General features: G+C 71.1%; 48 protein-coding genes and 1 pseudogene (2 of these 49 cut by a window edge). 25 read left to right on the top strand and 24 right to left on the bottom strand.

The genetic code is table 11. From position 1 onward, the window contains the following. A protein-coding gene (locus tag ACIRD8_RS10855; RefSeq protein WP_403988902.1) for a 3-hydroxyacyl-CoA dehydrogenase family protein crosses the window boundary here: on the bottom strand, positions 1-1,287 show its 5' portion. The gene continues 495 nt to the left of window position 1, outside the view; only the first 1,287 of its 1,782 coding nucleotides appear in the window; the start codon lies at positions 1,285-1,287; its stop codon lies beyond the left edge, outside the window. Positions 1,288-1,642: 355 nt separating this feature from the next. Between ACIRD8_RS10855 and ACIRD8_RS10850 the strand changes: the two genes are divergently transcribed. Next, positions 1,643-2,215: an adenylosuccinate lyase gene (locus tag ACIRD8_RS10850; protein WP_403988900.1), complete on the top strand. Its 573-nt coding sequence runs from the start codon at positions 1,643-1,645 to the stop codon at positions 2,213-2,215. Between the two features lie 337 nt (positions 2,216-2,552). On the opposite strand, the gene ACIRD8_RS10845 is transcribed toward ACIRD8_RS10850, so the two are convergent. From ACIRD8_RS10845 to ACIRD8_RS10830, 4 genes and pseudogenes are all read right to left on the bottom strand, one after another. Next, positions 2,553-3,092 (bottom strand): SMI1/KNR4 family protein, encoded by a 540-nt coding sequence (locus ACIRD8_RS10845; RefSeq protein WP_403988898.1) that lies wholly within the window; start codon positions 3,090-3,092, stop codon positions 2,553-2,555. Between the two features lie 22 nt (positions 3,093-3,114). Further along, positions 3,115-3,438 (bottom strand): annotated as a pseudogene (locus tag ACIRD8_RS10840) (DNA/RNA non-specific endonuclease); the annotation flags it as partial. A 97-nt stretch (positions 3,439-3,535) separates the two neighbouring features. Next, positions 3,536-4,216 carry a histone-like nucleoid-structuring protein Lsr2 gene (locus ACIRD8_RS10835; protein ID WP_403988896.1) on the bottom strand — a complete coding sequence of 227 codons (681 nt, stop codon included), beginning with the start codon at positions 4,214-4,216 and terminating at the stop codon, positions 3,536-3,538. After that, the gene (locus tag ACIRD8_RS10830) at positions 4,213-8,889 is read right to left on the bottom strand and encodes an RHS repeat-associated core domain-containing protein (RefSeq protein ID WP_403988894.1); all 4,677 of its coding nucleotides are present in this window, start codon (positions 8,887-8,889) and stop codon (positions 4,213-4,215) included. The genes ACIRD8_RS10835 and ACIRD8_RS10830 overlap by 4 nt, the downstream gene beginning before the upstream one ends. 16 nt (positions 8,890-8,905) lie before the next feature. Here ACIRD8_RS10830 and ACIRD8_RS10825 point away from each other — a divergent pair, with 16 nt between their 5' ends. Further along, positions 8,906-9,475, top strand: a complete 570-nt coding sequence (locus ACIRD8_RS10825; protein ID WP_403989648.1) for a hypothetical protein — start codon at positions 8,906-8,908, stop codon at positions 9,473-9,475. Here ACIRD8_RS10825 and ACIRD8_RS10820 read toward each other — a convergent pair. Together ACIRD8_RS10820 and ACIRD8_RS10815 are read right to left on the bottom strand one after the other, a co-directional pair. Next, entirely contained in the window at positions 9,364-10,674 is a 1,311-nt protein-coding gene (locus ACIRD8_RS10820) for a hypothetical protein (protein ID WP_403988892.1), read from the bottom strand. The two genes, ACIRD8_RS10825 and ACIRD8_RS10820, sit on opposite strands and share 112 nt — an antisense overlap. Before the next feature lie 28 nt (positions 10,675-10,702). Then, entirely contained in the window at positions 10,703-11,257 is a 555-nt protein-coding gene (locus tag ACIRD8_RS10815) for a protein kinase (RefSeq protein WP_403988890.1), read from the bottom strand. Positions 11,258-11,528: 271 nt separating this feature from the next. Between ACIRD8_RS10815 and ACIRD8_RS10810 the strand changes: the two genes are divergently transcribed. Then, positions 11,529-11,939 (top strand): hypothetical protein, encoded by a 411-nt coding sequence (locus tag ACIRD8_RS10810; protein ID WP_403988888.1) that lies wholly within the window; start codon positions 11,529-11,531, stop codon positions 11,937-11,939. Between the two features lie 11 nt (positions 11,940-11,950). Here the strand turns inward: ACIRD8_RS10810 and ACIRD8_RS10805 are convergent, their stop codons facing one another. The 4 genes from ACIRD8_RS10805 to ACIRD8_RS10790 all read right to left on the bottom strand — a co-directional run bounded on the left by ACIRD8_RS10805 (position 11,951) and on the right by ACIRD8_RS10790 (position 18,740). Beyond that, positions 11,951-15,259, bottom strand: a complete 3,309-nt coding sequence (locus ACIRD8_RS10805) for a type ISP restriction/modification enzyme (protein ID WP_403988886.1) — start codon at positions 15,257-15,259, stop codon at positions 11,951-11,953. Between the two features lie 80 nt (positions 15,260-15,339). Next, on the bottom strand, positions 15,340-15,927 hold the full coding sequence (locus ACIRD8_RS10800) for a GNAT family N-acetyltransferase (RefSeq protein WP_403989646.1): 588 nt from the start codon (positions 15,925-15,927) through the stop codon (positions 15,340-15,342). Positions 15,928-15,974: 47 nt separating this feature from the next. Continuing rightward, on the bottom strand, positions 15,975-17,570 hold the full coding sequence (locus tag ACIRD8_RS10795; RefSeq protein ID WP_403988884.1) for an alpha/beta hydrolase: 1,596 nt from the start codon (positions 17,568-17,570) through the stop codon (positions 15,975-15,977). Between the two features lie 126 nt (positions 17,571-17,696). Beyond that, positions 17,697-18,740: an Rv2578c family radical SAM protein gene (locus ACIRD8_RS10790; RefSeq protein WP_403988882.1), complete on the bottom strand. Its 1,044-nt coding sequence runs from the start codon at positions 18,738-18,740 to the stop codon at positions 17,697-17,699. A gap of 147 nt (positions 18,741-18,887) precedes the next feature. Here ACIRD8_RS10790 and ACIRD8_RS10785 point away from each other — a divergent pair, with 147 nt between their 5' ends. After that, entirely contained in the window at positions 18,888-19,358 is a 471-nt protein-coding gene (locus tag ACIRD8_RS10785) for an SRPBCC family protein (protein ID WP_403988880.1), read from the top strand. A 200-nt stretch (positions 19,359-19,558) separates the two neighbouring features. Beyond that, on the top strand, positions 19,559-22,024 hold the full coding sequence (locus tag ACIRD8_RS10780; protein WP_403988878.1) for an MFS transporter: 2,466 nt from the start codon (positions 19,559-19,561) through the stop codon (positions 22,022-22,024). A 49-nt stretch (positions 22,025-22,073) separates the two neighbouring features. Here the strand turns inward: ACIRD8_RS10780 and ACIRD8_RS10775 are convergent, their stop codons facing one another. Genes ACIRD8_RS10775 through ACIRD8_RS10765 form a run of 3 tightly spaced genes read right to left on the bottom strand, consistent with a single transcriptional unit; the run spans position 22,074 to position 25,842 of the window. Then, positions 22,074-23,147 (bottom strand): acyltransferase, encoded by a 1,074-nt coding sequence (locus ACIRD8_RS10775; RefSeq protein ID WP_403988876.1) that lies wholly within the window; start codon positions 23,145-23,147, stop codon positions 22,074-22,076. Further along, positions 23,147-25,408: a bifunctional polysaccharide deacetylase/glycosyltransferase family 2 protein gene (locus ACIRD8_RS10770; protein WP_403988874.1), complete on the bottom strand. Its 2,262-nt coding sequence runs from the start codon at positions 25,406-25,408 to the stop codon at positions 23,147-23,149. Before ACIRD8_RS10770 ends, ACIRD8_RS10775 begins: the two co-directional genes overlap by 1 nt. Next, entirely contained in the window at positions 25,408-25,842 is a 435-nt protein-coding gene (locus ACIRD8_RS10765; RefSeq protein WP_403988872.1) for a hypothetical protein, read from the bottom strand. The genes ACIRD8_RS10770 and ACIRD8_RS10765 overlap by 1 nt, the downstream gene beginning before the upstream one ends. 293 nt (positions 25,843-26,135) lie before the next feature. Between ACIRD8_RS10765 and ACIRD8_RS10760 the strand changes: the two genes are divergently transcribed. Beyond that, positions 26,136-27,140, top strand: a complete 1,005-nt coding sequence (locus tag ACIRD8_RS10760; RefSeq protein WP_403988870.1) for a chitinase — start codon at positions 26,136-26,138, stop codon at positions 27,138-27,140. A gap of 11 nt (positions 27,141-27,151) precedes the next feature. On the opposite strand, the gene ACIRD8_RS10755 is transcribed toward ACIRD8_RS10760, so the two are convergent. After that, positions 27,152-28,045 carry a LysR family transcriptional regulator gene (locus tag ACIRD8_RS10755; protein ID WP_403988868.1) on the bottom strand — a complete coding sequence of 298 codons (894 nt, stop codon included), beginning with the start codon at positions 28,043-28,045 and terminating at the stop codon, positions 27,152-27,154. 124 nt (positions 28,046-28,169) lie between these two features. Between ACIRD8_RS10755 and ACIRD8_RS10750 the strand changes: the two genes are divergently transcribed. The 10 genes from ACIRD8_RS10750 (at position 28,170) to ACIRD8_RS10705 (ending at position 39,549) form a co-directional block, all read left to right on the top strand. Further along, positions 28,170-29,171, top strand: coding sequence for an aldo/keto reductase (locus ACIRD8_RS10750; RefSeq protein WP_403988866.1), 1,002 nt, complete (start codon positions 28,170-28,172; stop codon positions 29,169-29,171). A gap of 187 nt (positions 29,172-29,358) precedes the next feature. Beyond that, the gene (locus ACIRD8_RS10745; protein WP_403988864.1) at positions 29,359-29,766 is read left to right on the top strand and encodes a YciI family protein; all 408 of its coding nucleotides are present in this window, start codon (positions 29,359-29,361) and stop codon (positions 29,764-29,766) included. An 8-nt stretch (positions 29,767-29,774) separates the two neighbouring features. After that, entirely contained in the window at positions 29,775-30,920 is a 1,146-nt protein-coding gene (locus ACIRD8_RS10740; protein ID WP_403989644.1) for an RNA polymerase sigma factor, read from the top strand. A gap of 121 nt (positions 30,921-31,041) precedes the next feature. Next, entirely contained in the window at positions 31,042-31,875 is an 834-nt protein-coding gene (locus tag ACIRD8_RS10735; protein ID WP_403988862.1) for a M55 family metallopeptidase, read from the top strand. After that, a complete protein-coding gene (locus tag ACIRD8_RS10730) occupies positions 31,868-33,211 on the top strand; it encodes a M20/M25/M40 family metallo-hydrolase (protein WP_403988860.1) in 1,344 nt (447 codons plus the stop codon). The genes ACIRD8_RS10735 and ACIRD8_RS10730 overlap by 8 nt, the downstream gene beginning before the upstream one ends. 35 nt (positions 33,212-33,246) lie before the next feature. Next, positions 33,247-35,247, top strand: a complete 2,001-nt coding sequence (locus ACIRD8_RS10725; protein WP_403988858.1) for an LpqB family beta-propeller domain-containing protein — start codon at positions 33,247-33,249, stop codon at positions 35,245-35,247. Beyond that, the gene (locus tag ACIRD8_RS10720) at positions 35,244-36,188 is read left to right on the top strand and encodes an LD-carboxypeptidase (protein ID WP_403988856.1); all 945 of its coding nucleotides are present in this window, start codon (positions 35,244-35,246) and stop codon (positions 36,186-36,188) included. Before ACIRD8_RS10725 ends, ACIRD8_RS10720 begins: the two co-directional genes overlap by 4 nt. Positions 36,189-36,316: 128 nt before the next feature. Continuing rightward, complete coding sequence (locus ACIRD8_RS10715; RefSeq protein ID WP_403988854.1) at positions 36,317-38,104, top strand: CocE/NonD family hydrolase; 1,788 nt, start codon at positions 36,317-36,319, stop codon at positions 38,102-38,104. A 112-nt stretch (positions 38,105-38,216) separates the two neighbouring features. Then, complete coding sequence (locus ACIRD8_RS10710) at positions 38,217-38,447, top strand: DUF1049 domain-containing protein (RefSeq protein WP_403988852.1); 231 nt, start codon at positions 38,217-38,219, stop codon at positions 38,445-38,447. A gap of 13 nt (positions 38,448-38,460) precedes the next feature. Beyond that, positions 38,461-39,549: a glutamate--cysteine ligase gene (locus ACIRD8_RS10705; RefSeq protein ID WP_403988850.1), complete on the top strand. Its 1,089-nt coding sequence runs from the start codon at positions 38,461-38,463 to the stop codon at positions 39,547-39,549. Here the strand turns inward: ACIRD8_RS10705 and ACIRD8_RS10700 are convergent, their stop codons facing one another. Next, positions 39,550-40,011, bottom strand: a complete 462-nt coding sequence (locus ACIRD8_RS10700) for an SRPBCC family protein (RefSeq protein ID WP_403988848.1) — start codon at positions 40,009-40,011, stop codon at positions 39,550-39,552. 292 nt (positions 40,012-40,303) lie between these two features. Between ACIRD8_RS10700 and ACIRD8_RS10695 the strand changes: the two genes are divergently transcribed. Next, complete coding sequence (locus ACIRD8_RS10695; RefSeq protein ID WP_403988846.1) at positions 40,304-41,488, top strand: alcohol dehydrogenase catalytic domain-containing protein; 1,185 nt, start codon at positions 40,304-40,306, stop codon at positions 41,486-41,488. Between the two features lie 72 nt (positions 41,489-41,560). After that, positions 41,561-42,466 (top strand): arginase family protein, encoded by a 906-nt coding sequence (locus tag ACIRD8_RS10690; RefSeq protein ID WP_403988844.1) that lies wholly within the window; start codon positions 41,561-41,563, stop codon positions 42,464-42,466. Positions 42,467-42,471: 5 nt separating this feature from the next. Here ACIRD8_RS10690 and ACIRD8_RS10685 read toward each other — a convergent pair whose 3' ends face one another. From ACIRD8_RS10685 to ACIRD8_RS10675, 3 genes are all read right to left on the bottom strand, one after another. Next, complete coding sequence (locus ACIRD8_RS10685; RefSeq protein WP_403988842.1) at positions 42,472-42,825, bottom strand: VOC family protein; 354 nt, start codon at positions 42,823-42,825, stop codon at positions 42,472-42,474. A gap of 69 nt (positions 42,826-42,894) precedes the next feature. Further along, entirely contained in the window at positions 42,895-43,704 is an 810-nt protein-coding gene (locus ACIRD8_RS10680) for a methyltransferase domain-containing protein (RefSeq protein WP_403988840.1), read from the bottom strand. Between the two features lie 99 nt (positions 43,705-43,803). Then, positions 43,804-45,300, bottom strand: a complete 1,497-nt coding sequence (locus tag ACIRD8_RS10675) for a bifunctional phosphatase PAP2/diacylglycerol kinase family protein (RefSeq protein WP_403988838.1) — start codon at positions 45,298-45,300, stop codon at positions 43,804-43,806. 214 nt (positions 45,301-45,514) lie between these two features. Here ACIRD8_RS10675 and ACIRD8_RS10670 point away from each other — a divergent pair, with 214 nt between their 5' ends. From ACIRD8_RS10670 to ACIRD8_RS10655, 4 genes are all read left to right on the top strand, one after another. Next, positions 45,515-46,288 carry an IclR family transcriptional regulator gene (locus ACIRD8_RS10670; RefSeq protein WP_403988836.1) on the top strand — a complete coding sequence of 258 codons (774 nt, stop codon included), beginning with the start codon at positions 45,515-45,517 and terminating at the stop codon, positions 46,286-46,288. Next, the gene (locus tag ACIRD8_RS10665; protein WP_403988834.1) at positions 46,285-47,133 is read left to right on the top strand and encodes an SMP-30/gluconolactonase/LRE family protein; all 849 of its coding nucleotides are present in this window, start codon (positions 46,285-46,287) and stop codon (positions 47,131-47,133) included. The genes ACIRD8_RS10670 and ACIRD8_RS10665 overlap by 4 nt, the downstream gene beginning before the upstream one ends. Before the next feature lie 116 nt (positions 47,134-47,249). Then, a complete protein-coding gene (locus ACIRD8_RS10660) occupies positions 47,250-48,488 on the top strand; it encodes an aminotransferase class I/II-fold pyridoxal phosphate-dependent enzyme (protein ID WP_403988832.1) in 1,239 nt (412 codons plus the stop codon). Positions 48,489-48,501: 13 nt separating this feature from the next. Further along, a complete protein-coding gene (locus tag ACIRD8_RS10655) occupies positions 48,502-49,527 on the top strand; it encodes an MBL fold metallo-hydrolase (protein ID WP_403988830.1) in 1,026 nt (341 codons plus the stop codon). Between the two features lie 12 nt (positions 49,528-49,539). On the opposite strand, the gene ACIRD8_RS10650 is transcribed toward ACIRD8_RS10655, so the two are convergent. Both ACIRD8_RS10650 and ACIRD8_RS10645 read right to left on the bottom strand, forming a co-directional pair. Beyond that, complete coding sequence (locus ACIRD8_RS10650) at positions 49,540-50,160, bottom strand: DedA family protein (protein WP_403988828.1); 621 nt, start codon at positions 50,158-50,160, stop codon at positions 49,540-49,542. After that, the gene (locus ACIRD8_RS10645) at positions 50,157-50,933 is read right to left on the bottom strand and encodes an MBL fold metallo-hydrolase (RefSeq protein WP_403988826.1); all 777 of its coding nucleotides are present in this window, start codon (positions 50,931-50,933) and stop codon (positions 50,157-50,159) included. The genes ACIRD8_RS10650 and ACIRD8_RS10645 overlap by 4 nt, the downstream gene beginning before the upstream one ends. Before the next feature lie 179 nt (positions 50,934-51,112). On the opposite strand from ACIRD8_RS10645, the gene ACIRD8_RS10640 reads away from it, so the two are divergent. Continuing rightward, on the top strand, positions 51,113-51,529 hold the full coding sequence (locus tag ACIRD8_RS10640) for a hypothetical protein (protein ID WP_403988824.1): 417 nt from the start codon (positions 51,113-51,115) through the stop codon (positions 51,527-51,529). 102 nt (positions 51,530-51,631) lie between these two features. Further along, entirely contained in the window at positions 51,632-53,902 is a 2,271-nt protein-coding gene (locus tag ACIRD8_RS10635; RefSeq protein ID WP_403988822.1) for an alkaline phosphatase family protein, read from the top strand. A 13-nt stretch (positions 53,903-53,915) separates the two neighbouring features. On the opposite strand, the gene ACIRD8_RS10630 is transcribed toward ACIRD8_RS10635, so the two are convergent. The 3 genes from ACIRD8_RS10630 to ACIRD8_RS10620 all read right to left on the bottom strand — a co-directional run bounded on the left by ACIRD8_RS10630 (position 53,916) and on the right by ACIRD8_RS10620 (position 56,624). After that, positions 53,916-54,971, bottom strand: coding sequence for a LacI family DNA-binding transcriptional regulator (locus tag ACIRD8_RS10630; RefSeq protein ID WP_403988820.1), 1,056 nt, complete (start codon positions 54,969-54,971; stop codon positions 53,916-53,918). A 7-nt stretch (positions 54,972-54,978) separates the two neighbouring features. Beyond that, on the bottom strand, positions 54,979-55,605 hold the full coding sequence (locus ACIRD8_RS10625) for a DUF305 domain-containing protein (RefSeq protein WP_403988818.1): 627 nt from the start codon (positions 55,603-55,605) through the stop codon (positions 54,979-54,981). 83 nt (positions 55,606-55,688) lie between these two features. After that, entirely contained in the window at positions 55,689-56,624 is a 936-nt protein-coding gene (locus ACIRD8_RS10620) for a DUF1996 domain-containing protein (RefSeq protein WP_403988816.1), read from the bottom strand. A 238-nt stretch (positions 56,625-56,862) separates the two neighbouring features. Here ACIRD8_RS10620 and ligA point away from each other — a divergent pair, with 238 nt between their 5' ends. Further along, positions 56,863-57,671, top strand: the beginning of a protein-coding gene (gene ligA, locus ACIRD8_RS10615; protein ID WP_403988814.1) for an NAD-dependent DNA ligase LigA. Its footprint extends 1,285 nt past the window's final position; the window shows 809 of its 2,094 coding nt (coding positions 1-809); its start codon is at positions 56,863-56,865; its stop codon lies beyond the right edge, outside the window.

Here is a 57,671-nt window from a genome sequence, read left to right as displayed (position 1 = left end):
CAGCGACGAGGTGGTGGTCGCGAGCACCGCGCCCGGCTTGCAGACCTTGTCCAGGGTCTGGAAGAGCTGCCGCTTGACCTCCAGGTCCTCGGCGACCGCCTCGACCGCGAGATCGACGTCGGCGAAGGAGTCCAGCGAGCCCGCCGGGGTGATCCGGGCGAGCGTCTCGTCCCGTGCCTCCTCGGTGAGCCGCCCCTTGGAGACGGAACGCTCCAGCGACTTGGCGATCCGGGCCTTGGCCGTGTCCGCCTTCTCCTGGCTGCGCGCGGCGAGCACCACGGCGTACCCGGCCTTCGCGAAGACCTCCGCGATGCCCGAGGCCATCGTCCCCGACCCGGCCACACCGACGGAGGTCACCGGGCGCCCGGTGACCGCACCCGCGCTCGCCGCCGGTGTCAGGGCGTCCGGCACCACGGTCTGGCCGCCGGGGGTGTCGTACGTGTAGAAGCCCCGGCCCGCCTTGCGGCCGGTCAGGCCGGCCTCGCTGAGCTGCCCGAGCACCGGTGCCGGTGCGTGCAGCCGGTCGCGGGACGCCGCGTACATGGCCTCCAGGACCGTGCGGGCCGTGTCGATGCCGATCAGGTCGAGCAGCGCCAGGGGGCCCATCGGCAGTCCGCAGCCCAGCTTCATGGCGGCGTCGATGTCCTCACGGGAGGCGTAGTTCGCCTCGTACATCGCCGCGGCCTGGTTGAGATAGCCGAAGAGCAGGCCGTCCGCGACGAAGCCAGGACGGTCGCCGACCGCGACCGGCTCCTTGCCCAGCTCACGGGCGAGCCGGGTGACGCTCTCCACCGCGGGCGGTGCGGTCAGCACGGAGGAGACCACCTCGACGAGCTTCATGGCGGGCGCCGGATTGAAGAAGTGCAGGCCCAGGACGCACTCGGGGCGCTGCGACTCGGCGGCCAGCCGGGTCACGGACAGGGCGTTCGTGCCCGTCGCGAGGATCGCGGTGGGGGAGACCACCGCGTCCAGCTCCCGGAAGACCTGCTGCTTGATCTCGTACGTCTCCGGCACGACCTCGATGACCAGCTCCGCGTCCGCGGCGGCCTGGAGATCGGAGAACGTACGGAACCGGGCGAGGATGTCGCGCCGCTCCTGCTCGGTGATCCGCTCACGGGCCACGGAGCGGGCGGTGGAGGCCTCCAGGGAGGCGACGGCCTGCCGGGCGGCGGCCTCACTTATGTCGATACCGACGACCTCGCGGCCCGCACGGGCCAGGACCTCGGCGATGCCGGTGCCCATGGTGCCGAGGCCGACGACGGCAATGGTGGTGAGCGGGGTGTCCATCACGGGACTCCAGGGTGAGTGACGACTGTGAGGAGCACGGCGGCGCGCAGGGTCGGAGTCGACCGGCGCTCGGTGTGCGGGGAATGACGTGTCGCGTGTCGTGGTGCACGGTCCCGGCCGCTCGGGGCACACCGGGGGGAAAGGTGACGGGCTCTGTCCCGGAGCCACGTCTCACGAACTGCCGAACCGACAAGCACTCCGGGTGGCTGCGTCACCAGGCCACCGGAGCCGGCGGGGAGTGTGTCCCGCTCACCTGAGCTTAACCGGCGAGTAACGAGCGCGCCAGCCCTGGCTGCCTGTGCGCTGGCACACAGTTCGCCCGACACGGTGCGTTCATCACCCTAAACTCAGTGTCATGGATGAGGAGTTCCGCTCGCTGACGGACCGGCTCGGGCACGAGGCCGGTGAACCGGAGGTCTTCCACCGGCTGCTCGCCACCGAGGACGACGAGGAGCTGGCCCGGGTGCTGGTGGAACGCGAACGCCCCCTGTGGGCCCGGGAGATCGCGGCGTTCCGGCTCGGCTGCCGGGGCGACCGCCGGGCCTTCGAGGCGCTGGTCCTCCTCCTCAACCACCGTGACTCCGAGCGCTGCGTCTCGGCCGCGTACGCTCTGCGGCTCCTCGGCGACCCCCGGACACCACGGGCGGCGGCCGCGCTGGCCACCAACGGTCTGCGGACGGCCTACGCCCTGCACCCGGTCCGGCTGCTGACCGCCCTGCGCGCCCCCGAATCGGTGCCGGCCCTGGTCAGCACCCTGAACCGGCTGCTGACCCCCGAGGAGCCGCACTGGCGCGTCGCGCTGGCCTGCGTCGAGGGCCTGGGGAGCCTGGGCGACGACAGGGCCCGCCCGGTCCTGGAGGCCGCACTGCCGCACCCCCGGCTCGGCGGCGCGGCGGCGGAGGCGCTCAGCCGGCTGGGGGTGGGGTGAGGGGGCGTGCGGCGTCCGAGGAGACCGCAGCTGACCGGCAACCGATCACCGTCCGGCCGTCACCAGCGGCGCCAGCCTGGTGTCCTCGTCCGCCAGCGCGTACGTCGTCGTGAGGTACTGGGTCAGACTGCCGCGCAACTGTGCGGCGGCCAGAGTGGGTTTCACGACGGCGCCCTTTCGTGTACATGTCCGGAGGGGACGATGCCGACGAAAGCCGACGATCTACGGACAACCGTATATCCGGCGGCTGACAGTCGGGATGGCTGTTCAGGGATCCCGCTGTCCTGCTGTGCCGAGCCATGTTGCGCTCACTGTGCGTGGGCGGACCTCGGCGCGGCTATCCGAGAATCTCGTCGTTGGAATCGAACTGATGTTGATCAACAGAGAGTGGCGGGAAGTAGTTGGTCTCCGCTCGCCCTGTGAGAACGGCCAGAAGGAAGGACGCGCACTGAGCGTCGTGGTGTTCCCACAACGGCCCACGGCCCTCGTTGAACATGACCGTCCATTCGTCCGGCCCCTGTCCCGGTTTCACCAGCCAATGAAGCATGGCCCCTGTGCCCTCGATGTAGGCCCAGGGCAGTACCGCCGTACCGGACTCCTGGAGCTGAGCAGGCCTGGGCTCGACCTCCCACAGCTTCTTGAGGGTCTCGTCCCTTTCGGTTGCTTGCGCGAGCAACTCGTAGTCGTCGTCCGGGCAGGCAGGATCCAGGAGCCAGATCGTCTCGTCGAAGACGCCTCCCCCGTACGTCTCGACAAGCTGCCGGTAGTCGGTCGGCAGCGCGGTGCCGAGTGCCCGCTCGACGGCCGGCCAGTCCCTGGAGCGGCGTGGACCGGAAGGCGTGACGAGTTCGGTGAGGCGTTCCATGGCGGGGTCCATGGTTGTCTCTTTCTGTGCCGGGTCAGATACGTTTGGGAACGTTCAGGATAGTGACGATGTTGGTGCTGCTGCCGCCTTCGTACGGCGTGAAGCTGAATCCCTTGTCTCCCCGGGCTTCGATGGTCAGCCCGATCGGCACGACGTCGGTGGGGTCGTTCGCCCGGTAGACGGGCGTGACGGAATACTCGATGGTTTCCCCTCGCTTGTGGACGGCGGCCCTGACCTCTTCCTCGACTCCCCGCATGACCGGCGAGCGAGCGAAGCGGTGCATGGTGACGAAGTTCCGCGAATCCTTGTTCGGGCCACCGATCGGCGCGCCGAGCAGAGGGGTCTTGTTCAGCTTCTTGTTCGCTCGCCCCTGCCCGCATTCGCCGGGCTCTTTCTGCGAGAACCGGTGGAGGGTCGTCTGTGGTCACCGGCAAGCTCGGCATCGATTCGTTCAGTCAGCTGTGGGCGTTCTCCCATGCCTCGCGGATCGCGGCCGGAATGCGTCCGCCGGCGGATACTTGGTGACCGTTGGCCCGAGCCCATTCCCGAATGGTCTCGCTGTCGACGGGTGGCCGGGCCGGAGCCTGTGGTGGGGCCCACAGCGTGGGGTCCGAGGGGACGAATGCCGTCGTCGGTTCGAGGACGTCCTTGGGGAACTGGGGCACGGACGTCTCACCGCTCAGTACGGAGACGAGGAACTCGGTGAGGGTCCCGTCGTAGGTGAACCACCGAGGCCCGCGGGCTTCGTTCACGGCGACACGCCAGGCGTCCGGGGCAGTCCGTGGTTCAGTGATCCAGAAGAGGTGCTCTCCGTTGTCGGTGCCGCCCATCGGCAGGAGTTGCCGCGGGTCGTACGGAACAGGGTAGGTGCCTCGGTCGTGGTCCAGCTGCAGCTGCTCGCGGATCCTGGCGGGCATCGGGCCGGTGAGGTCGACCCATTCAGTGACCCCGTCGGGTTGGTAGATGCGCAAGTAGTCGGCGAAGGACCCCGGGCCGTAAGTGGATGCGAGCCGCTTGTAGTCCTCGGGAAGCGGCACACCGAGAACGCTCTCGACCTGGTGCCAGTCGATGGGGCGGCGGTGACTTGCATCCTCTGGTGGCGGGCAGAGTCGGGTCAGGGCGGCGAAGGCGGTCACTGGATTCCTTTGGCGCGTCGTTTCAGCTGATCTGCGTGGTCAAGATTCTCAAACTGCTTGTCTAGGTGGAAACCTCCTGATCCATTGGCCTCCATCTGGATCCACTTCGGGACGGAGTCCTTCTTGTCGTCCGTGTATTCGAGATAGACGCTATAAGTCACGGTCTCGTTGTTGTTGAAGACAGCATCGTAGATCTGCTTCTCGTAGCCCCGCATGTCCGGGCTGTTGGTAGGGGTCTGGGTGATGGTGAAAAGGTTGTCCAGCGTGTCACCGGAACCACCGAGAATATTCGCCAGCATGTGACCTCGGCCCTGGTTGTAGTCGGTACCGTGCAGAAACCCGGGCGGCCTCAGCGATTTGTTGGCCTCTGTCCCTTCCCTGAGCATGTCCCGTGTGATCGTTGCGTTCATCTCGTAGGGCCGGCCGTGCTCGTCGCGGGTGAACCGGACTCGCCCTCCCCACGTCGGGTCGGCCTCGCATCCCGCCAGACCCAGCGGATCGGCAAAGGCGAAGGGGTTGGGGACATAGCCGTAGTGGTTGATGGCAGGCGCGATGCCGAGCGGGTCAGGACTGGTGTAGCGGGCGATGTCAGGGTCGTAGTACCGATTGACGTTGTAGTGGAGCCCGGTTTCCGGATCGAAGTACTGCCCCGGATAGCGCAGGGGGGTGTAGGCGGTGCTGTCACGGTTCCACTGTGTGGCGCCCCAGGCGGTGCTGCGGGCCCTCCAGCCGAGGGATCCGTCGCTGCTCACGAGTTCGCTGGGGCTGCCGGACAGATCGGTGATGACAGCGAAGAACCGCCGGTCGATCTCCCTCTGGGCGCTGTCCGTCTTGGACTCTCGCTGCGCCAGGGGATGCAGTCCTGCGTAATCCCACACCGACGTCACGCCCGCAGCGGTCTGTTCCGCCAGTTGGGACCCGTCCCAGCAGTAGGAGATCGCTTCGATCGTGTGGTCGTCGGCATCCGTGCGCTCTTTGGCTGTCCTGCGTCCGAGAGCATCGTAGAGATAGCGCCAACGGCCGTCCGGAGCGTGGACGTGCGTGAGCCTGTCTTCCGCATCCCAGGTGAAACGCCAGGTGAGGATCTTTCCGCTGAGGGTCGTGGTCCGACGCACGGTGACGCGGCCCTGCGCGTCGTACTGGTAGCGGGCTCGCCCGGCATGCGTGACCTGAGAACCCTGGTATCGGCGTTGGCCGACGGTGTCCTGACCGGGTGCTTCGGTGGGGAGCGCGGTGTGGGTCTGATCACCGGCGGCGTTGTAGGCGTACTGCTCGGTCCATCCCTGCGCGTCGACGGCAGTGATCCGACTCGCCGCGTCAACGGTGTAGGTGCGAAGGCCAGCGTGGCTGTCGTCCACGCTGAGGGGAATGCCGTCGGCTTGGTAGACGAAGGCCCGCTCCAGGGGCTCTGCGCCTGGCGTACTCAAGGACTGGAGAACCATACGGCCGACCGCGTCCCAGCTCTGGCGCAATGCGAGTGTCCCCTGCACGGTGCGAGCGGTTTCTCGTCCCAGTGCGTCCCGTTCGAAGCGGAAGATGTGATCTCCCGCTGTGTAGGTAGCCAGCCCTCCCCGGCCATAGGCGAGGTCGCTGCTGGCTCCTGACGGGGTGCGCCGGTGGGTGCGGCGGCCGAGGACGTCGTAGGTGAAGGAGAGTCTGCGCCCGTTGACGGTCTCGGCGAGTACACGGCCTTCCGCGTCGCGTTCGAGGTCGATACGGGCGTGGGCATTGCTGATCTGTCCTATGTGACCGGTGGCCGCATAGGTGAAGGCGGAGACCCCACCGTCCTCGTGGCGAATCCGGATGACTCTGCCAAGAACATCCCTTTCGTACGCCAGACTCTGCCCTGCGGCATTGGTGCGCCGTATGAGGCGGCCTACCGCGTCGTGCATGTAAGAGACGGTGCGGCCGTCGAAGTCTGTCTCCGCGACGAGTCGGCCCGCTGCGTCGTAGGTGTAGTGCCACTCCATGCCGTGCGCGTTGGTGACAGTGGTGAGGCGCAGTTCCGTGTCATGGGTGAAGCGATAGCCATTTCCGCCGGCGTCCCGGCGGGTCGCGACCCGGTCGAAATGTGTAGGCATGGAGGTGTTGACACGGCCCATGCGGTCCACGTGTTCGATGAGGTTGCCCTCCCCGTCCCAGGCCCACTGCTCGCGTGTGCCGTCGGGCAGTTCCCGCCACACGAGTTTGCTCTCGACCGTCCAGCCTTGGCGGAGGGTGGCGCCCATGGCGTCAGTGACCTCGGTGACCCGGCCGAAGGCATCGCGCGTGCAGAGCATGCTGGCACCGCTGTCGGTCGTCATCCCGACGGGCAGGCCTGCGGTGTCGTTCGTGATCCGGGTCAGGCCGCCAGCCGCATCACGCACCGTGATCAGACCACCGTGGGCGTCGAACTCGTAGTCGGTCCTTGCGCCGATCGCATCCACCGCGGCAACGCAGTTCCCACGATCGTCGTATGCGTACCGCCGTGTGACGCCCCCACGTTCGGTGATCGCGACGGGCTGATTCCTGTCGTTGTACGTCGCAGTGGTGCGGGCACCGTCGGGGGCAACGAGCCCGACGAGGTTGCCCTCCTCGTCCCGTTCGTAGCGGGTGGTACCGCCCAGAGCGTCCGTGCGCGACAACGGGCGGCCGAAGGCATCGAACTCGGAGTACGTCGTGTGCCCGAGGGGGTCGGTCTCGCGGATGACCTGCAGATGCTCGTTGAGATGGAAGACGGTTTCCGAGCCGGTGGAATCGGTGTAGCGGGTGATCCGCTGCTTCGTTGCGCCCTCCACCTCGTAGGTGAAGGAGGACGAGAGGAAGCCCTCGGGTCCGATGGTCCGGTCGACCCGACCGGCGCTGTCATACACGTATTGGTAGGCGGACCCGTTGCGATCGGTCCACGAGGTGATCCGTTTGTCCTGGTCGTAGGTGAACCGCAGGGCACGCCCGGAAGAGTTGGTGACCGTTTCCAGGCATGCGTCGCTGTCGAAGCCGAAGGCCACGACTGGGACAGGGCCCTGTGGACTTTGGAGCGACAGTCCGGTGACGCGCCCGAGCTGTGCGTCAGAGGTGACGAGCACTCGATAGCCGCCCTCGTGCAGCACGGCGGAGGGCAGGCCGTGGTCGTCACGGTGAATCCGTATGGTGTTGCCGCTACGGTCCTCGATCTCCAACAGCCAGTACATGCCGCCGCGGTAGGGACTGCCCAGGAATCTGCGGATCACCCCTGTGCGTGGGTCCGTCACCACGTACGTGGTGTCGCCCATCGCGGTGGTGCCCCCATGCGTGAGCGGCAGCTGCTCCCCCTCGACGGGGTGCGTGCCGACGCCTTCCTCGGGCAGCGCGGAGTAGAGAAGCACCGAACCGTCCTCGCGCGCCCAGGCGGCGCCGTTACCGAGAGGTTCCAAACGCTCGTCCAGGGTCGATGCCCAACTCGCGCCGAAGAAGTGGCCGTATCGATAGTCGGATATGTGGGTGCGTCGGATGGCGAGGGGCAGAACCCCGGGCAGCTCCAGATCCGTCTGTGGCAGCACCATCTGCCCACTGGCGATATCGACGGGATCCGTCTCACAGCGCCGTTTGGACAGGGAGACCGCACTGCCTCGCGGGTTTTCCTGGGCGTTGTGCATCGAAGGCGGGGGTCTACGGCGCCCGCCTCCGTCGTCCACGCGCCGTTCACCTCTGTCGTCGCCCTTGCCGTTGCCCGGGGTGATCTTGTTCAGGCCGTCACGGATGTCGTGGTCGGTGTCCTTGTGCGTCTTGGAACTCTTGGCGATGCGTTCGGGCACCGTCTTGCCCACGTGGTCGCCCATGTCGCTCAGCGCCTTACCGAGCTTGTCCACCACCCCTTCGATCGTGGTGTCGAGTACGGCGGTCAGGGAGTCCTTGCCCTTGGCCCTGCCATGGTGCCCCTTGGCCTTGCCGAGCTTGCCGCCCGTCTTCTCACGCATCGTGATCTGCACACCGGCCAGGTGCATTCCGGCCTTGCTGTGCGCATCGTGGTCGATTACCGGGCCGCCACCCGGACCCGGGCCGCCGGACCCGCCTACCGAGTTGATCTGCAGCGCATCCTTGCCCGCCTGCGCCGTCTCCCCGGTGTTGTAACCGTCCTGCACACCCGCGACGTTCAGCGCCGTCTGGACCGCCAGGTCCGCCACGATGTTCTCGATCGCCGCGACCGCCGGCTCGGTGAGCGTCGCGACGATCTCCTCGACCGCCGCCTCGGCCATCTCCCTCAGGATTCGCTTGAAGGCAATACGGGTCGCTACGATCTTCCCTCCGGCCAGGAGAGTTGAAAGACCAGCCGTCAGTGGTGCAAATGCCAGGGTGATTCCCACCGTCGCGACCAGGTCGGCCAGTTCAGCCACGGCGGCTATCTTCCGGGCCACGATGATGTCCGCGACTCGGTCCAGCGCACCGGCGACGAGCCGCGCCGCCTTCGCCAGGTCCTTGTGCTTGCCCTGCACCTTCGACCAGTGGCCGTCCAGCGCGGTCAGCGACTCGCTCTGCCCGCTCGCCAGCAGCTTCTGGATGTGCTGATACGCCGCGTACGCGTCGTCATCAGCGTCGTCCCCGAACTCCCGCAGCGCATCCGCCATATCGCGGTACGCGTCCTCGTCGACGTTCGGCCAGCCCACGCCGACCACATCGAGCATCGTGTCGACACCCTCAGGAATCGTGTAACCCACGACGCCACATCCCCCGATTGACTGGCCATCAGTTCGAGCATCATATGATTGCCCGCCATGCCCTGCGAGATCGGGAGAGACGGGCAGACCTGGTGCTGGGACGCCGGCCAGGGAGCTATCGCTCCAGGGGCACCACATCGGGCACGACACGGTGGTCGCCCCTGCCCAAGGAGGAGGGCTTCTCCTTGCAAGGCACCTCGCGCACACCCCGAGGGCCCGGCACCCCGACCGCGATGCCCAGTTCCGCTACATCACCGACCAGGCCGGAGAGTTCACCCAGGCCGGCCAACCCGTGATCGGCACCGGGTCGGCACCACTCTCCGGGATGCCGCCCCTGCCCTCGCCGCACTCGACCACGTCATTCCCGCCGGTCCGCTCGCAGCGACCCCCGCCGAGCAACTCCACGCCATTGCCGGACACACCCCGACACCACGCCCCGAGCACTAACTCGCGGAGTAGTTTTCTCGAGAGCTCTCAGGCGGGAAGCGCGGGGAACACGACCACCGAGCCGTCCTTGTCGCGGGCGATCTCGATCGCCACGTCTGCCGCGCGGCTGTTGACCGTGATGCCATCGCCCAGCTGGTGAATCCGGTGAGTCGCGCGCATCAGGCGATCGACTTCACCAGGCGTGAAGACGGGCCGCAAACCGTTCGGGCGGGCCAGCTCCAGCGCCGACAGACGCACCAGGACACCGGCGATGCCCGACTCAAGCTCGTCAAGGCGCTGCTGGTCGCGCCTGAGCGCGCGGGTGAAGCTCTCGAACAGGTTGCCAGGGTCGTTCTGGGCATGCTCGACGGCCTGCAGGACGATGACCCGCCGCTTCAGCGCCAGGGCCAGGGCGGCGAGTTCGAGGTGGGCGCGGAACGTGCCTCCCTGGTCATCGACACCGGGGAACGACTTGGTCAGCACGGCGATCTCGACGGCCTCACCGCCGGGCAGCTTGTCGAGTGCGCTCCGCCACCGGGCAAGGCGGCGATCAGCCCTGCCCAGCGCCGTGTTGATGGCGTGCACCGCCGAGTCCAGTCCCAGCGAGACACCGAGCTTGCCCTGGTCGAGCAGGATGGCGGTGGCTTTGTCGATGGCATCGCGGCAGCCGTCGAGTTCGCTGTGCTCGTCGTCGAGCTTCTCTTCGTGCAGTTGCTCCAGCAGCTCCGTGATGTGTTCGATGGCCTGCTGGCGCTGACGGTCCGCATGCGCGCTCACCCCCACCGCCACGGCCATGAGCACGAGCGGCGCGGCCACGGTGAGCGCCGCGCTGCCGGCGGCGACGCCGGCCGTCGCACCGGCCCCACCGGCTGCGCCCGCCGCCGCTGCCTTGCTGACCGGCACGAAGGTCACACCGGCGGCGATGCGGCCCCCGCCGTCCACGATTGGGCCACGGATACCACCGGCCACCGCCTTCGACACCATCGGGCGAAGGGTGCCCTGGCCGAGCTGGGCGGCGACCTTCGCCGGAACCACCATGCGATACAGGTTCTCGCTGGCAGAGGTCGCCGTAGCCGCCGCGGAGGAGTTCCGCGCTGTCTGCGTGACGAGTTGCGACAGGTGCTGTGCCAGCGGGCTCACGGCGTCGAGCGGGATGCCTCGGCTGCGGTCGAGGTCGTCGGGCAGCGGATGTACCTCAAGTGTGGCGATCGGCTCGTCGGCCAGAGCGGCCAGCACGCTGCGCAGTTCGCCCAGGCGCTCAGCGGTCATCGGCCCGTCTCCGGCCACTGCGGGCACGCGGACGTCACCCGTCGCGAGCGTCCACACCGGAACGGCTGGTGCCTTGCGGTAGTCGATCATCGTCTCCCCCTTGTCCGCCCACAGCCGCCTACGGCTGACGCCCGACCGGAACGGCATGCACCCTCATGTGATCAACGAGCATGGACACGCTGATGATCACCGGTATTTTGCCTGTCCTGTGGCCGTACCAACTCCCCCTGAGGGCAGCCAATCTACGTGATCTGTGAATGTGCAACCGCCCTGCGCATAAACAGCTCGGCCAGGCCAGCGCCTCGGCGAGCGTCGCACCGCGTGAGGCGACGAGGAGCGACGGCAGGGGGCCGCGCGTCGTGAGGTGCTTGCCGAGGTCCGGACCGTCCACGTACTCGGTCGCCAGCCAGGGCTGCTCCGCCTCGGGATCCGCGCCGAGGAAGGCTGCGATGCGCGGACCCCAGACCGTCTTGAGGATCTCGATCTCCTGCGCGAAACGCTGCCGCGACTCGGAGTCCACCACGGTTGGCTTGATCACTTTCACGGCCGCCGGCTCACCGCCCTGCGATTCGCCGAGGAAGACCTGCCCCATACCTCCGTGACCGATCCGCCCGAGCAGCTCGAAGCCGACGAGCTCCGCGGTGTCCTCGGGGCTGAGGGGGGTCGTGTGCACGTTGGTCCCTGGTCCTTGGTCCTTGCAGTCGGCCGATCCGTCGAGCGCCATGGCGGCCTGATCAGGCGGATTGTCCGTATGTCCGCATGGATGCGGTAATCGATCGGCGGAGACGGGTGGGCCTGATTCGCAGGGCTGGTCCGACAGTCGAATTCTCGGGCAGCGGCGTCATGTGTGAACTGGGCCACTTCACGCCGGTGCCGCAGGGCAATCCTCCGTGAAAACCCGACACGGAGCCGAGGCATCGAGGCCATGTGCTAGGCATGTGGGCATGCAAATTTCCGCCCCTCTACCCCATGTAGACCTCACCGATGCGCAATGGGGGCTGCTCGCGGAGCTGGTCACCACTCCCCAGCGCGATCCGGACAGCAGCACGGCCGATGCGGAAGCTGCCGCCGCGCGAGGGATCGATCCCGGGCAGGTTCAGCGTGATGAGCCGCTGCTGAGCTGGCTGAAGTTGATCGAGCGACGAGAAGGCCGGCTGGCCGCCACCGCTCTCGGGGCTGCCGTTCACTACCGGCGCCTGTACGAGTCGTCGGAGCTGCGCCTGAGCGAGGTGGCCCGCCTTGTGGAAGAGCACGAGAGGGTGGCGCCGCAGCTCACCCTGGCCGTTCGGCGGCTTGCTCAGGGAGCCGTCTCGTTCGAGGAGGCCAGGCGAGGGGCGGCGCGGCGTACTGCCTGAGCCTGCCCCTGCTACGTGAGATCGTCAGCCCCGAACAATCCGTCCGTCGGACGGTGCCGCGGCTTGCGGCCGGTCTCCGAATTGAGCAGCACCCCGGCTGCGGTCAGCTCGGCGTGTGTGGCTACCGGGCCGGCGAGGATGTCCGTCAGGAGGTCGGACTGTGCGGGGCCGAGATCGGTGAGGCGGCGGAGCACGGAGAGTAGTTCGATCAGCTCCTTGGTCCACTCCGGCGGCCAGCTCTCGACGTGGATGTCGTCCAGCGGGCTCGTCCGCTTGCTGGTGGGCTTCGCCTTGCGGTAGCCGAACCACTTGTTCACGACCCTCATGCCGCCGACGTGGTAGGCCCAGACCGCTTCGGGCACCGGCGCGAAGGTGCCGTCGCCCACGCGCAGAGTCTGCGTTTCGGCCTCGTAGCTCATGCGCTCCGGAACGCCGCTGCCGATATGGGTGAGGTAGCGAACCTGCCGCTCGTCCCCCGAGGGGAACTCGACCGCCCCGGAGAGCCGGCCTGCATCGGGGGCCGCGTAGCGCTCCCCGTACGTCGAGGCCCAGAGAAGCTCTCTGCCGACAGCCGTGGCTCTGCGCCACAATTCCGGATCACGGGTCAGCGGTAGACGTACCCCGGGGGTGAGCAGGTCCTCGGCGAAGCGTTCGGTGAACGCGCTGTGGCCGGTCACAGCGACGGTGTACGCGGCCAGATCCATCACTGTCACCGGCTCCCCACCCATCGCGTGGGTCATGTGGGTCAGGAGTCCCTCCGCGACGTTGGGGGAGCCGTCGGGGTGGAGGACGGGCAGAACGCGGCCGCCACGGCCGTTGAAGTGGTGCGTGTCAGGTAGGAGATGGGTGGCTACGACGGCCGGGCCCGAATCGATCTCGTGCGACGACTGCTGGTTGAGGAAGAGCTGGTCGGGTTGAAGCGCGGCCCAGAGGTCGGGGCGCGGGTAGTCAAGAACGCGGTTGTCCGAGATGAGCCACTGTCTGTCGAAGCTGCGCAGCGCCGTGCGGACCAACTGCGGTTGCAGTTTGGTTTCGTGTTCGATCGCGCGTGACGGGTGGGGCCGGCCCGGAAGCGGCTCTTTTTTGCTGGTCAACGTACGGTCGCGGGTGGCTTTGAAGAGATCAGTCTTCGCCGCTGGATCGTTCTCGCGCACCAGTCGCGCCCACCGACGCCGCAGGGTTTCAGTCGATGGGCTGCTGACCCAGGACCGGTTCGACTTGACGCCGGGACTGCCCCACAGGAACACACTGTCCAGCGCCGGAAACTCCTCCCAACCCGACTGGGTGGCAGGGGTGAAAGGCCGAACGCCATCGGCGTGCGTGTCCTTCCATCCTCCGTCGTCCAACTCGACTCCGCACAACTGATGGAACTTCTCGTCGCGTCTGCCCGGCACCGAGCGGTAGTGCACGCGAGCCGTGCGGCGCTCGCCACCTTCAACCGTCGCCTTGCGGACGAAGATGCAGATGGCCAGCGGCTGCGCTACCCCCGGAAACACTCGTGTAGCGACATCCGCTCGCTGTCCCTCCGGGGAGAGGTTGATGATCCAGCCCTCATCGCACGTCCGGCGCAGGTACTCCCGCATCCCACGTCCGCCGGGGCCGGTCGTCCAGCCGGACGGGCTGATGAAGCAGACCACTCCGTGGCGGTCGGCCTCGTGCGCGTCGAACACCTTCCAGCCGGCCCAGCGCCAGAAGTAGACGTACATGTTCTTGAGTACGTGCTCGTACCGGCCGTTGCCGGGGAGCCGGAAATCGTCGAGCGGCGGCGGCTCCTGGCTGCCGCTTCGCTTCTCGACCCAACCGCCGCGGTTCTCCGCTTTGTCGTCGTACGGCGGGTTCCCGATCACCACGTTCACCGGGGTGTTCGCCTTGATGCGATTGGCCCGCCGTCGGGAAGCGGACAGTGCGTCGTGCGAGTACAGGTACTCCTCCTCGACGAAAGGGTTGTCGAGGGTGTCGGTGACGAAGAGGTTCAGCCCGCCTTCGGGGACCGGCGTCCGGTGACGCTTCAGCAGGTCCGAGGTGCGGAGCTCGGCCACGGCGTAGGGGCCCATCTGTACCTCGAAGCCGTAGAGGCGTGTGGCCAACCGTGCGATGGCGTCCGGAGCCATCGCCGGGCCGTAACGGTCGGCTGCCTGCTCCGCCACCCGCTCGATGATCGTGTGCAGATACGTGCCTGTTCCCATGGCTGGGTCCACGATGCGTACGTCGTCATCACCGAAGCCAGTTGGCCGACCCAGGCGGGTGCGCAGCACGTCCTCGGTGAGCCGGACCATCTCCTCCACGACCTGGTGTGGCGTGTAGTAGGAGCCGCTCTTCTGGCGCAGCGCGGGGTCATAGACCGTAAGAAAGTGCTCGTACAGGTGGAGGTAGGCATCCCGGTTGCCGGCCCGGATGGCAGGCCAGTCCACGCCCGTGATCGTGCGCTGGAGCAGTTCGAGCGTCACCCGGAAGCGGTCGTTGACGTTGTCCGTGAGCAGTTGTAATGCCCTGCCCATCAGGGCGTGATCAGCGTCGAGACGGCGACCGATGTCGTGGAGACCTGCATCCTCTACCAGGAGGCCCTCGGAGCGCGCGAGTAGGAGTGCGAAGGTCACGGCCTGTGCGTAGCCATCAGCAAACGTGGCGTCGTCGGCGGAGGGGAACAACACCCTGCGCCATTCGTTCTTGAGGCCGGTGAACGGCCTGGAGCGGAGGTCGTCGTCGGCGGCGGAGGACTTGCGCTCGGCTGCCAGCTGTTCCAGTACGGCCGACCGCAGCAGTCTGCAGAGCGGGGCGATGTGCTGCACGAGCCGCGACACGTTGGAGATCGCGGGAGGCTTCCAGTTGAGGAACACCTTGAGCAGCGCGTCGAAGGCGGCCGGGTCGACCGGGGACAGTGTCTTGCCCGCAGTCTTCAGCGCACCGTTGAACCAGACTGTCTCGCCGAGCTGTTGTCCGTCGCGGAACAGCCGCCACTCTGTTCCGTTGGAGTAGAGCACGTTGGGGAGGTTCCGCAGCTTCTCCCACTGCTCTTTGTTCGCCTTCCTGAACGTACTGGGATCCACGGACAGACCGGCCCGCTTGAGCTCGATATAGCCCGTCAGCTCACCGCCCGCCCGTACGGCGTAGTCGGGTCGGACGCCGAGGTCCGGGAGCGAGTACTCGTCGTGCCAGCTGACTTCGTGCTGCTGATGCCGCTCGCCGACAACCTTGAGCAGGGCTTCGAGCGGGCCGCGTATCGATGCCTCCGGGCCGCCCCCGCCGGACAGTTTGATCTTGGATGCCCTGCCGAATTCGGCGACAGCGGCAACAAGCCATCCGTACAGCCCCTCTGACATGTGCCCCCCACGGGTCGAGTCAGCTGCGGTGATCCCCACTACGCATGGTTCGCTGTGGGCGACGGGCTGTCAACGGTGCGTCACGGATGGATGTCAGGCGACAATGCCGGCGGGATGAGCGGGCGTACGTACCGGAGTTCGGGGATCATGGCGCCGCCAGCCTCGAAGGTCTCCTCCGCGCCGTCCGGGCGGAAGCCCGCCCGCTCGTAGAAGCGGCGGGCCCGCGTGTTCTCCTTCAGGACCCAGAGGGACATCCCGGCGAATCCGTCCGCCCGTGCCCGCGTGGTCACCTCGGCCAGCAGCGCGCGTCCGGTGCCCGTGCCGAGGTGGCCGGGGTGCGCGTAGAGCGCGTACAGCTCCGCGCTCTCCGGCCGCGCGTTCCCGTCGCGGCAGGGGCCGTAACAGGCCCAGCCGGTCACCGTGCTGTCCGGGGCCACGGCCACCAGATTCGCCGGTCCGCCCTCCGCCGTCAGGTACGCGCGCCGGCGCTCGGCGTCCCGGCCGGTGTCCATCGCGTCCAGATACGCCTGCGGGATCATCCCCGCGTAGGCGCGCTGCCAGCCGCGCACCCGGATCTCCGCCACAGTGGCACAGTCGTCGAGGGTCATGGCGCGTATGCGCACGCCGGGGGCGTACGCGGGGGTGGGTCGTGTGGTCACGCGGTCCATCCTGGCGTACGCCCCCGGCGCGGGGCCGGGCATTTCTCAGCTGTGGATCAGCCTCGGGAGCCCAGCAGGCCGTGCAGCGTCTTGCCCTTCGTGTTCGCGCCCGCCTTCGTGGCAGGAGCGGCCTCCGGCTCCGGCAGTGCGTCGCAGACCGCGTCCGCGCCGTTGCCGGCCGGGAGGGTGCCGTCGGTGAGGTAGTCCACCAGATGGGCGTCCAGACAGTCGTTGCCGCTCAGCGTGATGCCGTGGTTGCCGCCGCCCTGTTCGACGACGAGGCCGGAGCCCTTGAGCCGGCGGCTCATGGTGACGCCGCCCTCGTAGGGCGTGGCCGCGTCGTCGGTGGCCTGGAAGATCAGTGCGGGCGGGATCCTGTCGTTGGTGACCCGCACGGGCTCCAGCGGCTCCACCGGCCAGGTGGCGCACGGGGCGTTGTACCAGGTGTTGTTCCAGGTCATGAAGGGTGACTTGCGGTGCGCCTGCCAGGTGTCGTTGCGCCAGGTGCTCCAGGTGCGGGGCCATCCGGCGTCGCGGCACTGCACTGCGGCGTAGACCGAGTACCCGTTGTCGCCGCTCCTGTCGACGGCGGCGAAGTCCTCGTACGCGGTGGCGAGCGTCTCCTGGTCCTTGTCGTTCACGTACGCCGCGAACGCCTCGGCGAGGCGCGGCCAGTAGCCGTTGTAGTAGCCGCCCGGCAGGAAGGTGTCCTCCAGCTCGGCCGGGCCGACCTTCCCGGCCGCGGGGTGCTTCTTGACCGCGTCGCGCATCCGGTACCACGCGGCCTCGACCGCGGCCGGGTCCTTGCCGAGCTTGTACGTGGCGTCGTTCTTCGCGACCCACGCGGCGAAGGCCTTGTGGCGGGCGTCGAACGCGTGGTCCTGGCCGAGGTTGTCCTCGTACCAGACGCCGTCCGGGTCGACGACCGAGTCCAGCACCAGACGGCGTACGCGCTCGGGGAACAGCTTGGCGTAGACCGCGCCCAGGTAGGTGCCGTAGGAGTAGCCGAAGTAGTTGATCCGCGGGGCGGCGAGGGCCCGGCGGATGACGTCGAGGTCCTTCGCGGCGCTGACGGTGTCCATGTACGGCAGCAGGTCGCCGTGCTTCTCCCCGCACGCCGCGGCGAAGGCCGCGGCCCGGTTCCGCGCGGTCTTCTCCGCCGCGTACGAGTCCGGCACGGTGTCGGGGCGCACGGGCTCGAAGTACTTCGGTACGCAGTCCAGGGCCGGGGTGCTCTTCCCGACCCCGCGCGGGTCGAACCCGATCACGTCGTACTGCGCGGCGAGCTTCGCGGGCAGTGAGGACGCCACGAAGCCCGCCATGGCGAGCCCGCTGCCGCCGGGGCCGCCGGGGTTGACCAGCAGGGGCCCCTGGGACTTCTTCGCGGTGTGCGGGATCCGGGAGAGGGCGAGGGTGACCTGCCTGCCCGACGGGTTGTCATGGTCGAGCGGCGCGCGGACGGTTGAGCACTGCAGATCCGGATACGACTTCGTCCCGCAGCCGGTCCACCTGAGCGGCGCGGCGGCGCGCGGAGCGGCCGTACCCGTGCTGGCGGACGTGGTGGACGGTGCGGACGCGGTGGACGGTGCGGCGGTCACGAGACCGGCGACCGTGGCGCCGACGGCGACCAGAATTCCTGCACGTTTCGTCATAGGGCCTCCCGGGTCGGGGAACGCGGCTGTGGGTGGCACAGCCCCCGCCGCATGCTTCCCGGATCCGGGACGGGGAGGACACCTGGTGTCGAGAGTTGACCCGTTCGGGCACGGAGACCGGTGCGGTCAGAGCAGGGTCAGCTGGGTGGGGCCTGGCGTGTGACCGTCCGTGAGGCTGGACGGGGTCTCGTGGGCGATGCGGCGGGCACCGCCCCGGTCGGCAGGGCCGATGCCGAACTCGGCCGCCAGTTCGTGGACCCGGCGCGTGATGGACCGCTGGTACCAGGTCGGCGCGTACGCCCCCTCCGCGTACATCTGTTCGTATCGTCGCACCAGGTGCGGATGGTGCTGGGCGAGCCACTGCATGAACCACTCGCGGGCGCCGGGCCGCAGGTGCAGGACCAGCGGGGTGACCGAGGTGGCCCCGGCGGCGGCGATGGCGCGGACCGTGGCGCGCAGCTGGTCGGGATGGTCGCCCAGGAAGGGGATGACCGGGGCCATCAGCACCCCGCAGCCGATCCCGTTGTCCGTCATGGCGCGGACGACGTCGAGGCGGCGCTCGGGGGAGGGGGTGCCCGGCTCGACCGTGCGCCACAGCTCGGGGTCGGTGAACCCGACGGAGACGGAGACGCCGACCTCGGTGACCTCGGCGGCCTGCCGCAGCAGGTCGAGGTCGCGCAGGATCAGCGTGCCCTTCGTGAGGACGGAGAAGGGGTTCGCGTGGTCACGCAGGGCCGAGATGATGCCGGGCATCAGCCTGTACCGGCCCTCGGCCCGCTGGTAGCAGTCGACGTTCGTGCCCATCGCGATGTGCTGGCCGTGCCACTGCCGGGAGGCCAGATGGCGGGTCAGCAGTTCGGCGGCGTTGACCTTGACGACGATCTGGGAGTCGAAGCCGAGGCCGGTGTCCAGGTCCAGATAGCTGTGGGTCTTCCGGGCGAAGCAGTACACGCACGCATGGGTGCAGCCCCGGTACGGGTTCACGGTCCATTCGAACGGCATGCGCGAGGCCCCGGGGACCCGGTTCACGATCGAGCGGGCCCGGATCTCGTGGAACGTGATGCCCTTGAATTCCGGGGTGTCGAAGGTGCGTGTCGTCACCGCGTCCGCAGCGAAGAGGGCGCTGTTCCCCGTCTTTGTCGTGTTTTCTGTCAGATTGTCCCAGCGCATGGACGCCTCCTTGGTAGCACTCCGCAGAGAATAGAACATGTGTTCCCTTGATCGTGCGCGGCGGACCGCGGGCCTCGATTTTGAGGGGCCGTACCCGAGGTGGTTGGCTCACAGCACCCCGTACAACCGAGTGGTGGAGGAGCAGGCATGGCGCAGGTCGAGGCCACGACAGAGCGGATCATCGCGGCGGACGCAGAGACGGTGTTCGATGCGCTGGCCGACTACAAGGAGGTCCGGGGCAAGGTGCTGACCGGGCACTTCAGTGAGTACGAGGTGCGCGAGGGCGGAGACGGCGAAGGCACCCTCGTCCACTGGAAGCTCCAGGCGACGAGCAAGCGGATCCGTGACTGCCTGCTGGAGGTAACCGAGCCTGGGGGCACCTCCCATGCCGGAGGCTATGGGGGAGGCCAGCTGATCGAGAAGGACCGGAACTCCTCGATGGTCACCACCTGGACCGTCACCCCGGCGGGTGAGGGGAAGTCCAAGGCCGTCGTCACGACCGTGTGGAACGGCGCCGGCGGCATCGGCGGGTTCTTCGAGAAGACGTTCGCGCCCAAGGGGCTCGCCCGGATCTACGACGAACTGCTGCAGAACCTCGCCACCGAGGTCGAGAAGTAACCCTGCTCCCCCTGCTGTTGGCGTCGCCGCCGGCCTCACCGGAACGAGTGGTTTTCCGGGGTGGCCGGTTGTGCGCCGTAACGCCTCCCACCGGCGCATAAGCCCTCTGAGTGCGCCCTGCGCACGCCCGGTCGCGTTTGCCCCGCCTTGCCGCCTGATGCGAGAAATGGGCGGCGCAGCTGCGACGAGGGGAGCGTCACGTGGTGGGTGGGATCACTCTGGTGAAGGACGAGCCGGGAGGCACCGAGTACGGGCCGCCCGGTGCCCCGGCGGAGCATGCCTGGCCCGGGCCCGTGCCGCCCCCGCCGCCCTCCGCCACCGTGCCGTCCGCACCGCCGGACGAGATCAGCCCCCGCAGGATCCGGCTGGTCTTCCTCGGGCTGATGCTCACCCTGCTGCTCGCGGCGCTCGACCAGATGATCGTCGCCACCGCCCTGCCGAAGATCGTCGGCGAGCTGCACGGCCTGGACAAGATGTCCTGGGCGGTCACCGCCTATCTGCTCGCCTCCACGATCGGCCTGCCGATCTACGGGAAGCTCGGCGACCTCTTCGGCCGCAAGGGCGTCTTCCAGTTCGCGATCGTCGTCTTCGTGATCGGCTCCGCCCTCGCGGGCTGGTCGCGCACCATGGACGAACTCATCGCCTTCCGGGCCGTCCAGGGCATCGGCGGCGGCGGACTCATGATCGGCGTCCAGGCGATCATCGCCGACATCGTCCCCTCCAGGGAGCGGGGCCGCTACATGGGCCTCATCGGGGCGGTCTTCGGCCTCGCCTCGGTGGCCGGCCCCCTCCTCGGCGGCTTCTTCACCGACCACGCCTCCTGGCGCTGGTGCTTCTACATCAACGTGCCGTTCGGCCTCGTCACCCTCGCCGTCATCGCGCTCGTACTGAAACTGCCGAAGCCTGCCGTCCGCCCCCGCCTCGACGTGCTGGGGGCGCTGCTGCTCGCCGCCGCGTCGACCTGCCTGGTGCTGCTCACCAGCTGGGGCGGTACGGAGTACGCCTGGGGCTCGCGGACCATCGTCGGACTCGCCGCCGGGGCTGCCGGAACGACCCTGCTCTTCCTGGTCGTCGAGCACCGGGCCGCCGAACCCGTCATCCCGCTGCGCCTGTTCCGTGACTCGGTCTTCAACGTCACCTCGCTGGTGGGCGCGGTCGTCGGGGTCGCGCTCTTCGGCGCCGCCAGCTATCTGCCGACCTACCTCCAGATGGTCGAGGGTGTGTCCGCCACCGAGTCGGGGCTGCTGATGCTGCCGATGATGGGCGGCATCGTCATCGCCTCCGTCGTCTCCGGGCAGCTGGTCTCGCGCACCGGCCGCTACCGCGTCTACCCCCTGGTGGGCGGGGCCGTCTCGGCGGTCGGCATGTGGCTGCTCTCCCTCCTCGACACGGACACCTCGGCGCTGGAGTACGGCGTCTGGCAGGCCGTACTCGGCATCGGGATCGGCCTCGTCATGTCCGTCCTGGTGCTGGCCGTGCAGAACTCCGTACGCCCCTCCGACCTCGGCACCGCGACCAGCGCCCACAACTACTTCCGGCAGATCGGCGGCAGCGTCGGTGCCGCGATCTTCGGCACCCTCTTCGCGGGCCGGCTCGCGGACGCGCTCGGGGTGCGGCTCCCCTCCGGTGCCGACCTGCCCGACGCCGAGTCGATCACCCCGCAGCTGGTCCACACGATGGAACCCGCGCTGCGCGACGCCTACATCCAGGCGTACGCCGACGCGATGCCGCGGATCTTCCTCTACCTGGTGCCGGTGCTCCTGCTCGGCCTCGTCCTCGCCTTCTTCCTCAAGGAGAAACCGCTGGTGTCCCACCACACCCCGCAGACGGCCCCCGACCCGGCCGCGGCGCCCTCCACGATCCCCGCGGCCCGCACCGACCCCGGCCCGCCGCAGCCCGGCCCGCTCCCCGGGCTCCCGGTGTGCGGATGTGTCCAGCACCCCGACGGCACGACCGTGGGACGGGCCGCGCTCACCCTCATCGACGGCCAGGGGCGGCAGGTCGGGAGGGGAGCGAGCGGCGACGACGGGCGGTACGCGCTGAGCGCGCCGGCAGCCGGGGCCTATGTGCTGATCGCCGCGGCGGGCGGACACCAGCCGCAGGCCGTCAGCGTCACCGTCAGCGACCGGCCGGTGGAGCTCGACGTGGTCCTCGGCGGGGCGGGGAGGCTCGCCGGGGCGGTCCTCACACCCGACGGTGCCCCCGTCCGCGACGCGGCGGTCACGCTCACCGACGTACGGGGTGAGGTCGTCGCGACCACCCGCACCGGACGCGAAGGCGCTTATGTCATCAGCGAACTGGTGGCCGGCGAGTACACCCTGGCGGCCAGCGCCCCGGCCTTCCGCCCCGCCGCCCTCCCGGTCAGCGTGCAGGCAGCACGGGAGACCAGGCAGGACATCGAGCTGGCGGGCGGCGCCGTGCTCCGCGGGATCGTACGCGCCCCCGGCGGGCGGGCCGTCGAGGACGCCAGGGTCACGCTGCTGGACGCGGCGGGCAACGTGGTCGACACCCTCACCACCGGCTCCGACGGGGCGTTCAGGTTCGTGGACCTGTCGACCGGTGAGTACACCGTGATCGCCGCCGGCTATCCGCCGGTCGCCACCGTGCTCCAGCTCCCCGGAGGCGGAAGGACCGAACGCGATCTCCAGCTGGGCCACGAGGACTGAGCGTCCGGCCCGGGGCGGGGCGGGTGTGCCGGTGGCACACCCGCCCTGCTCACGGCAGCAGACGGGGCTTCCGTCTCGCCGCGACGTCCTCGACCCAGCCGAAGCACACGACGGCGGCGGCGATCAGCACCCAGGCGACACCGAACTGCCACCAGAGGCTGTCCAGCGGCAGGTGCCGCTCCAGCGACGGCACCTGCCACATCAGGTCGATCAGCGGCACCGACGCCAACAGCGCCACCTCGTGCCAGAGGTAGACCGTCACCGCGCGGGCGTTGAACACCGTGACGACCCGGTCGGCCACCGGGCGGCGTACGAGACCGTCGAAGCGGGGCCGGAAACGCAGCAGGAGCAACACGAACCCGGCCGACCACAGCGCCTGGGCGAGCGGGATGTCGTCCAGGTCCGACATGCCGTCCACCGGGTGCCCCGTCGCCCACCAGGCACCGGCCGCCATCAGCGGTACGGCGACGGCCGCCGCCCCCGGGCCGCGCAGCCGGTCGAGCACACCGTCACGGTGCGCGAACCCCAGCAGCCAGCAGAACAGGAACACCGAGGCGTCACTCAGCGCGCTCCCGGTCCGGCCTTCCGGTACGCCGGTCACCGTCTCCAGCAGGACGGCGGGCACCAGGGACAGGGCCAGCACGGGGAGCGGGGCGAGCCGGAAGACACGCAGCAGCAGCGGCGAGAGCAGCACGAACCACAGATAGGCGCGCAGATACCAGAGCACCGCCCAGGCCTGCTCGCCCCACGCGTTGCCGGGCGGATCACCCACCGGCAGCACCCAGAGCAGAACGTCCGGCCCCGGCACCCAGCCGTGCAGCAGCATCGCCACCCCGAGCACCAGGCCGAACAGCCACACCGGGATCAGCAGCCGCCGCAGTCTGCCGCGGAGCACCCCGGGGGCGGGCCGCTCCAGCGAACGGGCCATGAGCGATCCGGCGAGCGCGAACATCACCCCCATGGACGGGAAGACGTACCCCAGCCAGGGCCACCCGAAGGTGTGGTAGGTCACCACCCGTACGAGCGCCACCGCCCGCAGCACGTCGAAGGAGCGGTCACGGCCGGTGCCCGTCGCGGCCGCGGAGGACGGCGTGGCCGCCGTCCTGCGGTGCGCCCCCGCCACTACGAGGCACCCACGTGGGGCGTGCCCACCTCACCGGTGCGTTTCAGCTTCTGCCAGCGCAGCCGGCCGCCGGTCGCCGCCGTGACGCAGGAGTGGATCAGCACGAGGTACATCAACTGCCGGTAGGCAAGCTGCTGGAGAGGCATCATCAGCAGGTACCGGTACTTCTCCCGGTCGAGACGGAAGGCGTACGCCGCGCAGAACAACTGGACGGCGAGGACCGCCAGCCAGGCCAGCAGCGAGGCCTGGAAGTCCACGAAGACCATCGAGTAGACGGTGAAGACGTCGATGAGCGGCGCGAACACCGGGGTGACGATCTGGAAGAGGACGACGAGCGGCATCCCGATCCGGCCGAAGCGCCCGGAGGGCCCCCGGTCGGTGACGGACCTGCGGTGCTTCCACAGCGCCTGCATGGTGCCGTAGCTCCAGCGGTAGCGCTGTCGCCACAACTGCCCCAGCGACGCCGGTGCTTCGGTCCAGGCGCGTGCGTGCTCGGCGTAGACGACGCGCCAGCCCGCGCGGTGCAGCGCGATGGTGATGTCGGTGTCCTCGGCCAGCGTGTCCTCACTCATCCCGCCGACCTCCAGCACCGCCCGGCGGCGGAAGGCCCCGATGGCGCCGGGGATGGTGGGCATGCAGCGCAGCAGGTCGTACATCCTGCGGTCCAGGTTGAAGCCCATCACGTACTCGATGTGCTGCCAGGCGCCGATCATCGTGGACCGGTTGCCGACCTTCGCGTTGCCCGCGACGGCGCCGATCCCCGTGTCGGCGAACGGCTGGACGAGCTGGTGCACCGCGTCGGGTTCGAAGACGGTGTCGCCGTCCATCATCACGACGATGTCGTGACGCGCCTGCCGCACACCGTTGTTGAGCGCCGCCGGTTTGCCCGCGTTCTCCTGCCGGATCACCCGGACGTTGGGGAGGCCGAGCGCTTCGGCGATCTCCGCGGTGCCGTCCGTCGAGCCGTCGTCGACGACCACGATCTCGATCGGATGCGTGCTCGCGGCGAGGGAGCTGAGGGTGGCGGCGATGCACTCCTTCTCGTTGTACGCCGGGACGATCACACTCACCGGCTCCGTCACCTCGGGGCCCCAGCTGAATCTGCGCCGGTTCCGCTGCCGGTGGTGGCGCCGGGCGAGCACGAGCATCAGGCCGAAGCGGCCCAGGACCGCCACTCCGACGACACCCAGCATCGTGGCGAGGCCGGGCACGGTCCACTCGGCCACCTTGACCGCGGCGATCAGGGCCCGGCCCTCCCACAGGCTCGCGGTGTCCGCCTCGCGGTGGGCGGCCTGCGCCGGGTCGCCCTGCGCGCCGCCGGCCTGCGCGAGGCCGGGCGGTACGGCGCCGTCCTCAGCGGCTCCGTCCGCCGCGGCTCCGTCCTCCCCGGCGGCGGCGTCCAACTGCTGGGCGCCGCTGACGGTGGTGAAGGTGTACCCCTTCGCCTTCATCTTCTTGATGTACTTCGGCAGTGCGGCCAGCGTCTCGGAGCGGTCGCCGCCCGAGTCGTGGAAGAGCACCGAGGCGCCCTCGCCGTCCTCCGGCGTCGCCCCCTCGACGATCTCGGAGACACCCGGCCGCTTCCAGTCCTCGCTGTCGGTGTCGATGAACACGCTGGTGTAGCCCATCGCGCCCAGCCGCTCATAGACGGGCCAGCTGTAGTCGTCGATCGCGTCGGTCTGCGAGGAGTACGGGGCGCGGAACAGCGTCGTCGTGATCCCGGCGGCACCCGCCAGGGCGAGCTGGGTCTGGGCGATCTCCCGCTTGACGCGGGCCTCGCTCTGATAGGAGAGGTCGACATGGGTGAAGGTGTGGACCCCCACCTCGTTCCCCTCGTCCACCATCCTGCGGACGATGTCCGGGTAACGCGAGACCATCGAGCCCACGAGGAAGAAGGTGCCCGGCACGTCGTTCTCGTCCAGGACGTCCATCACCTTCCCGCTCCACTCGGGATCGGGACCGTCGTCGAAGGTCAGCACGATGGTCTTGTCCGGTACGGACTGCGTACGGGCGGTGCCGCCGGGGAAGCTCAGGATGGGCCCGCCCTCCAGCACATCGGAGGGCACCGAGTCCGCGGAGGCGCCCGTACGGATCCGCTGGTCGTCACCGATCTCGGCGCGCAGATAGCCGTCCAGCAGCATCATGCACACGAGCCCCAGCAACAGCAGCAGGGCCATGACCACGCGGGGCCGGGGGACGGCCTGGCGCCCCACCCGGCCGATCCTGCCGGGCGTGGCGTGCCGGCGGCGGGACGAGGCCATCAGTTCGCCCCGCCCGATGCCGATGCCGACGCCTGACCGGACGGCGTCGCTCCGCCGGACGCCGGCGGTACCGGAGCGCCGCTCGGGGGCGCGGAACCGCTCGGCGGCGTGCCGTATCCGGGCCGCATTCCGCCGCCCGGGCCGGCCTCGGCTGCCGGTCCGCCGTCGAACGGGAGCAGTTGGGAGGGGGTCAGGGAGATGCCGCCCATGAAGGCGAGCCCCAGCACGCCGGCGTAACCGACACAGACGGCGCCCAGCAGCATGCCGGCGCGGCGCAGCAGCTTGGCCCGGCGGCCGGAGCTGTCCACGAAGACGGGCCCCTCCTGCGGCCGGCCGGCCGCACGGCGGCGCTCGGCCGAGCGGGCCGGGCCCGCATGTGCCCGGCGTCGTCCGTGCGGTGCCGGGTCTTTCTCGATGACGGAGTCGGATTGCATGTGCGCATGGTGGCGAAGCTTGTTGTGCGAAGTCTGGAGCTTTCCTGGCCGCCCGCTGTGAAACAGGTCCGAACCTGTCGGACCGCTGAGAGTGCGCCGGGTTCCGCCTCTCTGCGCCGTACGGCTCGAACCCTCTCCAGCAGGGGAGTTGGCCACGTCCGGCGGCTTCCTCGCGGCCCTTTCCATGACTTCCCTGTGTCTTCGCGCAGGCTCCCGGTGTGAGAGGTTCATGGTGTCCCGGCAGCATCGGCTGTCGTTCCGGACCCTTTTCCCGAGAGCAGGTGCACACATTCATGCAAAGGCGCACACGGGTTTCCTCGGCTGTCGCCGGGCTGATCGCACTCGGCCTCGCCTGCTCGGCCTGCTCGACGGGCGGCGTCGCCGACCAGGCGAAGGGGTCCGCGGCGCCCCCGCCGGCCGCCGCACAGACCGCGTACACGCCGTACGTGAGCGCCACGACGGCCGCCGACACCGACGGTGCGGGGTCCCCCGACACGTACAACCTGGCCTTCGTCACCTCCGGGGCTTCGGGCTGCACCCCCCTGTGGGGCGGCACCACGGCGGTGGACAGTGAAGCGGTCGCCGCCCGCGCCGACACGCTTACCGGGACCGGGGCTGACCTCCGCGTCTCCTTCGGCGGCGCCGCGGGCACCGAAGCTGCACTGGCCTGCGACAGCGCCCAGGAGCTGGCCGACGTCTACGCGGAGGCGCTCGACGCCGTGGGCGCCACGAAGGCCGACTTCGACATCGAGGGCGACGCGCTCACCGACACCGCCTCCGTCACCCGGCGCAACGAAGCGCTCGCCCTGCTCCAGGAGGAGCGCGACCTCGACGTCACCTACACGCTGCCCGTCATGCCCGAAGGCCTGGAGGACACCGGGATCGCCGTCCTCCAGGACGCCGTGGACCAGGGCGTCGACATCTCGGCGGTCAACATCATGGCGATGAACTACAGCACGTCCCACGGCGGCGACATGGGCGGCTACGCGGAGCAGGCGGCCGCCGCGGCCCACGACCAGCTCGTGGAGCTGCTCGGGCTGTCGCAGGACGAGGCGTGGAAGGCGCTGCACATCACCGTGATGATCGGGGTCAACGACGTCGAGGGCGAGACGTTCACCCTCGACGACGCCGCGTCCCTGCGGTCGTTCGCCACCGGCCGGGGGGTCGGCGCGCTCTCCCTCTGGGCGGCCTTCCGCGACCAGGAGTGCGCCTCCGACGAGGACGCGACGGCGGCCTCGGACAGCTGCAGCGGAGTCGACCAGGAGGCGGGCGCGTTCGCCGAGGCGCTGAGCGGCTGAGAGCCGGCTGCTCAGCGCACCGGGGCCTCCCGGACCAGCGCCATCAGCGCCTTCGCCCCCGGGCTCATGGCCTGGGCCGGCGGGAGCACCACGACGCTCTCGTACACCGGCCGGTGCGCACCGGCCGGCTCCACCGCGACCAGGCCCCGCGCCTCGGGCTTACGGGAGAAGTGGTGCGGTACGACCGCGATCCCGAGGCCCTCGTGCACCAGCTCCAGCAGGCTGTGCACGTCGTTGACCTCCAGCGCCACCGTGCGCCGGGCCCCCGCCGCGGTGAACGCCTCGTCCGCCGCGCGCCTGGGCCCCCAGTCCGGGTGGAAGTCGATGAACGACTCACCGCGCAGCTCACCCCACGCCGGCCGTGCGCCCTCCTGCGCGAGCCGGTGCCCGGGGGCGCACAGGACGACCATGGGCTCCCGCGCCAGCGGCACCAGCTCGCCCCGCCATTCCGGCGGGCTCACCGTCGCGGCGAACGCGAGGTCCAGCCGGCCGCCCGCCACGCCCTCCAGGAGGCTGGACGTGCCCTCCTGCCGGAGCCTGATCTCCATGTGCGGGTGCTCCCGGTGGAAGGCCGCGAGCAGCCGCGCCGTGCTGACCCCGGCCACGCACTGCTCCACCCCCAGCGTCAGCGTCCCCCGCAGCAGCCCCCGTACGGCGTCGACCGCGTCCCGCGCCGCCCTGGCGCCCGCCAGCGTGCGCTCCGCCTCCACCAGCAGGGCCGCCCCCGCCTCGGTGAGCCGGACCGTGCGGGTCGTACGGCTGAACAGCGGCGTCCTCAGCTCGTGCTCCAGCGCCCGGACGGACGCGGACAGCCCGGACTGGGACACGGCCAGCCGCTCGGCCGCCCGGGTGAAGTGCTGCTCCTCGGCGACCGCGACGAAGTGCTCCAGCTGACGCAATTCCATGATTGAGCAATTTAACCGATGAATCCCAGCGGAATCTCCTGTTGGACCGCTGGATCGATCTCCGCCAGTCTTGAGGACGCGCACCAGACCTGGCGCGCTACGCCGTGCCCCGTGGAGTGCCCGTATGTACCTTCCGTCCGCCGACCGCTACACCGCCATGCCCTACCGGCGCACCGGAAGCAGCGGTCTGCTGCTCCCCGCGCTGTCGCTCGGGCTCTGGCACAACTTCGGAGGCGACCGGACCCCCGAGAGCCAGGGCGAGATCCTGCGCAGGGCCTTCGACCTCGGGATCACCCACTTCGACCTCGCCAACAACTACGGCCCGCCGCCCGGCTCCGCCGAGACCGCCATGGGCCGCGCGCTGAAGACGGACTTCGCCGGGCTCCGGGACGAGATCGTCATCTCCACCAAGGCCGGCTACCACATGTGGGAGGGGCCGTACGGGGAGTGGGGCTCCCGCAAGAGCCTGCGCTCCTCGCTGGACCAGAGCCTGACCCGGCTCGGCCTCGACTACGTCGACATCTTCTACTCGCACCGCTTCGACCCCGACACCCCGCTCGAGGAGACGATGGGGGCCCTCGACACCGCGGTCCGCCAGGGCAAGGCGCTCTACGCCGGCGTCTCCAACTACTCCGCCGAACAGACCCGCGAGGCCGCGCGCATCCTGAACGAGCTGGGCACCCCCCTCCTCATCCACCAGCCGCGCTACTCCATGCTCGACCGCTGGGTCGAGGACGGCCTGCTGGACGCCCTGGACGAGCTCGGCACCGGCTCCATCGCGTACTCCCCGCTGGAGCAGGGCATCCTCTCCGACCGCTATCTGAACGGCATCCCGGAGGGATCGCGCGCGGCCGGGAGCAGCCCCTTCCTGTCGGCCGAGGCCGTCACCCCCGACCTGGTGGGCCGGCTGCGCGCACTGAACGAACTGGCCCGCGAGCGCGGCCAGTCCCTCGCCCAGCTGGCGCTCGCCTGGGTGCTGCGCGGCGGCCGGGTCACCTCCGCCGTCGTCGGCGCGAGCAGCGTCACCCAGCTGGAGAACAGTGTGGCGACGGTCGGCAACCTGGAGTTCGCCGACGAGGAGCTCGCCCGGATCGACGAGCTCGTCAAGGGCGTGGTCCGGGGCTGACCGGCGCGGCCACCGAGGAGGGAACCGCCCGCGCCACGCGGTGGAACCGGACACCGCGAGGCGGCTCACCTAGGCTCCTCCACGCGAGCCGAAAAAAAACCGGGACGGCGATGTCGAGAACCCGAGGCCGGCTCCGTCCCCGTAGTGAGCGCGACCACAAGGGGTCGCAGCAGCGAGGAGAACCACGATGGCCAAGTACCTGCTTCTCAAGCACTACCGTGGCGCCCCGGCTTCGGTGAACGACGTGCCCATGGACCGGTGGACGCCGGAGGAGATCTCGGACCACATGCGGTACATGAACGACTTCGCGGCCCGCCTGGAGAAGACGGGCGAGTTCGTCAGCGGTCAGGCGCTCGCCCCCGAGGGAGAGTGGGTCCGCTACGACGGCGAGGGGCGCCCGCCGGTCACCGACGGACCGTTCGCCGAGACCAAGGACCTCATCGCCGGCTGGATGATCATCGATGTCGACGGTCACGAGCGCGCCGTCGAGCTGGCCGGCGAACTGTCGGCCGCCCCCGGGGCCGGCGGCAGGCCGATCCACGAGTGGCTGGAGGTGCGCCCGTTCCTGACCGCGCCGCCCACCATCACGGAGTGACCTCACCGATGGACGAGGCCCTGCTCAGGAGCCTCACACCGGGCGTGCTCACCGTCCTCGTCCGCCGCGGAGCCGACTTCGCGGCGGCCGAGGACGCCGTGCAGGACGCGCTGGTCGAGGCGCTCCGCGTCTGGCCCGCCGACCGGCCGCGGGACGCCAAGGGCTGGCTGGTCACCGTGGCCTGGCGCAAGTTCCTCGACGCGACGCGCGCCGACACCGCCCGCCGCCGACGGGAGGACCGCGTCGAGGAGGAACCGGCGCCCGGGCCCGCGACCGGGGTGGACGACACGCTCCAGCTGTACTTCCTGTGCGCCCACCCGTCGCTGACCCCGGCATCGGCGGTCGCGCTCACGCTGCGCGCCGTCGGCGGGCTGACCACCCGCCAGATCGCCGAGGCCTACCTGGTGCCCGAGGCGACCATGGCGCAGCGCATCAGCCGGGCCAAGCGCACCGTCTCCGGTGTGCGCCTGGACCGGCCCGGCGACGTCGCCACCGTGCTGCGCGTCCTCTACCTCGTCTTCAACGAGGGCTACTCCGGCGATGTCGACCTCGCCGCCGAGTCCATCCGCCTGACCCGGCAGCTCGCCGCCCGCATCGACCACCCCGAGGTGGCCGGGCTGCTCGCCCTCATGCTGCTCCACCACGCCAGGCGTGCTGCCCGTACCGCTTCCGACGGCAGCCTGGTGCCGCTCGCCGAGCAGGACCGCGGCCGGTGGGACACCCGGTCGATCGCGGAGGGCGTCGGGATCCTCCAGGCGGCCCTCGCCCGCGACCGGCTGGGCGAGTTCCAGGCCCAGGCCGCCATCGCCGCCCTCCACGCCGACGCGCCCACCGCCGAGGAGACCGACTGGGTGCAGATCGTCGAGTGGTACGACGAGCTCGCCCGCCTGACCGACAGCCCCGTCGTCCGGCTCAACCGGGCGGTCGCCGTCGGCCAGGCCGACGGACCGCGCGCCGGGCTTGCCGCGCTCGCGGAACTGGACACCGCACTGCCCCGGCACGCGGCGGTGGCGGCGTATCTCCACGAGCGCGACGGCGACCTGGCCGGGGCCGCACGGCTGTACGCCGAGGCGGCCCACAAGGCGCCCGACCTCGCCGAGCGCGACCATCTGACTCGCCAGGCCGCCCGGCTCAACGCCCGCCGCAGAGGCTGACGGGCGGGGACAGTGCTGGACAGCGTCCAAGATCTGTCCGAGAGTGGCGGGGGCCGTTGCCGGGCAGGTATGCCGCGGAGCCGGCCCGACCGGTTGACCTGCGCGAAAGGGAGCGGTGAACGTGAAGATCCTCGTCAGCGCCGACATGGAGGGCGCCACCGGGGTGACCTGGCCGGCCGATGTGCTGCCCGGCACCCCGCAGTGGGAGCGGTGCCGCGCGTTCTTCACCTCCGACGTGAACGCCGCGGCTCTCGGCTTCTACGACGGAGGCGCCGACGAGGTCCTCGTCAACGAGGCCCACTGGACCATGCGCAACCTGCTCCTGGAGCGGCTCGACGAGCGCGTCCAGATGCTCACCGGCAAGCACAAGTCCCTCTCCATGGTCGAGGGCATCCAGCACGGCGACGTCGACGCTGTCGCGTTCATCGGCTACCACACGGGCGCCGGCACGGAGGGCGTGCTCGCCCACACCTACCTCGCCAACTCCATCACCGGCGTCTGGCTGAACGGGGTCCGCGCCAGTGAGGGCCTGCTCAACGCCCATGTCGCGGCGGAGTACGGAGTTCCCGTCATCCTGGTCACCGGCGACGACCTGACCTGTGAGGACGCGAAGGGCTACGCCCCCGGGGCACGTACGGTGGCGGTGAAGGACCACGTCTCGCGCTACGCCGCCGTGTGCCGGACCCCGGCCCGTACCGCCGCCGACATCAGGGCGGCCGCCGCGGGCGCGACGGCGCTCGCCGTGCGCCACACACCCGTGACGATCGGCTCCTGCACGGTGGAGCTGGAGTTCGACGCGGACCACCTCGCGGCCGCCGCGACCGTGGTCCCCGGCGTGGCGCCCAGCGGCGAGCGGCGCGTCGTCTATACCAGCGGGACGATGTACGAAGGCATTCGCACATTCAAGGCGGTGACGACGATCGTGTCGGCCGCTGTGGAGGAGCAGTATGGCTGAGGCGGGCAACCCCACCGGAGCGGTCGACGAGCGCGCGCTCGAGGAGTCGGTGACGTTCACCTCCGAACTGATCCGGATCGACACCACCAACCGCGGCGACGGCAGCTGCCGGGAGCGCCCGGCCGCCGAGTACGTCGCCGAGCGGCTGGCCGACGCCGGGCTCGAACCGGCCCTCCTGGAGCGCACACCGGGACGGACGAACGTGGTCGCCCGGATCGAGGGCACCGACCCGTCGGCCGACGCCCTCCTCGTGCACGGTCACCTCGACGTGGTGCCCGCCGAGGCCGCCGACTGGAGCGTGCACCCCTTCTCCGGGGAGGTGCGCGACGGCGTCGTCTGGGGGCGCGGGGCCATCGACATGAAGAACATGGACGCGATGGTCCTCGCCGTGGTGCGGGCCTGGGCGCGCGCGGGTGTGCGCCCGCGCCGTGACATCGTCATCGCCTACACCGCGGACGAGGAGGCCAGCGCGCGGGACGGCGCCGGTTTCCTCGCCGACCGGCACCCCGAGCTCTTCGAGGGCTGCACGGAGGGCGTCAGCGAGTCCGGGGCCTTCACCTTCCACGCCGGGCCCGGCATGTCGCTCTACCCCATCGCGGCGGGGGAGCGCGGGACGGGCTGGCTGAAGCTGACCGCCGAGGGCAAGGCCGGCCACGGATCCAAGGTCAACAGGGCCAACGCCGTCAGCAGGCTGGCCGCCGCCGTCGCCCGGATCGGCGAGCACCGGTGGCCGGTACGGCTGACCCCGACCGTCCGCGCCGCGCTCGTCGAGATCGCCGCACTCCACCACATCCGCGTCGACCCCGACGCCCCCGGATTCGACGTGGACGAGCTGCTCGGCAAGCTGGGCCCGGCAGCCGCGCTGATCGAGCCGACCGTGCGCAACAGCACCAACCCGACGATGCTGGAGGCGGGTTACAAGGTCAACGTGATCCCGGGCCACGCCACCGCCCGGATCGACGGACGCATGGTGCCCGGCGGCGAGGACGAGTTCCGCGAGACGATGGACCGGCTGACCGGCCCCGGCGTCGACTGGGAGTTCGACCACCGCGAAATCGCCCTCGAAGCCCCGGTCGACTCACCGACGTACGCGAAGATGCGCGCGGCCATCGAGCTGTTCGACCCGGACGCCCACGTCGTCCCGTACTGCATGTCGGGCGGCACCGACGCCAAGCAGTTCTCGCGCCTCGGCATCACCGGGTACGGCTACTCCCCGCTGAAGCTGCCCGTCGGTTTCGACTACCAGGCGCTGTTCCACGGCGTCGACGAGCGGGTCCCCGTCGACGCCCTGCACTTCGGCGTCCGGGTCCTGGACCACTTCCTGCGCACCGCCTGACACCCGACCGCCCGACCGAAGAGGGGGAACCGACCATGGCGTCCACAGCGGCGTACGGCACCTGGCCGTCACCGATCGACGCGGCGCTGACCGCGTCGCACGACGGCCGGCCGGAGTACGTCGGCACCGTCGGCGACGAGGTGTGGTGGACGGAACCGCGCCCGGCCGAGGGCGGACGCCGTGCCCTCCTGCGCCGGAGGGCCGACGGATCGACCCGGTCGGTGCTTCCCGAACCGTGGAACCCCCGCAGCCGCGTCATCGAGTACGGCGGGGTGCCATGGGCCGGTGCGGCACGTGCGGAGGGCGGACCCCTGGTCGTCTTCGTCCACTTCCCCGACCAGCGTCTGTACGCCTACGCGCCGGACGGGCCCGACGAACCGTGGCCGCTCACCCCGGTGTCGGGCCTCGGCGGTGGACTGCGCTGGGTGGACCCCCAGTTGCACCTCGGACACGGTGAAGTGTGGTGCGTGATGGAGGAGTTCACCGGCGAGTCGCCCACCGATGTGCGGCGCGTGATCGCGGCCGTACCGCTGGACGGATCGGCCGCCGACGACCGCGGCGCCGTACGCGAACTCACCGACGACGGGGACCGGTTCGTCACCGGGCCAAGGCTCTCGCACGACGGCCTGAGGGCCGCCTGGATCGCCTGGGACCATCCGCGGATGCCGTGGGACGGCACCGTCGTGAAGATGGCCGAGGTCACGGCGGACGGCGAATTCACCGGGATCCGGCCCCTGGTCGGTGACATCGACGAGTCGGTCGTCCAGGTGGAGTGGGACCGGGACGGATCGCTGGTCTTCGTCTCGGACGTCGGAGGCTGGTGGGAGCTCCAGCGGCTCAGGCCCGACGCCGTCGCCGGTGCGGTCGTGCCCAGCAGCCGCCTCTGTGCCGGGCGGAGCGAGGAGTTCGGCGGGCCGCTGTGGAAGATCGGCCTGCGCTGGTTCCAGCTCCTGGACAACGGGCTGATCGCCGTCATCCACGGCCGGGGCACCACCGCGCTCGGCGTGCTCGACCCCGAGACCGGTGAACTCTTCGACGCCGTGGGCCCCTGGACCGCGTGGGCGGAGACGCTCACCGTGCAGGACACCCGGGTCATCGGTATCGCGGCGAGCCCCCACACGTCGTACGAGGTGGTGGAGCTGGACACCGCCACGGGGCACACCCGGACGATCGGCGTCCCGCACCAGGACGCGGTCGACCCCGCCTACCACCCCGAACCGCAGATCCGCACCTTCACCGGACCGGCGGGCCGCGAGATCCACGCCCATGTGTACCCGCCGCGCCACCCCGACCGCACCGGTCCCGACGGTGAGCTGCCGCCCTACGTCATCTGGGCGCACGGCGGCCCCACCGGCCGCGCCCCGCTCGTACTCGACCTGGAGATCGCCTACTTCACCTCCCGGGGCATCGGCGTCGCGGAGGTGAACTACGGCGGCTCGACCGGCTACGGCCGCGCCTACCGTGAACGGCTCCGCGAACAGTGGGGCGTCGTCGACGTGGAGGACTGCGCCGCCGTCGCCCTGGGGCTGGCCGAGGAGGGCTCGGCCGACCGGGACCGGCTGGCGATCCGGGGCGGCAGCGCCGGTGGCTGGACCACCGCCGCCTCCCTCACGCAGACTGACGTGTACGCCTGCGGAGCGATCAGCTACCCGATCCTCGACCTGGAGGGCTGGGCGACCGGCGAGACCCACGACTTCGAGTCGCAGTACCTGGAATCGCTCGTGGGCCCGTACGCCGAGGTGCCCGAACGCTACCGGGAGCGCTCGCCCGTCCACCACACGGACGGGCTCACCGCCCCGTTCGTGCTGCTCCAGGGGCTCGACGACCCGATCTGCCCGCCCGTCCAGTGCGAGCGGTTCCTCGAAGCCACCGAGGGGCGCGGGATCCCGCACGCCTACCTCACGTTCGAGGGGGAGGGCCACGGCTTCCGGCGTGCCGACACCGTGCGGCGCGCGCTGGAGGCCGAACTCTCCCTGTACGCACAGACGTTCGGCATCGACCGTCCCGACGTGCCGCGGCTGGAGCTGAAGAAGTGACCCTGGAACCACTCGCCCGCCCGGCCCGGCTGCGGCCCGGCGCCAGGGTCGCGGTCGTCGCCCCCAGCGGACCGGTGCCCGCCGACCGGCTGGAGCGCGGCCTCGACCTGCTGCGCGGCTGGGACCTCGACCCCGTCGTCGCCCCCCACGTGCTCGACACGCATCCGGAACTGGACCACCTCGCGGGCACGGACGAGCACCGCGCCCGGGATCTCCAGGAGGCCTGGTGCGACCCGTCCGTGGATGCCGTGCTGTGCGCCAGGGGAGGGTACGGCGCCCACCGCATGGTCGATCTCCTCGACTGGCCCGCGATCCGGGCGGCCGGGCCCAAGGTGTTCGTCGGCTACAGCGACATCACCGTGCTGCACGAGGCCTTCGCCCTGCGGGCAGGGTTCTCCACGCTGCACGGCCCGATGGTCGCCACCGAGGTCTTCCTGAAGGACGAGGCCACCCGGCAGGCCCTGCGGTCCACCCTGTTCGAGCCGGAGTCGGTGCGGACCCTCGGGCTGGAAGCGGCGGCCGCGCTGGTCCCCGGCACGGCCCGGGGGATCACCTACGGCGGCTGCGCGAGTCTCCTCGCCGCCGACGCGGGCACCCCGCGGGCCCGGACCTCGGTCCGGGGCGGGCTGCTGGTGATCGAGGACACCGGGGAGGAGCCGTACCGGCTCGACGGCGTACTCACCCGGCTGCTGCGCATCGGCGCCCTCGACGGGATATCCGGGGTGGTGTGCGGCTCCTGGGAGGCCTGCGGACCCTACGAAGGGGTGCGGGCCGTGCTCGCCGACCGGCTCGGAGGTCTCGGGGTCCCGGTGGTCGAGGAGCTGGGCTTCGGCCACGGCCCCACGGCCCTGACGGTTCCGCTCGGCGTGCCGGCGGTGCTGGACGCTCCGGCCGACGGCGGCCGGTGCACGCTCACCTCCCAGGTCCCGGCGCTGGTCTGACGGTCCTTCACGGCAGGGCGCGGTCGCGCGCCGCCGTGAAACTCCGTTCCCGTACGTTGACATCGGTATGAGCTGTGTCACAGCATGGGGCGGGCCCGGTACTTACCGGTCGGTAATGAGTCCTCGGTGTGGAGGTCCATGTGTCGCGTGCTGTGCCCAGATTCCGCCGTCCGCTCACCTTGCTCGCCGGGGCGGCGCTGCTCGCCCCGCTCGCTCTGACCGGTGCCCCTCCGGCGTCGGCCGCCGACCGGTACACCGTCACCGCACTGGAGTTCACCGTGCGGGCCGGCGACCGGTCCTGCACGGTCGACGCCGATCTGTACCGGCCGGCCGGTGTCGACGCACAGCACCCGGCCCCGGCCGTCCTCGCCACCAACGGCTTCGGCGGCAGCAAGTCCGACGGCTCCACCGATGTCATCGGGAAGGCCTTCGCCGAGCGCGGCTACGTCGGACTCGTCTACTCGGGCCTGGGCTTCGGCAAGTCCGGCTGCCTCATCACGCTCGACGACCCCGCGATCGACGGCAAGGCGGCCTCCGGGCTCGTCGACTTCCTCGCCGGGACACGCGCGGCCGACGACGGCACCGAGGCCGACTACGTCACCACCGACGCACCGGGCGACCCGGTGGTCGGCATGATCGGCGGCTCGTACGGCGGAGCCATCCAGCTGGCGACCGCATCCACCGACCACCGGGTGGACGCGCTCGTTCCGCTGATCACCTGGAACGACCTGGCGTACTCGCTCGCCCCCAACGCCGCCGGAGCAGCCGCCGGCGTCTCGTCCGACACGCCCGGTGTCTTCAAGTGGCAGTGGACCAACGGCTTCTACCTGATGGGCGAGGCCCAGCCCCTGCTGGTACCGAGCCTCGACCCCTCGCGCTTCGGCAGCCTCCGCTGCCTGCACTTCGCCGCGCAGGCGTGCGACACCATCCGCCTGCTGAACTCCGGCCGCTACCCGGCCGCCGCGACCCAGCAGATGCTGACGTACGCGCGGAGCGTCTCACCGGCCTCCTACCTGTCCGGCGTCACCGCGCCCACGCTGCTCGTCCAGGGCCAGGCCGACAGCCTGTTCAACCTCAACGAGGCCACCGCCACCTACCGGGCGCTGGAGGCCCAGGGCACCACGACGAAGATGATCTGGCAGGCCTGGGGCCACAGCGGCGGCCAGGTGCCCGGTGAACTCGACCTGTCCACGGGCGATCTGGAGACCAGCTACGTCGGACAGCGCATCCTCGCCTGGTTCGACCGCTACCTCCACCACGACGAGAGCACCGCGACCGGCCCCGAGTTCGCCTACTACCGGGACTGGGCCAGCGGTTACGGCACCGCGGCCGCCGTGCCCGCCCTCTCCCGCACCATGTACCTCTCCGGCGACGGCGCCCTGGTGGACAGCCGCTCGAAGGTCACCCGCGGCAGCCGTCAGTACACCAACTGGCTCCTGCCGAGCAGCCACTCCGAGAGCTCCCTCGCCGGACTCATCGGGCTGCCCGACCCGAAGCCGTACGACACCAAGGGCACCTACCTCGGCTGGACCAGCGCCCCGCTGACCGCGCCGGTCGACGTCGTCGGCGCACCGAAGGCCACCCTGAAGGTCGTCTCCCCGAAGACGGAACGGGTCCAGAACAGCGGTGACGCCGCGGACAAGCTGGCCCTGTTCGCGAAGGTGTACGACGTGGCGCCCGACGGGACCCAGAAGCTGGTGAACCGCCTGGTCGCCCCGGTGCGCGTCCCCGATGTCACCCGCCCCTTCACCGTCGAGCTGCCGGGCATCGTGCACCGGTACGAGGCCGGGCACCGACTGCGGTTCGTGATCGCCGCGAGCGACACGGCGTACTTCGGCAACCGCGGCGTCAAGCCGGTCACCGTGGTCAGCGCCCCGCAGGACACCGGCGTCCTGGAGCTCCCTGTGATCGGCTGACCGTCACCCGTACGGCCCTGCTCCACACCTCCCCGGACCCGGGACCGAGAGATCCTGGGGTCCGGGGACCGCCGTTCCCGGCCCTCCACCAGGACCAGCGAAAGGGCCGCTCATGAGCCCCAAGGACGTATCCAGCGGCACGAGCGCCTTCACACCCGCCCGGATCGCCGTCACCCTACTGGCGGTGCTGGCGATCGTCTTCATCTGTGTGAACACCGACGAGGTCACGATCCGGGTGATCATCCCCAAGGTGACGATGCCGCTCTGGGCGGCGCTGCTGGGGGTCTTCCTGGCGGGTCTGCTCTGTGGCGCCTATCTGTTCCGCAGGCGCGCCCCCAAGTAACGGGGCGGGGAGCGTGCGGACCGTCGGTGTCGAGGAAGAGCTCTTGCTCGTCGACGCGGAGAGCGGGGAGCCCCGGGCGCTGTCTACAGCGGTGCTGGCCCTCGCGGAACGCCGCGCCGAGGGAGACTCCGTATTCGAGTCCGAACTGCACGACCAGCAGGTCGAGTTCGCCACCGAGCCGCGCGGCGTGATGGCGGACCTGGCGGAGGAGATCCGCCGATGGCGCGCGGAGGCGGCCCGCAGTGCGGCCGAGGCGGGCGCGGCCGTCGCGGCCCTGGCGACCTCACCGCTGCCGGTCAGCCCCTCCATCGGAGAGAGCGAACGGTACCGCTGGCTGGGGGAGCGCTTCGGTCTGACCGCACAGGAGCAGCTGACCTGCGGCTGCCATGTGCACGTATCGGTGGACTCGGACGAGGAGGGCGTCGCCGTGCTGGACCGGGTGCGGCCCTGGCTCCCGGTCCTGCTCGCGCTGAGCGCGAACTCCCCCTTCTGGCAGGGACGGGACACCTCGTACGACAGCTACCGCAGCAGGGTGTGGGGCCGCTGGCCGTCGGCGGGCCCGGTGGAACTGTTCGGCTCCGCGGACCGCTACCACGAGCAGGTACGGACGCTGATCGGCACAGGGGTCCTGCGCGACGAGGGAATGATCTACTTCGACGCACGGCTCTCGCACCGCTACCCCACCGTGGAGTTCAGGGTCGCGGACGTGTGCCTGGATCCGGCGGACCCCGTGCTGCTCGCCACGCTCGCGCGCGGTCTCGTCGAGACGGCCGCACGCGCCTGGCGGGCCGGCGGACCGCCGGACCCGGTGCCCGTGAGCGTGCTGCGCACGGCCGCCTGGCAGGCCGCCCGCGCGGGCGTGGCGGGCCGGCTGCTCCATCCGCTCACCCTGAACCCCGAGCCCGCCGAGGACGTCGTCCGCGCCCTGCTCACCCACGTGGGCGACGCACTGGAGGACAGCGGGGACCTCGCCCCGGCGGAGAAGGCGCTGCGCGCCGTGCTGAGGCGGGGGACCGGGGCCCGGACCCAGCGGGAGCTGCTCGCGGGCTCGGACAGTCTCCGTACCGTGGTCACCGAGTGCGTGGCCAGGACCCGGGGATGACTACCGCCGCGACGGTGCGCCCCTGCCGCCGGCCTCCGCGTCCACGACCGCCGCCAGCCGCCCCAGCATGGTGCGGTGCCTGAGCTGCAGCACCGCCTCCAGGGCGACGTTGTGCAAGGTGCCGCCGAGCCCCTGCAGCGGGTGCTCGTCGATCAGCACCAGCGTCTCGTCACCCCAGGGGCGGATGTCGAACGCGATGCGTGCGGTGCCCAGGAAGCCGCTGTACACCTCCAGTTCGAGGGCCCTCGGCCGTTCCAGACGGCGCACGGTCGTACGGCCACGGAAGTCCTTGGGCCCCAGGCGCAGGGTGTACTCGATGGAGGAGCCGACCTCGGGCCACCGCCCCTCCAGGAGGCGGGAGTCATGTGTTCCCACCACCCATTTCCCGTACTGCTCCGGTTGCTCCAGCACCGACCACAGAGCCGAGGGCGGGTGATGGATCAGCTGGTGGCGAATGGCCATGGACGCCTCCACACACGGGCGGCGGGCGGGTGGGTACGGCGGCGGAGTCACCAGCCATGCTACGCGTGACGCCCCGAGCCGCCACGCGTACGGCGAGCCCGTGGGCAGGCCGCCGGGGCGTCACCCGAACGGCCCAACCGGGCCGGTCCGTCCGATCGGCGGGCCGTCGCGCCCCCATGACCCGGGAGCCCGGTGCTCCGCGCGGAGTTCCTGTTCACGGCACACGCGGGCGGGCGGTAGAACGGATGGGCAACCTGCAGTCGAACCCACTCGGACGAGTGAGGAGAGGCACATGCGCGCACTGACCTGGCAAGGGCGGCGGGATGTCCGAGTGGAGACGGTCCCCGACCCGGTGATCAAGGATCCGACGGACATCATCGTCCGGATCACCTCCAGCGGAATCTGCGGATCGGACCTGCACCTGTACGAGGTGCTCGGCCCCTACCTCGAACCGGGTGACATCCTCGGGCACGAGCCGATGGGCGTGGTGGAGGAGACCGGCCGCGACGTGACCGCCGTCAAGCGAGGGGACCGCGTGGTGGTCCCGTTCAACGTCTCCTGCGGCGACTGCTTCATGTGCGACCAGGGACTCCAGTCGCAGTGCGAGACCACACAGGTCCGGGAGTTCGGGAGCGGCGCCGCCCTGTTCGGCTACACCAAGCTGTACGGGCAGGTGCCCGGCGGGCAGGCCGAGCTGCTGCGGGTCCCCTTCGGCAACACCCTGCCGGTCAAGGTCCCCGACGGCCCGCCCGACGACCGGTTCGTCTATCTGTCGGACGTCCTGCCGACCGCCTGGCAGGCCGTGGAGTACGCCGCCGTCCCACCCGGCGGCAGCCTCACCGTCCTGGGGCTCGGGCCGATCGGCGACATGGCGGCACGGATCGCCCTGCACCGCGGAGCCGGTCAGGTCATCGGCGTGGACCTGGTCTCCGACCGCCTGTACCGGGCCTCCGCACGGGGCGTGAAGACGCTGGACCTGCGGGAGTACGGCAAGAACCTGGGGAACGCCGTACGCGACCTCACCGACGGCCGCGGCACCGACGCGGTCATCGACGCCGTCGGCATGGAGGCGCACGGAGCGCCCGTGGCCAGGGCGGGACAGTGGGCCGTCGGCCTGCTGCCCGACCCCGCGGCGCGCGTGCTCATGGAGCGTGCGGGCATCGACCGTCTCGGCGCGCTGCTCGCCGCGATCGACCTGGTGCGCCGGGGAGGCACCGTGTCCGTCTCCGGCGTCTACGGCGGCGCGGTGGACCCGCTGCCCCTGCTCAAGATGTTCGACAAGCAGCTACAGCTGCGGATGGGGCAGGCCAACGTCAGGAACTGGGTGCCGGACATCCTGCCGCTGCTCGTCGACGACGATCCGCTCGGTGTGGACGGCTTCGCCACCCACCATCTGCCGCTGGCCGACGGGCCGAAGGCGTACGAGACCTTCCAGGAGAAGGCGGACGGCATGGTGAAGACCCTGCTCAGGCCGTAACCCCTCACTGCGGCAGCCGTCTTCGGCGCATGACGGAGACAACCGGCCTCCGGGGCGGCGAAGATGGGCCGCATGCGCACACGTGTGGTCCTCGACGCCCCCTCGAATCTCGGGCTGCGGCCCCCCGCCCCCGGCACCGTACCGGGCTGCTACAAGCTGGCCGGCGTGCTCCGCGAGCAGCGCATCGTGCAGCGGCTCGGAGCGCTGGAGGGCGGTGTCGTCGTACCGCCCCGCTACGACCGCGGCGACTGGCAGGAGGGCGACGGGATCTTCAACGCCGCGGCCATCGCCCGCTACACCCGCACCCTCGCCGACCGGATCGAGGGACACGTCAGGGCCGGCGAATTCCCGGTCGTCCTCGGCGGCGACTGCTCCATCCAGCTCGGCGCCACCCTCGCACTGCGCCGGATCGGCCGGTACGGACTCGCCGCGATCGACGGATCGGCGGACTTCCGGCACCCGGGCAACAGCGACCGGATCGGCGCGGCGGGCGGCGAGGAGCTGGCCCTCTCCACCGGCCGCGGGCAGGCGGATCTCACCGATCTGGAAGGGCTGGGGCCTTATCTGAGGGACGAGGACATCCGGCTCTTCGGCATGCGTGACCAGGACGAGGACCGCGCCGAGATGGCCGCGCTGAAGATCTCCAACGCGACGGTGGGGGAGATCAGGGAGTGGGGTCCTGCCGTCCTCGCCCGCGCCGTGGTGCAGTCCCTGGAGGTCCCCGAACTCGACGGCTTCTGGGTCCATCTCGACGCCGATGCGCTCGACCCGAGCGTGATGCCCGCCGTCGACAGCCCGGACGAGGGCGGCCTGTTCCCCGGTGAACTCGCCCCGCTGCTGCGCACGCTCGTCCGCTCACCGCGCTGCGTGGGGCTCAACGTCACGATCTACGACCCTGACCTGGACCCCGACGGCACGGCCGGCGCACTGCTCACCGACCTGGTCGTCGACGCCTTCGCCGAGGAGCCCACCGGCTGAGCACGTCAGGCCGGCACGTTCCGGTCGACGTACTCGAAGACCGAGCCGTCCGGGTGCAGGGCGATGAGGTTGCGGCCGGCGGGGGTGGGCACCGGGCCCGCGATGACCTTCGCGCCCACCCGCGTCAGCGCCGCGTGCGCCTCGTCGACGTCCTTGACCGCGATGGTCGCGGACACCTTGCGCAGCACCTCCAGCTGCGACTCGGGGCCACTCATCAGCAGGAAGCAGCCGATCGCGGCCACCGAGACCCCGCCGCGCTCGAAGCGCTGTGCCGGAGTGCTGGTCAGGCCCTCGTAGAAGGCCACCGCGGCCTCCAGGTCGTCGACACAGATACGCAGCGTGGTTCCCAGGATCTCCATGCCCACGAGGGTAGTTGCCGACCCCGCCGCATGTGATCGGTTCCCCGCCCCGCCCCCGAACACACCCGGTCACACCCGGCAGAGCACCTCGCCGTGGGGCACCATGAACCAGGCGTCGGGCTCCGCGCCCCACGTGTGCCAGGCCTCCGCGACCGCCGTCAGCTGTCCGGCGGTCGCGTGCCCGCCGTCCACGGCCAGCTCGGCGTACACCGACGCGGTCGTGCGGTCCGCCCACAGACCGCTCCACCAGGCGCGGTTCTCCGGGGTCGCGAAGCACCAGGCCGCGGCGGTCGGTGTGATGTCGGTGAAGCCCGCCTGCCGCGCCCAGGACAGCAGCCGGCGTCCGGCGTCGGGCTCGCCGCCGTTGGCCCGGGCCACCCGGCCGTACAGCTCCTGCCACTCATGCATCCCGGGCACCTCCGGGTACCAGGTCATGGCCGCGTAGTCGCTGTCGCGGGCCGCGACGACGCCGCCCGGCCGGCAGACCCGGCGCATCTCGCGCAGCGCCCGCACCGGATCGCTGACGTGCTGGAGCACCTGATGGGCGTGGACCACGTCGAAGGAGTCGTCGGGGAAGTCCAAGGAGTGGACATCCGCGGTGGCGAACTCCACGTTCTCCAGACCGCGTCCGGCCGCGTTCTCCGCCGCGCGCTCCAGGACGTCGCCGCTTGCGTCGACCCCGGTCACCCGGCCGGGCGCCACCAGTTCCGCGATGTCCGCGGTGATGGTGCCCGGCCCGCAGCCCACGTCCAGAACCGCCTGGCCCGGGCGGAGTTCACCGATCAGGTAGGCCGCCGAATTGGCGGCGGTCCGCCACTGGTGCGAACGCAGCACCGACTCGTGGTGGCCGTGGGTGTAGACAGCGGTTTCCTTCGGCATGGCCGTACGTCCTCTCTCGGACCTCAGTCGCAGGCGATGAGAACGACGGTACGCCGCGATGTCGGATTCTGAGATAGGCATCTCATTATGTGGTCGCCGTCAGATCGGCATCGGGCAGTACACCGTCAGTGCCTCGGGCAGCTTGTCGATCAGCAACTCCGTTCCGGAGTGGGCCACTTCACCGTCGTAGGCGTACGGAGTCCCCGGCGCGAGCCCGGCGATCCGCACCCTGCGACGCCGCACCGCCGCGTGGACGGGGGACCGGCTCAGCGGTCCCGCGACCGCCGCGGCCAGCAGTCGGAGCCCGGGGGTGCGGCCGCCGTGCACCACGCGTACGTCCAGCAGGCCGTCCGCGAGGTTGTGGCGGCGGCCCGGCGCAGGCCCCACCCGCTGGAACAGTCCGTTGCCCACGAAGAGTAGCCACAACGGCCGCCGCTTCCCCTGGAGTTCCGCGGTCAGGGGCCGTGAACCGCGCAGTGCCTCGAAGGCCGCGAGCACACCTGCGGGCCAGCCGCCGATCCGGGGTGACCAGTGCTCCCGGGTGCGCACGAGCTCCGGATACACCCCCAGGCTGAAGGCGTTGAGGAAGTACCCGTGCGCCCCGCCGGGCCCCTGCGGTCCCGGCCGGAAGCGGCCCAGGTCGACGCGGACCGCGTCGCCGGTGGTGAGCGCCGTCACCGTGTCGTGCACGGTCTCGATGCCGAGGTCGTACGCGAAGTGGTTGAGGGTGCCGCCGGGGAACACGGCGAGCGGCAGGCTGTGCGTCGCCGCCACGGCCGCCGCCATGTTGACCGTCCCGTCGCCCCCGCAGACCCCCAGGGCCTTGCCCTGCCGTGCCGCCTTCTCCAGGCAGCCCGGCAGATCTGCGGGCGCGCACTCGATCGTCTCCGCGAGCGGCAGCGCGTCGCGGATCACGGTCGCCGCCGCCGTCGCGGAGCCGGACTCCCGGTTGACGACCACCACCAGGTCCTGGCCGGCGGGCAGCGCCGGGGCCTCGGCCGGCGGCCGGCCCGGCGCGGGGAGCTGTCCACGGGTCGGCACGACGCCGCGCAGTGCGAACGCGGCCCCTATGCCGAGCGCCGCACCGGCCACCACATCGCTCGGGTAGTGGACCCCGGTGTAGACGCGGGAGGCGGCCACCGCCAACGCCACCGGGGCGACGACCGCGCCCCAGCCCTTCGACTCCAGGGTGACGCCGGTCGCGAAGGCCGCAGCGGAGGCCGCGTGCCCCGACGGGAAGGACGTGGTGAACGGCTGCCGCTTCAGCTGCCTGATGACCGGAACCAGATCCACTATCGGGCGCTCCCGGCGCACCGCTCCCTTGCCCACGGTGTTGATCGCGGCCGAGGCGACCGCCAGTGAGGCGACCCCGCGCAGCGCCGCCCTGCGGGACCGCGCACTGGAGCCCAGCGCCGCCATGCCCGCGGCGGCCCCGAACCACAGCAGCCCGTGATTGGCGCTGCGGCTCAACCGTGGCAGGACGTGCTCGGCGCCGGGCCAGTGTCTTTCGGCCACGCGCTGGAACGCGGCGAGATCGCGCTGGTGGAACCAGTCCCGCCAGCGTCCGGGAGAAGGGAGACTGCTCGTTGTCGACATGGGACAGCGAATACCCTGCGACCGGGCCGTGAACCAGGAGGCGCGCACGGCGCGCTCCACCGAATCCCGGCGGAATCGGATGGATGTGGTGAATTGCCCCCGTCCCGCCCGCTCCGTCGCGCCGAGGGCGTTGCCCGGACAAGTTCCCTGCCGTTAGCCTGCGTTCGTGATTCCGGTCATTGACCGGAGTGTCGAACGAGATTGGCGGGCGATCATGGGACGACTCGTCCCTGCGGTGACCAGGGCGCTGGATGTTCTCGAGCTCTTCCTCCAGGGCGAGGGGACCCTCTCCGCCCCTGAGGTCACGCGGAAGCTCCAACTGCCGAGGACCACGGTGCACGAACTGCTCACCACGCTTGCCGCGCGTTCCTACCTGGTGACGGTCCCGGAGCAGCCGGGCCGCTACCGGCTGGGCGTGCGCACGTACCAGCTCGGCAGCCGCTACGCCGAGAAGCTCGACCTCGCGGCCGAGGGACAGCAGGTGGCCCGTGAGGTCGCCGAGACGTGCGGCGAGACCGTCCACGTGGCCATCCTGGAGGACACGGAGGTCATCTACATCGCCAAGGTGGACTCCACCCATGCCGTCCGCATGGTCTCCGCCGCGGGCCGGAAGCTGCCCGCCCACTGCACCTCCGTCGGCAAGCTGCTGCTCGCCGCGCTCCCGGAGGCGGAGCTCGACAACCGCCTCGACGGACGTGAGCTCATCGCCATGACCGACAACAGCCTCACCGACGCCACGGAACTGCGGGCCGCGCTCGCCGTCGTCCGCAAGCGGGGCATCGCGGTGGAGCACCGGGAGTCGAACCCGGATGTGAGCTGCGTCGCCGCGCCCGTCCGGGACCGGTCCGGACGCGTCGTCGCCGCGCTCTCGATCTCGGTGCCGATGATCCGCTGGACCGAGGAGCGCGAGGCCGAACTCGCACAGCTCGCCGCGGGCGGCGCCGACGCGCTGTCGGGCCGGCTCGGACACCACAGGCCCCAGATATGAGGCCGGCCCTGGAGGTGGCCGTGCGGGAGCGGGCCGAGCTGGGCGAAGGCCCCACCTGGGACCCGGCCACCGGGCGGCTGATCTGGGTCGACATCCTCTCGGCCCGCGTCCACACCTACGACCCGTCGACCGGCCGTCGTACGGTCATGGCCACCGGCCAGCACGTCGGTGCGGCCAAACCCCGGGCCGGCGGCGGCCTCGTGGCCGTCCTGCGGGACGGCGTGGGGCTGTACGACGCCGACGGCGCCTTCTCCTGGCTGGTCCACGACCCGGTCCCCGGCCGGCGGGGCAACGACGCGGCCGTCGCACCGGACGGCGCGCTCTGGGCGGGCACCATGCGCTACGACGAGGCCGAGGGGGGCGGCACCCTGTCCCGGATCGCCCCGGACGGCACGGTGAGCCGCGTCCTGGACGCCGTGACGGTCAGCAACGGCACGGGCTGGAGCCCGGACGGCCGGCTCATGTACTACATAGACACCCCCGCACGGCGGATCGACGTCTTCGACGTGGACGGCGAGCACGTCCTGAACCGGCGCACCTTCGCCACCGTCGAGCAGGGCTCCGGATGGCCCGACGGGCTGACGGTGGACGCCGACGGCTGCGTCTGGGTCGCCTTCTGGGACGGCGCCGCGATCCGCCGGCACACCCCCGACGGCCGGCTGGACCGGGTCGTGGACCTGCCGGTCCGGCGCCCCACGGCGTGCGCGTTCGGCGGGCCCGGCTTCCGCGACCTGTACGTGTCCACCGCCCGGACGGGCCTGGACGCCCCCCATCCGCTGTCGGGCTCCCTGCTCGTGCTGCCGGACGCGGGGCAGGGCCTGCCGGGGGCACCGTTCGCCGGATGAGCGGGCGGGGGCCGGGGTGCGTATTTCCGGCACCTTCCTGAACCGGTGCGGGGGCGGACCCCGGGGAACCTCCGTATAAAGGGCCTGAGGGCGACGCAGGCGGAGGGAGGCCCGGGATGCACCCGAGCGAGCGGACGCGGCGCCGTACTCCCCAGGAGGACCACGGCCCCGTCCGGTACGGGCCGCCCGCCCCCGACCCAGGCCTCCCCGTGCTGCCCGAGCTCGCCGGCGTACTGGCCGCGTCGGCCGCACGGACCCGCCCCGAGCCGCCCGGTGGCGGAACGATCCTGCGGGAGGCGGCCTGCGCCTACTGGGAGCGGCGGGGACTGCACGGCGGGCCCGGGAGCATCGCCGCGGCCCCGGGCGCCCAGCCCCTCCTGCTCGCGCTGATCGCCGCGCACCGCGGCGACGTGCTCATGCCCCGGCCCTGCCCCGCCACCTGGATGCCGCAGGCGCGGCTGCTGGGCCGGCCCGCCTACCACGTGCCGACGCCCGCGGAGTGCGGCGGCATCCCCGACCCGTACGCCCTGCTGGAGACCGTGCGCAGGGTGCGGGCCGAGGGCGGCAGGCCCCGGCTGCTCCTGATCTCCGTCGTCGACGACCCCACCGCGACGCTCGCGCCGCCGGAACTGGTCCGCGAGGCGTGCGAGGCCGCCGTCTCCGAGGGGCTGCACATCGTCAGCGACGAGACCTGGCGCGACACCCTGCACCGGCCCCAGGACACCGTCCTCCTCAGCCCTGCCGAGATGTGCCCCGACGACGTCACGGTCCTGTCCGACCTGGCCGGAGCCCTCACCCCGTCAGCCTGGCCGGTCGCCGTCGCACGGTTCCCGGCCACGGCACGCGCCGCCGCGCGCCGCGCCAGGGTCCTAGACATCCTCACCGCGCTCGGCGCCCTCGTCGCGGAGCCGGTCGCCAGGGCCGCCGCCCACGCCTTGGGCGAGCCCGAGGCCGTCAGGGAGAGGATCCGGCAGGCGGCGCACCTCCAGGCCCACGTCGCCTCCGCCGCCCACCGCGCGGTACTCACCGTCGGGGCCCTGGCGAGGCCGCCGCAGGCCGGCCGCCATCTCTACGCCGATCTCGGACCGCTGCGCACCCGGCTGGCGGCCCGGGGGGTCACGGACTCCATGGAACTGGAGGAGTACCTGACGGAACGTCTCGGCGCCCCCGCTCCCGGCGGCCACCGCTTCGGGGACGAACTGGGGGCGCTGCGGGTGCGGCTGAGCACCGGACCGCTGCTCGGCTCAACCCCGGAGCAGCAGACGGAGTCCCTCACTGCGGTGGAGCCCTTGAAATTGCCCCATGTCGCCCGAGCACTCAGCATTTTCGCAGCAGCCCTCGATGAACTCCGATGACAGGAGCCTCTCGATGACGGAACAGACCGAGCGTCCGTTCGCCGGAGCCGGCCGCGCGCCCGCAGGCCCCGCCGTCGCCGCTCCTCGCCCCCTCGGCGAGCTCCGGAGCTGGCCCCGCAGTTTCGCCGACCGGCTCACCGCGCCGCTGCCGGGTGTCAGGGGCATGACCCGTCTGGCCAGGGAGCGCTCGCTGCGCCCCAACGCCGAGGGGCTCCGGGGCATCCACCGGCTGCCGTACGCCCCCCAGCCCCTGCCCGTCACGGACACGGACACCACGGCCGTGACCTGGGCCGGGCACGCCAGCTGGATCGTCCGCATCGGCGGACTCACCGTCCTCACCGACCCCGTCTGGTCGCGGCGCATCCTGGGCACCCCCGCCAGGATCACCCCCGTCGGCGTCCCCTGGGAGGCGCTGCCACCCGTCGACGCGGTCCTCATCAGCCACAACCACTACGACCATCTGGACGCCCCCACCCTCCGCAGGCTCCCCAGGGACACCCCGCTGCTCGTCCCCGCCGGTCTCGGCCGCTGGTGCCGGCGCCGTCGCTTCACCTGTGTCACCGAGCTCGACTGGTGGGAATCCGTGGAGCTTGGCGGCGTCCGCTTCGACTTCGTGCCCTCCCACCACTGGTCCAAGCGCACCCTCCTGGACACCTGCCGGTCCCTGTGGGGCGGCTGGGTCCTCGGCGACGCGCAGGGACGACAGCTCTACTTCGCGGGGGACACCGGCTACGGCCACTGGTTCAAGGAGATCGGCCGCCGCTACCCCGGCCTGGACCTGGCCATCCTGCCGATCGGGGCGTACGAACCGCGCTGGTGGCTCTCGGACGTACACACCGACCCCGAAGAGGCCGTGCAGGCGTACGGGGACCTCGGGGCCCGGGCGATGGCCCCCATGCACTGGGCGACGTTCCTGCTCTCCGCCGAACCCGTGCTCGAACCGCTGACCCGGCTCCGTACGGCCTGGCAGCGGGCCGGGTACCCGCGCGCCGACCTCTGGGACCTGCCGGTCGGCGCCTCACGCGTCATGGAAGCCTGACCGGTGACCGCTTCAGCCGGCCATGCGCGCCCGTACCCGCCGCCAGAGCGCGGGCGTCCCGCTGATCAGCAGCGTCAGGACTACCGCCGCGAGCACGCCCTCCCACGGCTCGGGGAACAGCGAACCGCCCAGGATCCCGATCAGCTGGTACGTCGCCGCCCAGGCCAGACACGCGGGCACATCACCACGGGCGAACTGCCGCAGCGGCATCTCGCCGAGCAGACAGGCCAGCATCACCGGTATCCGCCCGGCCGGTACCAGCCGGGACAGCACCAGCACCATCGTGTCGTGCTCGTCGAGCTTCCGCTGCGCCTGCTCCAGCCGCTCCGGAGCGGCCCTGCTGGTGATCGCCTCCAGCCACTTCGAACCGTTCTTGGACCGCACCCCGCGCTGCCCCAGCCAGTACAGGCAGATGTCCCCGAGGAACGCCGCGGCCGATGCCACGGCGAACACGATGAGCAGGGCGAACGGTGACGTCTGGTGCAACGTCACCACGGCCGCCGTACTCACCAGCGCCCCCGTCGGCACCACGGGCACCAGGGACCCCAGCGCCACGAGCAGGAACAACGTCGGGTAGCCGACGGCCTGCTGCGTCGACTCCGTCGGCAGCTGCCCCAGCACTTCCTCTATCACCTACGGGCCTCCGGCCTCACATGCTCGCCGTGCCCCAGCCGGTGCACCGCCACCTCCGGTGCCACCCGCGCCGCCTGCCGGACGAACTCGTCCCCCGGCGCATGGAACTCGTGCGGCTTGACCCCGTCCATCCCGATCGGCCAGTACGTGCCGTAGTGCACCGGCACCGCGGACCGCGGCTCCAGCAGCGTCAGCACCTGCGCGGCGCGGGCCGCGTCCAGATGGTGGTGGCCCAGGTTGGGCCCCCAGCCGCCGACCGGGAGCAGCGCCACGTCCACCGGCCCCACGGCATCGGCCATGCCCTCGAAGAGCCCGGTGTCCCCGGCGAAGTAGGTGCGGGCCTCGCCCTCGACGACGTATCCGAGAGCGGGCACCCGGCGCGGGCCCACCGGCAGCCGGCGACCGTCGTGCAGGGCCGGGACCGCGCGGACCAGGACCTCGCCGACCCGCACCACGTCCCCCGGGGCGACCTCGGCGATCCGCAGCCCGCGCGCCCGGCGCAGCAGCCGGAGGCCAGGGACGGCCCCCACGGCGCCACGGGGCACGATCAGCAGGCTGCCGGGGGCGAGACGGGCCAGGGAGGGGAGATGCAGATGGTCGGAGTGCAGGTGGGAGATCAGGACCGCGTCGGCGACCGCGGCCTCCGGCGGCGGTACCTCGCCCCGGCGCCGGCGCAGATGCGCGAAGCGGCGAGCGAACAGAGGGTCGGTCAGCACCCGGACCCCGGTGTCCTCGATCGTGCAGGTGGCATGACCCCACCAGGTGACCTCCACCGCCCTGCCTCCTCGTACGCGCCCCCGTCATCACCGTTCCCGTACGAGGGTATGCGGTCCGCGCCCTTCCCACGCCGGAGTGCTCCTTCACGCCCGTACCGGAACGGCTTCGGACGACTACGGAGGGCTACCGCAGGGGTAGGGTCGTCGTCAGCATCCGAGTGCGGGGGGATCCGTTCATGGGCGACGTCGGCGCAGACGTACGGGTGGCGGCCATCGCCAGTCTCACACCGCTGGAAGAGCTCGACGGCGACCCGTTCCTCGTCGACACCCGCAGCCAGCACGCCATGTGCGCGCGCTGGGCCGCCGACCAGGGATACGTCGTCACCCGCCAGCTCCGTGTCTACGGGCTCCGCCCCGACCACCACGCCCTGTGGGCCGGAGTCGAGGACGAGCGGGTCGAGCTGTTCGTGGCGCCCAACGACCGGGTGCTCGCGCGCGCGGTCGTCTCGGTCCCGGATTTCGCCGCGGAGTGCTCGCGCCGTGGCCTACGGCTGGAGTTCGCCGGCCTGGAGGAGCCCCTCTACACCGCGCGCACCAAGGCCAGCGTCCACCGCAGGCTCTCCATGCCGACCGCAGGATACGACGGCTGCTGATCCCCGGAGAGACCCCGGGGCCGGGGAGGAGCCCGAAAAGGCTATGACAGGCTGGATGCGGGCCCATGACGGACACCGGGCCCGGACGTGAGGTGGAACGGCGTGAACGACGGGCGATGGCGCAAGGCGGGGGGAACCCTCATACGCGTGATCTCGGTGTGGGCCGTCTCCACGCTCACCCTGCTGGCGCTGGCGGGGATCCTGCCCGACTTCCAGCTCCAGGCCGACGACGGCGACACCGTCACCAGGACCGCCTTCACCGCGGCCTGGGGCGCGGGCGCCTTCGGTCTGCTGTCCGCCCTGGTGTGGCCCGTCCTCGTCAGGGCACTGCTCATCGTGCCCGCCCTGGTGCTGGGCGCCCTCGTCTTCTTCCTCAACGGTTCGCTGCTGCTCATCGCCCTGCGGCTCATCCCGGACGGGCGCGGGGACGCCAACCCGGAGACCGCCGTCGTCGTGGCGGCTGTCATGTCGGCCGTCGCCTCCGCGACCTCCACGGCGCTCGCGGTCCGAGACGACGACGCCTACCGGCGAAGACTCTCCCGCCTCGCCGACCGGCGCCGCAGACGCAGCGGGACGCCGCAGACCGCGGACAGGGGCCGCGCCGGCCCGCCCGGGATCGTGTTCCTCCAGCTCGACGGTGTGGGCCACGACGTACTCGAACAGGCGGCGGCCGACGGCCTCATGCCGACCGTGGCCGGCCTGCTCGCCGACGAGGCGGGCCACCGGCTCACCCCGTGGACCACGGACTGGTCCAGCCAGACCGGCGCCAGCCAGCTCGGCATCCTGCACGGCAGCAACCACGACGTCCCGGCCTTCCGCTGGTTCGAGAAGGAGACCGGCACCGTCATGGTCTCCAGCAGACCGGCGAGCGCCCTCGAACTCCAGCGCAGGGCCATCGCCCGCACCCATGACGGCGGCCTCCTCACCGTCGACGGCGCGAGCCGGGGCAACCTCTTCAGCGGCGGCGCGGACCAGCTCGCCCTGGTCCTGTCGATGGCCGCCCGGCGCGGGAAGGGACGCCGCTCGCGCGCCGGCTACTTCGCGTACTTCTCGGACCCGGCCAACGCGGTCCGCACGGCCCTCTCCTTCGTCGCCGAGGTGGGCCGTGAGATGGGCCAGTCCGTCCGGGCCCGGGTGCGGAAGGAGTCACCGAGGGTCAAGCGCGGCGGGCTGTACCCCTTCATCCGGGCCTTCGCGACCGTCGTCGAACGCGATGTGGTGGTCTCCGCGGTGATCGGCGACATGTTCGCGGGACGCACCGCGGTCTACGCCGACCTCGTCGCCTACGACGAGGTCGCCCACCACTCCGGGCCGCACAGCAGGGACGCGGAGAAGGTCCTGACACGGCTCGACCGCTCGCTGGGCCTCATCCTGAAGGTCGCCGACCACACCCCGCGCGCCTACCGGATCGTGCTGCTCTCCGACCACGGCCAGAGCCCGGGGGAGACCTTCGCCGGGCGGTACGGCCTCACGCTCAAGGACCTCGTACGGGCCGGCTGCGGGCTCCCCGTGCCCCGCCGGGCGCAGCGCACCCGCAGCGCCTCGGAGGCCCGCGACGCCGTGCGCATCGCGCTGCACAGGCCCGTCGTCGGGGAGTCGGAGGCGGAGCACCCGGCCAAAGCCTCCGACCCGGTGGTGCTGGCCTCCGGGAACCTCGGGCTGCTGTCGTTCCCGGACATCGAGGGGCGGGCCTCGCGCGAACAGCTCGACCGGCGCTACCCCGCCCTGCTCGGCACGCTCGCCGCCCACCCCGGGATCGGCTTCCTGCTCGTACGGAGCCAGAAGCACGGCTCGGTGGTCCTCGGGCCGGGAGGGGCGGAGACGCCGCTGGCGGAGCTGACGGACGGGGAAGGGCCGATGGCCGTCTTCGGGGCCGGTGCCGCGGACGCGGTGCGGCGGACCGACGGCTTCCCGCACGTCGCGGACGTCATGGTCAATTCGATGTACGACCCCGGGACCGGCCGCGTACACGCCTTCGAGGAGCAGATCGGCTCGCACGGCGGGCTCGGCGGCGAACAGTCGCGGCCGTTCCTGCTGTGGCCGCGGACGCTGACCGACCCGCTCGACGCCATGGCGGCGGACACCCCGCACGAGGCGTCACCGGCCGGTCCGGTGGAGGTGCCTCCGGCCGGTCCGGTGGGGGCGGAAGCCGTGCACCGGGTGCTGGCACGCTGGCTGAGGGAGCTGTCCGGACCCCAGGTGCCGCTGCGGCAGGAGGGCTTCACCGGCGCGGTACGGGTGGACGAACCGTTCCCGGAGGGGCCGGCCGGAGCCGACGTCCCTGCCTGCGCCGACGTCCCCGTCCCCGCCGACGTCCCGGCCCGCGCCGATGTTCCCGGCCCCGGCGGCGCCGTGCCGGGTGCACGCGGGTGAGCGCCGCTGACGGTCAGGCGGACTCGCGGCGCACGAGGGTCGGATGGAAGACGACGGACGGTGCAGGGCCATCGCCCGGCGTGCCGATCTGCTTGAGGAGGAGCCTGGCCATCTCGGAGGCCATCTCCTCCACCGGCTGACGCACGGTCGTCAGCGGCGGATCGCACGCCACCGCCGCGTTGCTGTCGTCGAACCCCACCACCGCCACGTCCCCGGGCACGTCCTTGCCCGCCCGGAGCAGCACGGGCAGCGCGCCCAGCGCCATCAGGTCCGAGGCGATGAACACAGCGTCCAGATCCGGCTGTTCCTTCAGCAGCTGGCGCATCGCCGACGCCCCGCCCGACTGGGTGAAGTCCCCCTCGGCGGTCACGACGCCCCCGACGCCGTGCTGCTCCAGCGCGTCCAGGAAGCCGGTGAGGCGCACCTGCCCCGCGGGCATGTCCTGCGGACCCGCGACCGTTCCGATGCGCCGTCGCCCCAGGGCCGCCAGGTGATCGGCCGCCATCTGGGCCCCGGCCCGCTGGTCCGCCTCGACATAGGTGAGCGGCGAGGGCCGCTTGGGGCGGCCGGCGAGCACGGCGGGCAGCCGGGTGTCATGGATCAGCCCGGGCAGCGGGTCGTCGGCGTGCGAGGAGATCAGCACCACCCCGTCGACGTGCCCCTGGCGCAGATACGACAGCAGCTGATCGCGGGAGGCCTGGTCGTCGGCGAGCATCAGCACCATCTGGATGCCGGCGGGACGCAGTACGTCCATCAGCCCGGCCACCACGCGTCCGAAGTGCGGGTCGGAGAACATTCGGCCTATGAACGGCTCGGAGACCGGGCGCCGTTCACGTTCGGACACCACCAGGGCGACCGAGTCGGTCCGGCGGGTCACCAGCGAACGCGCCGCACGGTTGGGGACGTACCCCGTGGTGGCGACCGCCTCCTCCACGACCCGCCGCAGTGCCGGGTCCACGGTGGTCGCGCCGTTGATCACGCGGGACACGGTCGCCCGGGAGACGCCCGCCACCGCGGCCACGTCCTCCAAGGTGGCGGGGCGTACGGGCGGCGATACGTCGGCAGTCATGCAGTCTTTATACCGGGTGATCCGACGGGCAGGCGAAGGGTTCCGGCACGTCAGCGGCCTTGCCCGCGCACAACGCCGCCAGATCGGCCAGCTGTTCCCCGCGTGCGGTGACGAGCGCCCGCGCCCGCGCGGTGGCCTCCGCCCGGCTTCCCGCCGTCGTCTCGGAGCGGGAGACCTGCTCCGACTGGCGCAGATGGCCGTGGATCTGCGCCACCAGCAAGCGGTCGAAGGCGGCCCCCTCGGCCGTACGGGCGTCCTCGAGGTCCCCGGCCGTCACCATGCCGGGCATGTCGTGTCCCTTGTGCAGATCGGTGTCCGGCAGCCCCATCCGGTCCCGCAGCTCCCGCAGCGCCGCCAGTTCGGTGCCCTGGGCGGTCCGCAGGCGTGCCGCCCAGGGCCGCAGCCGGGGGTCGGTGGCCTTCTCCGCCGCGAGGTCCAGCAGGATCACCGCCTGTTTGTCCATCGGGATCATCAGCTGGAGCCAGGCGGCATCGGTCGGGTCCGCGGAGGGGGCGGGGGCGGCCGCCGTGGGCGACGGCGCGGGCCGGGGTTCCGCCGGCCGCTCCTCACCCCAGGCGCACGACGTCAGGACGGTGAGCAGCAGAAGCAGCGCTGCGGTGCGACGAGCCGGCATCGGCGGGTGGTCCTTGCGCGAGGGTGCCTGTCCGGGCCGCACGGCTCCGGACAGGCACCGGTGGACAGGGGAGTGTCGGTCGATCAGGGAGTGCCGTCGGCGCCGCACTTGATGATGGCGTTGATGCAGTCACGCACCCGCTGCGCCATCTCGGCCTCGGGCCAGACGTTGAAGAAGTCGCCGTGCATCGTGTAGCCGCGCCCCGAGGCCAGCCGGAAGCGCGCCGGGTCCCCGTTGACCGGGTAGCGCAGGACCTGCCGCAGCTTGGGCACCGCGACCGGGTGGGTCGACGGGCACTCGCCGCCCACCGGATAGGCCATGTGACTCTTGTGGTTGGGCGAGTCGAGGTCCGTGCCGTTCCAGCACTGGGGGAAGTCGAGGTAGCTCTCCATCATCGAGCCCGCCGGGCAGTTGACGAAGTCGTGGGACGGATTGACCTCGCCGTGGTGGAGACAGGACCAGCGCGCGATGGTGTTGTCGTCGGGGCCGGCCGCCACGGCGTTGCCCGCGACGATCCGCAGCCCGCGGGGGAACGGCTTGATCGTACGGATGACGTCGTCCCGTACGCCCTCACCGAGGTAGTAGAACGTGGTGCCGGTGGGCTCCACCTCCTTGTCGCCGTCGTACAGCGTGGGCACCCAGTACGACGACAGGTCGGTCGTGGGAGCACAGGTGGTGCGGCCCTTCTCCAGGGAGGCCAGGTCGGAACGGGCGTTGGTGGTGTCGTTGCCGAAGAAGCTGTGCATGTGCGAGGCGCCGGGCAGGCCCGGGAAGACGATCGGGTCGTCGGGAGCCCGGTGGGTGTAGGGGCACTCCGCGAGGAACTCGGCGACCCGCACCACATCGGCCGCGGCCTTCGGCCCGGCCTGTGAGGTCGCGTCACCGGCCGCGTTGCCCGCGTTGGCCTGGATGAAGGACAGCGCGAGTGCGGCGGCGGCCAGCCCCGCGATCCGGTAGCGCCACGGCGGCAGGGCTCTGCGTCCGCGGTGTTCGGTCGTACGTCTGCTGAAGAAGAGCACGGCACTCCTGTTCTGAGGAAGTGGGGTTCCTCTGGCCGGTCGTCCGGCCAGGGTAGAGAGCGCTCTCTCGATGAACGTAGAAGTGTGATGTAAGCATGTCAAGACTCTGCGTCGGGACCTCAATTACCTGCTGTTTGAACGAAGTTGCTGGCGACAATCTTGGGAGAGCGCTCTCTCATCGTCGCCTCCGGGTAGCCGTCGGAGGGCATTGTCAGTGGTGGACGGCAGGATGGTGGTCATGACGACGAACTCAGCTGGAGTGCTCGCCGACACCGCCGCCTACGCTGCCGCGGTGGAAGAGGCCAAGCGTGCTGCCGCCGCGTATTACACCGCAGGTGAGAGCAGGCTCGACGACGACGCGTACGACCGCCTCGTGCGCGGCATCGCGGCCTACGAGGAGCAGCACCCGCAGGAGGTGCTGGACGCCTCGCCGACCGGGAAGGTCGCGGGCGGGGCGGCTTCGGGGGACGTGCCGCACACGGTCCCGATGCTCTCCTTGGACAACGTGTTCTCGGCCGAGCAGTTCGTCACCTGGACGGCCTCCGTGGAGCGGCGGATAGGCAGGCCCGTCGCCGCCTGGAGCGTGGAGCCCAAGCTCGACGGCCTGGCGGTCGCCGCGCGCTACGAACAGGGCCGCCTCGACCGGCTGATCACCCGGGGCGACGGGACGGCCGGCGAGGACGTCTCGCACGCGATCGGTACGGTGCTCGGCCTGCCCGAGCGGCTCGGAGCTCCCGTCACCCTTGAGGTGCGCGGCGAGATCCTCATGACCGACGAGCAGTTCGAGCGGGCCAACACGGTGCGCACGGAGCACGGCGCCGCGCCCTTCGCCAATCCGCGCAACGGGGCGGCGGGCACCCTGCGGGCCAAGGACCGTCCGTACCGCGTGGAGATGACCTTCTTCGCATACGGCGCGCTCGCGCTGCCCGGGTCCGGCGAGCTGACGGACACGCTGGGCGAACTCCCGCACAGCGAGGTCCTGGAGTACGTCGCGGGCCTCGGCGTGCACACGGCGGCGGACAGCGCGGTCGCCCCGCGCACCGTCAC

It is taken from the genome of Streptomyces sp. NPDC102451 (genome assembly GCF_044765485.1).
GTDB lineage: Bacteria > Actinomycetota > Actinomycetes > Streptomycetales > Streptomycetaceae > Streptomyces.
This window is presented reverse-complemented; position numbering and strand designations above follow the sequence as displayed.

Coding starts and splice junctions, on each gene's coding strand:
- ACIRD8_RS10850 (WP_403988900.1), top strand. CDS start 1,643: ATGGATGAGGAGTTCCGCTCGCTGACGGACCGGCTCGGGCACGAGGCC.
- ACIRD8_RS10845 (WP_403988898.1), bottom strand. CDS start 3,092: ATGGACCCCGCCATGGAACGCCTCACCGAACTCGTCACGCCTTCCGGT.
- ACIRD8_RS10820 (WP_403988892.1), bottom strand. CDS start 10,674: ATGATCGACTACCGCAAGGCACCAGCCGTTCCGGTGTGGACGCTCGCG.
- ACIRD8_RS10810 (WP_403988888.1), top strand. CDS start 11,529: ATGCAAATTTCCGCCCCTCTACCCCATGTAGACCTCACCGATGCGCAA.
- ACIRD8_RS10805 (WP_403988886.1), bottom strand. CDS start 15,259: ATGTCAGAGGGGCTGTACGGATGGCTTGTTGCCGCTGTCGCCGAATTC.
- ACIRD8_RS10800 (WP_403989646.1), bottom strand. CDS start 15,927: ATGGACCGCGTGACCACACGACCCACCCCCGCGTACGCCCCCGGCGTG.
- ACIRD8_RS10795 (WP_403988884.1), bottom strand. CDS start 17,570: ATGACGAAACGTGCAGGAATTCTGGTCGCCGTCGGCGCCACGGTCGCC.
- ACIRD8_RS10790 (WP_403988882.1), bottom strand. CDS start 18,740: ATGCGCTGGGACAATCTGACAGAAAACACGACAAAGACGGGGAACAGC.
- ACIRD8_RS10785 (WP_403988880.1), top strand. CDS start 18,888: ATGGCGCAGGTCGAGGCCACGACAGAGCGGATCATCGCGGCGGACGCA.
- ACIRD8_RS10770 (WP_403988874.1), bottom strand. CDS start 25,408: ATGGCCTCGTCCCGCCGCCGGCACGCCACGCCCGGCAGGATCGGCCGG.
- ACIRD8_RS10765 (WP_403988872.1), bottom strand. CDS start 25,842: ATGCAATCCGACTCCGTCATCGAGAAAGACCCGGCACCGCACGGACGA.
- ACIRD8_RS10760 (WP_403988870.1), top strand. CDS start 26,136: ATGCAAAGGCGCACACGGGTTTCCTCGGCTGTCGCCGGGCTGATCGCA.
- ACIRD8_RS10755 (WP_403988868.1), bottom strand. CDS start 28,045: ATGGAATTGCGTCAGCTGGAGCACTTCGTCGCGGTCGCCGAGGAGCAG.
- ACIRD8_RS10750 (WP_403988866.1), top strand. CDS start 28,170: ATGTACCTTCCGTCCGCCGACCGCTACACCGCCATGCCCTACCGGCGC.
- ACIRD8_RS10745 (WP_403988864.1), top strand. CDS start 29,359: ATGGCCAAGTACCTGCTTCTCAAGCACTACCGTGGCGCCCCGGCTTCG.
- ACIRD8_RS10740 (WP_403989644.1), top strand. CDS start 29,775: ATGGACGAGGCCCTGCTCAGGAGCCTCACACCGGGCGTGCTCACCGTC.
- ACIRD8_RS10730 (WP_403988860.1), top strand. CDS start 31,868: ATGGCTGAGGCGGGCAACCCCACCGGAGCGGTCGACGAGCGCGCGCTC.
- ACIRD8_RS10725 (WP_403988858.1), top strand. CDS start 33,247: ATGGCGTCCACAGCGGCGTACGGCACCTGGCCGTCACCGATCGACGCG.
- ACIRD8_RS10710 (WP_403988852.1), top strand. CDS start 38,217: ATGAGCCCCAAGGACGTATCCAGCGGCACGAGCGCCTTCACACCCGCC.
- ACIRD8_RS10700 (WP_403988848.1), bottom strand. CDS start 40,011: ATGGCCATTCGCCACCAGCTGATCCATCACCCGCCCTCGGCTCTGTGG.
- ACIRD8_RS10695 (WP_403988846.1), top strand. CDS start 40,304: ATGCGCGCACTGACCTGGCAAGGGCGGCGGGATGTCCGAGTGGAGACG.
- ACIRD8_RS10690 (WP_403988844.1), top strand. CDS start 41,561: ATGCGCACACGTGTGGTCCTCGACGCCCCCTCGAATCTCGGGCTGCGG.
- ACIRD8_RS10685 (WP_403988842.1), bottom strand. CDS start 42,825: ATGGAGATCCTGGGAACCACGCTGCGTATCTGTGTCGACGACCTGGAG.
- ACIRD8_RS10680 (WP_403988840.1), bottom strand. CDS start 43,704: ATGCCGAAGGAAACCGCTGTCTACACCCACGGCCACCACGAGTCGGTG.
- ACIRD8_RS10675 (WP_403988838.1), bottom strand. CDS start 45,300: ATGTCGACAACGAGCAGTCTCCCTTCTCCCGGACGCTGGCGGGACTGG.
- ACIRD8_RS10670 (WP_403988836.1), top strand. CDS start 45,515: ATGGGACGACTCGTCCCTGCGGTGACCAGGGCGCTGGATGTTCTCGAG.
- ACIRD8_RS10665 (WP_403988834.1), top strand. CDS start 46,285: ATGAGGCCGGCCCTGGAGGTGGCCGTGCGGGAGCGGGCCGAGCTGGGC.
- ACIRD8_RS10660 (WP_403988832.1), top strand. CDS start 47,250: ATGCACCCGAGCGAGCGGACGCGGCGCCGTACTCCCCAGGAGGACCAC.
- ACIRD8_RS10655 (WP_403988830.1), top strand. CDS start 48,502: ATGACGGAACAGACCGAGCGTCCGTTCGCCGGAGCCGGCCGCGCGCCC.
- ACIRD8_RS10640 (WP_403988824.1), top strand. CDS start 51,113: ATGGGCGACGTCGGCGCAGACGTACGGGTGGCGGCCATCGCCAGTCTC.
- ACIRD8_RS10630 (WP_403988820.1), bottom strand. CDS start 54,971: ATGACTGCCGACGTATCGCCGCCCGTACGCCCCGCCACCTTGGAGGAC.
- ACIRD8_RS10625 (WP_403988818.1), bottom strand. CDS start 55,605: ATGCCGGCTCGTCGCACCGCAGCGCTGCTTCTGCTGCTCACCGTCCTG.